The sequence below is a fragment of the Photobacterium minamisatsumaniensis genome (assembly GCF_050336695.1).
Taxonomy (GTDB): Bacteria; Pseudomonadota; Gammaproteobacteria; order Enterobacterales; family Vibrionaceae; genus Photobacterium; species Photobacterium minamisatsumaniensis.
This window is the reverse complement of sequence record NZ_JAKJSI010000032.1, coordinates 1-57,671: the sequence shown is the minus strand read 5'-3', so window position 1 is coordinate 57,671 and position 57,671 is coordinate 1. Positions and strand designations below refer to the sequence as shown.

At 45.9% G+C, this 57,671-nt stretch carries 55 protein-coding genes and 1 riboswitch (1 of these 56 running past the window's edge); of the genes, 35 read left to right on the top strand and 20 right to left on the bottom strand.

What is annotated here, in order from left to right; genetic code table 11:
* The 4 genes from ggt to rarD form a co-directional block, all read right to left on the bottom strand.
* On the bottom strand, window positions 1-786 hold the 5' end (the start) of the coding sequence (ggt, locus tag L4D78_RS17595; RefSeq protein WP_428468152.1) for a gamma-glutamyltransferase. Its footprint begins 1,002 nt before the window's first position; only the first 786 of its 1,788 coding nucleotides appear in the window; it begins with the start codon at window positions 784-786; its stop codon lies beyond the left edge, outside the window.
* Between the two features lie 127 nt (window positions 787-913).
* Window positions 914-1,582 carry a LysE family translocator gene (locus L4D78_RS17590; RefSeq protein WP_428468151.1) on the bottom strand — a complete coding sequence of 223 codons (669 nt, stop codon included), beginning with the start codon at window positions 1,580-1,582 and terminating at the stop codon, window positions 914-916.
* Between the two features lie 86 nt (window positions 1,583-1,668).
* Window positions 1,669-2,460, bottom strand: coding sequence for a helix-turn-helix domain-containing protein (locus L4D78_RS17585; RefSeq protein WP_428468150.1), 792 nt, complete (start codon window positions 2,458-2,460; stop codon window positions 1,669-1,671).
* 127 nt (window positions 2,461-2,587) lie between these two features.
* On the bottom strand, window positions 2,588-3,499 hold the full coding sequence (gene rarD / locus L4D78_RS17580; protein WP_428468149.1) for an EamA family transporter RarD: 912 nt from the start codon (window positions 3,497-3,499) through the stop codon (window positions 2,588-2,590).
* A gap of 263 nt (window positions 3,500-3,762) precedes the next feature.
* Here rarD and recQ point away from each other — a divergent pair, with 263 nt between their 5' ends.
* The 4 genes from recQ to L4D78_RS17560 all read left to right on the top strand — a co-directional run bounded on the left by recQ (window position 3,763) and on the right by L4D78_RS17560 (window position 7,594).
* Window positions 3,763-5,607 (top strand): ATP-dependent DNA helicase RecQ, encoded by a 1,845-nt coding sequence (recQ, locus tag L4D78_RS17575; protein ID WP_428468148.1) that lies wholly within the window; start codon window positions 3,763-3,765, stop codon window positions 5,605-5,607.
* Between the two features lie 304 nt (window positions 5,608-5,911).
* Window positions 5,912-6,229 (top strand): DUF3630 family protein, encoded by a 318-nt coding sequence (locus L4D78_RS17570; RefSeq protein WP_428468147.1) that lies wholly within the window; start codon window positions 5,912-5,914, stop codon window positions 6,227-6,229.
* A 109-nt stretch (window positions 6,230-6,338) separates the two neighbouring features.
* A complete protein-coding gene (locus L4D78_RS17565) occupies window positions 6,339-7,034 on the top strand; it encodes a 7-cyano-7-deazaguanine/7-aminomethyl-7-deazaguanine transporter (protein WP_428468146.1) in 696 nt (231 codons plus the stop codon).
* A gap of 107 nt (window positions 7,035-7,141) precedes the next feature.
* Window positions 7,142-7,594, top strand: coding sequence for a GNAT family N-acetyltransferase (locus L4D78_RS17560; protein ID WP_428468145.1), 453 nt, complete (start codon window positions 7,142-7,144; stop codon window positions 7,592-7,594).
* A 226-nt stretch (window positions 7,595-7,820) separates the two neighbouring features.
* Here the strand turns inward: L4D78_RS17560 and elbB are convergent, their stop codons facing one another.
* The gene (elbB, locus tag L4D78_RS17555; RefSeq protein ID WP_428468144.1) at window positions 7,821-8,471 is read right to left on the bottom strand and encodes an isoprenoid biosynthesis glyoxalase ElbB; all 651 of its coding nucleotides are present in this window, start codon (window positions 8,469-8,471) and stop codon (window positions 7,821-7,823) included.
* A gap of 324 nt (window positions 8,472-8,795) precedes the next feature.
* Here elbB and polA point away from each other — a divergent pair, with 324 nt between their 5' ends.
* Complete coding sequence (gene polA, locus L4D78_RS17550) at window positions 8,796-11,567, top strand: DNA polymerase I (RefSeq protein ID WP_428468143.1); 2,772 nt, start codon at window positions 8,796-8,798, stop codon at window positions 11,565-11,567.
* Window positions 11,568-11,744: 177 nt separating this feature from the next.
* On the top strand, window positions 11,745-11,792 hold the full coding sequence (gene spfP, locus L4D78_RS28345; RefSeq protein ID WP_438616993.1) for a small protein SpfP: 48 nt from the start codon (window positions 11,745-11,747) through the stop codon (window positions 11,790-11,792).
* Between the two features lie 718 nt (window positions 11,793-12,510).
* On the opposite strand, the gene yihA is transcribed toward spfP, so the two are convergent.
* Window positions 12,511-13,170: a ribosome biogenesis GTP-binding protein YihA/YsxC gene (gene yihA / locus L4D78_RS17545; RefSeq protein ID WP_428468142.1), complete on the bottom strand. Its 660-nt coding sequence runs from the start codon at window positions 13,168-13,170 to the stop codon at window positions 12,511-12,513.
* 157 nt (window positions 13,171-13,327) lie between these two features.
* On the opposite strand from yihA, the gene L4D78_RS17540 reads away from it, so the two are divergent.
* The 5 genes from L4D78_RS17540 to hemN all read left to right on the top strand — a co-directional run bounded on the left by L4D78_RS17540 (window position 13,328) and on the right by hemN (window position 18,100).
* Window positions 13,328-13,945 (top strand): c-type cytochrome, encoded by a 618-nt coding sequence (locus tag L4D78_RS17540; RefSeq protein ID WP_428468141.1) that lies wholly within the window; start codon window positions 13,328-13,330, stop codon window positions 13,943-13,945.
* Window positions 13,946-14,890: 945 nt separating this feature from the next.
* The gene (locus L4D78_RS17535; RefSeq protein WP_428468140.1) at window positions 14,891-15,532 is read left to right on the top strand and encodes a class I SAM-dependent methyltransferase; all 642 of its coding nucleotides are present in this window, start codon (window positions 14,891-14,893) and stop codon (window positions 15,530-15,532) included.
* Window positions 15,532-16,071: a Der GTPase-activating protein YihI gene (gene yihI / locus L4D78_RS17530; RefSeq protein WP_428468139.1), complete on the top strand. Its 540-nt coding sequence runs from the start codon at window positions 15,532-15,534 to the stop codon at window positions 16,069-16,071. Before L4D78_RS17535 ends, yihI begins: the two co-directional genes overlap by 1 nt.
* 3 nt (window positions 16,072-16,074) lie before the next feature.
* Window positions 16,075-16,566, top strand: coding sequence for a DUF2489 domain-containing protein (locus tag L4D78_RS17525; RefSeq protein ID WP_428457755.1), 492 nt, complete (start codon window positions 16,075-16,077; stop codon window positions 16,564-16,566).
* A 160-nt stretch (window positions 16,567-16,726) separates the two neighbouring features.
* Complete coding sequence (hemN, locus tag L4D78_RS17520; RefSeq protein WP_428468138.1) at window positions 16,727-18,100, top strand: oxygen-independent coproporphyrinogen III oxidase; 1,374 nt, start codon at window positions 16,727-16,729, stop codon at window positions 18,098-18,100.
* Window positions 18,101-18,198: 98 nt separating this feature from the next.
* On the opposite strand, the gene L4D78_RS17515 is transcribed toward hemN, so the two are convergent.
* From L4D78_RS17515 to glnA, 6 genes are all read right to left on the bottom strand, one after another.
* Window positions 18,199-18,327, bottom strand: a complete 129-nt coding sequence (locus L4D78_RS17515) for a hypothetical protein (protein WP_276203177.1) — start codon at window positions 18,325-18,327, stop codon at window positions 18,199-18,201.
* A gap of 193 nt (window positions 18,328-18,520) precedes the next feature.
* Window positions 18,521-19,522, bottom strand: a complete 1,002-nt coding sequence (gene add / locus L4D78_RS17510) for an adenosine deaminase (protein WP_428468137.1) — start codon at window positions 19,520-19,522, stop codon at window positions 18,521-18,523.
* Between the two features lie 147 nt (window positions 19,523-19,669).
* Entirely contained in the window at window positions 19,670-21,079 is a 1,410-nt protein-coding gene (glnG, locus tag L4D78_RS17505) for a nitrogen regulation protein NR(I) (RefSeq protein ID WP_428468136.1), read from the bottom strand.
* Window positions 21,080-21,128: 49 nt separating this feature from the next.
* On the bottom strand, window positions 21,129-22,178 hold the full coding sequence (gene glnL / locus L4D78_RS17500) for a nitrogen regulation protein NR(II) (RefSeq protein ID WP_428468135.1): 1,050 nt from the start codon (window positions 22,176-22,178) through the stop codon (window positions 21,129-21,131).
* A 121-nt stretch (window positions 22,179-22,299) separates the two neighbouring features.
* Window positions 22,300-22,857 (bottom strand): DUF4124 domain-containing protein, encoded by a 558-nt coding sequence (locus L4D78_RS17495; protein WP_428468134.1) that lies wholly within the window; start codon window positions 22,855-22,857, stop codon window positions 22,300-22,302.
* Between the two features lie 126 nt (window positions 22,858-22,983).
* A complete protein-coding gene (glnA, locus tag L4D78_RS17490; RefSeq protein ID WP_428468133.1) occupies window positions 22,984-24,393 on the bottom strand; it encodes a glutamate--ammonia ligase in 1,410 nt (469 codons plus the stop codon).
* A gap of 538 nt (window positions 24,394-24,931) precedes the next feature.
* Here glnA and typA point away from each other — a divergent pair.
* The gene (gene typA / locus L4D78_RS17485) at window positions 24,932-26,761 is read left to right on the top strand and encodes a translational GTPase TypA (RefSeq protein ID WP_428468132.1); all 1,830 of its coding nucleotides are present in this window, start codon (window positions 24,932-24,934) and stop codon (window positions 26,759-26,761) included.
* A gap of 98 nt (window positions 26,762-26,859) precedes the next feature.
* Window positions 26,860-27,396, top strand: coding sequence for an AAA family ATPase (locus L4D78_RS17480; RefSeq protein ID WP_428468131.1), 537 nt, complete (start codon window positions 26,860-26,862; stop codon window positions 27,394-27,396).
* Here the strand turns inward: L4D78_RS17480 and L4D78_RS17475 are convergent.
* Entirely contained in the window at window positions 27,393-28,034 is a 642-nt protein-coding gene (locus L4D78_RS17475; protein WP_428468130.1) for a DUF2959 domain-containing protein, read from the bottom strand. The genes L4D78_RS17480 and L4D78_RS17475 overlap by 4 nt on opposite strands.
* Window positions 28,035-28,137: 103 nt before the next feature.
* Here L4D78_RS17475 and L4D78_RS17470 point away from each other — a divergent pair, with 103 nt between their 5' ends.
* From L4D78_RS17470 to L4D78_RS17460, 3 genes are read left to right on the top strand one after another with little or no spacing between them, the layout of a single operon-like run.
* Window positions 28,138-29,028 (top strand): virulence factor BrkB family protein, encoded by an 891-nt coding sequence (locus tag L4D78_RS17470; protein ID WP_428468129.1) that lies wholly within the window; start codon window positions 28,138-28,140, stop codon window positions 29,026-29,028.
* Complete coding sequence (gene dtd / locus L4D78_RS17465; RefSeq protein ID WP_428468128.1) at window positions 29,025-29,462, top strand: D-aminoacyl-tRNA deacylase; 438 nt, start codon at window positions 29,025-29,027, stop codon at window positions 29,460-29,462. Before L4D78_RS17470 ends, dtd begins: the two co-directional genes overlap by 4 nt.
* A gap of 47 nt (window positions 29,463-29,509) precedes the next feature.
* Window positions 29,510-30,430 (top strand): bifunctional GNAT family N-acetyltransferase/hotdog fold thioesterase, encoded by a 921-nt coding sequence (locus L4D78_RS17460; RefSeq protein WP_428468127.1) that lies wholly within the window; start codon window positions 29,510-29,512, stop codon window positions 30,428-30,430.
* Here the strand turns inward: L4D78_RS17460 and L4D78_RS17455 are convergent.
* From L4D78_RS17455 to hslR, 4 genes are all read right to left on the bottom strand, one after another.
* Entirely contained in the window at window positions 30,385-32,379 is a 1,995-nt protein-coding gene (locus L4D78_RS17455) for an AsmA family protein (RefSeq protein ID WP_428468126.1), read from the bottom strand. The two genes, L4D78_RS17460 and L4D78_RS17455, sit on opposite strands and share 46 nt — an antisense overlap.
* 141 nt (window positions 32,380-32,520) lie before the next feature.
* The gene (pckA, locus tag L4D78_RS17450; protein WP_428468125.1) at window positions 32,521-34,152 is read right to left on the bottom strand and encodes a phosphoenolpyruvate carboxykinase (ATP); all 1,632 of its coding nucleotides are present in this window, start codon (window positions 34,150-34,152) and stop codon (window positions 32,521-32,523) included.
* Between the two features lie 318 nt (window positions 34,153-34,470).
* Window positions 34,471-35,349, bottom strand: a complete 879-nt coding sequence (gene hslO, locus L4D78_RS17445) for an Hsp33 family molecular chaperone HslO (RefSeq protein ID WP_428468124.1) — start codon at window positions 35,347-35,349, stop codon at window positions 34,471-34,473.
* A gap of 95 nt (window positions 35,350-35,444) precedes the next feature.
* Window positions 35,445-35,855, bottom strand: a complete 411-nt coding sequence (gene hslR, locus L4D78_RS17440; protein WP_428457738.1) for a ribosome-associated heat shock protein Hsp15 — start codon at window positions 35,853-35,855, stop codon at window positions 35,445-35,447.
* 292 nt (window positions 35,856-36,147) lie between these two features.
* Between hslR and gspC the strand changes: the two genes are divergently transcribed.
* The 14 genes from gspC to cysQ all read left to right on the top strand — a co-directional run bounded on the left by gspC (window position 36,148) and on the right by cysQ (window position 49,005).
* On the top strand, window positions 36,148-37,041 hold the full coding sequence (gene gspC / locus L4D78_RS17435; protein WP_428468123.1) for a type II secretion system protein GspC: 894 nt from the start codon (window positions 36,148-36,150) through the stop codon (window positions 37,039-37,041).
* Window positions 37,042-37,079: 38 nt separating this feature from the next.
* Window positions 37,080-39,098, top strand: coding sequence for a type II secretion system secretin GspD (gene gspD, locus L4D78_RS17430; protein ID WP_428468122.1), 2,019 nt, complete (start codon window positions 37,080-37,082; stop codon window positions 39,096-39,098).
* Window positions 39,098-40,600 (top strand): type II secretion system ATPase GspE, encoded by a 1,503-nt coding sequence (gene gspE, locus L4D78_RS17425; protein ID WP_428468121.1) that lies wholly within the window; start codon window positions 39,098-39,100, stop codon window positions 40,598-40,600. The genes gspD and gspE overlap by 1 nt, the downstream gene beginning before the upstream one ends.
* 2 nt (window positions 40,601-40,602) lie before the next feature.
* Complete coding sequence (gene gspF / locus L4D78_RS17420) at window positions 40,603-41,823, top strand: type II secretion system inner membrane protein GspF (RefSeq protein WP_428468120.1); 1,221 nt, start codon at window positions 40,603-40,605, stop codon at window positions 41,821-41,823.
* Between the two features lie 21 nt (window positions 41,824-41,844).
* Complete coding sequence (gene gspG / locus L4D78_RS17415; RefSeq protein WP_428457733.1) at window positions 41,845-42,279, top strand: type II secretion system major pseudopilin GspG; 435 nt, start codon at window positions 41,845-41,847, stop codon at window positions 42,277-42,279.
* 6 nt (window positions 42,280-42,285) lie between these two features.
* Window positions 42,286-42,882 (top strand): type II secretion system minor pseudopilin GspH, encoded by a 597-nt coding sequence (gene gspH, locus L4D78_RS17410; RefSeq protein WP_428468119.1) that lies wholly within the window; start codon window positions 42,286-42,288, stop codon window positions 42,880-42,882.
* A 2-nt stretch (window positions 42,883-42,884) separates the two neighbouring features.
* Window positions 42,885-43,283, top strand: coding sequence for a type II secretion system minor pseudopilin GspI (gspI, locus tag L4D78_RS17405; protein ID WP_428468184.1), 399 nt, complete (start codon window positions 42,885-42,887; stop codon window positions 43,281-43,283).
* Window positions 43,270-43,932: a type II secretion system minor pseudopilin GspJ gene (gene gspJ / locus L4D78_RS17400; protein WP_428468118.1), complete on the top strand. Its 663-nt coding sequence runs from the start codon at window positions 43,270-43,272 to the stop codon at window positions 43,930-43,932. Before gspI ends, gspJ begins: the two co-directional genes overlap by 14 nt.
* Window positions 43,925-44,950 (top strand): type II secretion system minor pseudopilin GspK, encoded by a 1,026-nt coding sequence (gspK, locus tag L4D78_RS17395; RefSeq protein WP_428468117.1) that lies wholly within the window; start codon window positions 43,925-43,927, stop codon window positions 44,948-44,950. Before gspJ ends, gspK begins: the two co-directional genes overlap by 8 nt.
* Entirely contained in the window at window positions 44,919-46,211 is a 1,293-nt protein-coding gene (gspL, locus tag L4D78_RS17390) for a type II secretion system protein GspL (protein WP_428468116.1), read from the top strand. Before gspK ends, gspL begins: the two co-directional genes overlap by 32 nt.
* Complete coding sequence (locus L4D78_RS17385; protein ID WP_428457728.1) at window positions 46,208-46,684, top strand: type II secretion system protein M; 477 nt, start codon at window positions 46,208-46,210, stop codon at window positions 46,682-46,684. The genes gspL and L4D78_RS17385 overlap by 4 nt, the downstream gene beginning before the upstream one ends.
* Before the next feature lie 2 nt (window positions 46,685-46,686).
* The gene (locus tag L4D78_RS17380; RefSeq protein ID WP_428468115.1) at window positions 46,687-47,445 is read left to right on the top strand and encodes a type II secretion system protein N; all 759 of its coding nucleotides are present in this window, start codon (window positions 46,687-46,689) and stop codon (window positions 47,443-47,445) included.
* A 166-nt stretch (window positions 47,446-47,611) separates the two neighbouring features.
* Window positions 47,612-48,163 (top strand): ADP compounds hydrolase NudE, encoded by a 552-nt coding sequence (nudE, locus tag L4D78_RS17375; RefSeq protein WP_428457726.1) that lies wholly within the window; start codon window positions 47,612-47,614, stop codon window positions 48,161-48,163.
* Between the two features lie 8 nt (window positions 48,164-48,171).
* Window positions 48,172-49,005 carry a 3'(2'),5'-bisphosphate nucleotidase CysQ gene (gene cysQ / locus L4D78_RS17370; RefSeq protein ID WP_428468114.1) on the top strand — a complete coding sequence of 278 codons (834 nt, stop codon included), beginning with the start codon at window positions 48,172-48,174 and terminating at the stop codon, window positions 49,003-49,005.
* A gap of 77 nt (window positions 49,006-49,082) precedes the next feature.
* Here the strand turns inward: cysQ and sthA are convergent, their stop codons facing one another.
* Entirely contained in the window at window positions 49,083-50,498 is a 1,416-nt protein-coding gene (gene sthA, locus L4D78_RS17365; protein WP_428468113.1) for a Si-specific NAD(P)(+) transhydrogenase, read from the bottom strand.
* Between the two features lie 305 nt (window positions 50,499-50,803).
* On the opposite strand from sthA, the gene fabR reads away from it, so the two are divergent.
* Together fabR and L4D78_RS17355 are read left to right on the top strand one after the other, a co-directional pair.
* On the top strand, window positions 50,804-51,436 hold the full coding sequence (gene fabR, locus L4D78_RS17360; RefSeq protein ID WP_428468112.1) for an HTH-type transcriptional repressor FabR: 633 nt from the start codon (window positions 50,804-50,806) through the stop codon (window positions 51,434-51,436).
* Window positions 51,437-51,460: 24 nt separating this feature from the next.
* The gene (locus tag L4D78_RS17355; protein ID WP_428468111.1) at window positions 51,461-51,826 is read left to right on the top strand and encodes a YijD family membrane protein; all 366 of its coding nucleotides are present in this window, start codon (window positions 51,461-51,463) and stop codon (window positions 51,824-51,826) included.
* A 64-nt stretch (window positions 51,827-51,890) separates the two neighbouring features.
* Here L4D78_RS17355 and trmA read toward each other — a convergent pair whose 3' ends face one another.
* On the bottom strand, window positions 51,891-52,997 hold the full coding sequence (gene trmA / locus L4D78_RS17350; protein ID WP_428468110.1) for a tRNA (uridine(54)-C5)-methyltransferase TrmA: 1,107 nt from the start codon (window positions 52,995-52,997) through the stop codon (window positions 51,891-51,893).
* 147 nt (window positions 52,998-53,144) lie between these two features.
* Window positions 53,145-53,371: riboswitch (cobalamin riboswitch) on the top strand.
* 41 nt (window positions 53,372-53,412) lie between these two features.
* Between trmA and L4D78_RS17345 the strand changes: the two genes are divergently transcribed.
* The 3 genes from L4D78_RS17345 to murI all read left to right on the top strand — a co-directional run bounded on the left by L4D78_RS17345 (window position 53,413) and on the right by murI (window position 56,842).
* The gene (locus L4D78_RS17345) at window positions 53,413-55,260 is read left to right on the top strand and encodes a TonB-dependent receptor domain-containing protein (protein WP_428468109.1); all 1,848 of its coding nucleotides are present in this window, start codon (window positions 53,413-53,415) and stop codon (window positions 55,258-55,260) included.
* Window positions 55,261-55,310: 50 nt separating this feature from the next.
* On the top strand, window positions 55,311-55,979 hold the full coding sequence (locus L4D78_RS17340; RefSeq protein ID WP_428468108.1) for a Dph6-related ATP pyrophosphatase: 669 nt from the start codon (window positions 55,311-55,313) through the stop codon (window positions 55,977-55,979).
* Window positions 55,980-56,053: 74 nt separating this feature from the next.
* Window positions 56,054-56,842 carry a glutamate racemase gene (gene murI / locus L4D78_RS17335; protein ID WP_428468107.1) on the top strand — a complete coding sequence of 263 codons (789 nt, stop codon included), beginning with the start codon at window positions 56,054-56,056 and terminating at the stop codon, window positions 56,840-56,842.
* Here the strand turns inward: murI and L4D78_RS17330 are convergent.
* Window positions 56,811-57,266, bottom strand: a complete 456-nt coding sequence (locus L4D78_RS17330) for an RNA recognition motif domain-containing protein (RefSeq protein ID WP_428468106.1) — start codon at window positions 57,264-57,266, stop codon at window positions 56,811-56,813. The genes murI and L4D78_RS17330 overlap by 32 nt on opposite strands.
* Between the last annotated feature and the right edge of the window lie 405 nt (window positions 57,267-57,671).

The following is a 57,671-nucleotide window of genomic DNA, read 5'->3' as shown; positions in this document are numbered from 1 at the left end:
TTTGGCTATGTCACCAGTATAAAACGCACTGGCACCTCGCTCGGCGATCCGGCTCAGTGTATCGGCATACTCAGGGTTTTTAAGCTGTTGGCCTGCTTGAATAGGAGCGCCATCAGCATTGAAGAAGTAGCTGCGCGTTGCGCTAAAACGCTGGAGGTGCTCTTGATCCTGCTTAACTAATTCTGCTAAGCGCGGACTCACGGTGAACCCCTCCTTGGCAAGCGCGATGGCGGGTTCGAATAACTTACGCCAAGCGAGTTTGCCGTGACGTTGATGGGTATGCCACATCAATCGAACCGTACCCGGAGTGCCAACCGATCGGCCGCCAACAACGGCATCAAAAAACTGTAGCGGTTCGCCTTTTTTGTCTTGAAACAGTAAGGGAGTGACAGCAAGCGGAGCCGTTTCTCGACCATCAAATGTCGTAAGCGCCTTCTTTTTATTGTCCCAGTAAACTAAAAATGCCCCACCGCCAATGCCTGATGATTGGGGTTCGGTTAACCCGAGGACAAGCTGTACTGCCACCATGGCATCAATGGCGTTACCACCTTGGCGGAGAATTTCTGCACCAGCTTCACTGGCATAGGGGTTGGCAGATGCCACCATCCACTCTTTACCTGTGACAAGTTCCTGCTGGTTGAGTCCAGTTGCGGCCTCTGGCGCGAGTTGATCTGCCGCTTGTTGTGATTCTGACTGTGAGTCTAGTTGTGAAAGTTCGGCAATGGCAGGAAAAGCAAATAGGGAGCAGGCCAGAACGGTGTTCCGGCCAATATGATTCCATTCCATGTGTTGTCCTTGGGATACCTAATGTTGGGTGATCACTAGCCTAAGAGTGGAATGAAATTGTGTCTAATTATTGGGTGTTTTTTGTGCTCTGAGTCAACTCTCGCTTTGATAATAGTGACTTTTAGCTTTAGCCATGCAGTACAAGGTTACCCAAAATTAGGCTACCAATGGTGGCGAAGAGCAGGCCGCAGGTTGCGTCTATCGCGGGTGTCCAACGTTGCAGTTTTTGTTGCAAGCGTTCACCGGTTAACAGCCAAGCCAGAATGGCAAACCACAAGAAAGATGATAGCCAAAGTAGCCCGATAGCCGAGGCTTTTCCGCTTATCGACATGCCTGCAGGCACAAGTGTTGAGAGCAAGCTAATGAAAAAGACAAAGGCCTTAGGATTCAAAATATTGGTGGTAAACCCTTTGAGCAATGCTTGCTTGCGGCTAGCGATTACGTGCTTGGCTGGTTCACTGTCAGCTACGTGAGGCTGTTGGGGATGGCAGCGTTGTTGCCAATGTTGCCATGTACCTTTTAGGGCACCAATACCGAGCCATAACAGGTAGCAGCCACCTGCGGCTTGCAAGATAGAAAACAGTACTGGCTGCTGTTGGATCAACAGACTGGCGCCGGTCAGGCTGAGAATCGAATGCAATAAGATCCCGAGCGATAAGCCAAGGGCAATCATCATTCCTGTCTTGCGTCCATAGCGACCGGCATTTTGTACCACGAGGGCAAAATCAGGCCCTGGACTCATTAGGGCAATGACATGGACGGTCAGTAATGTCAGAAGGGGAGTGATTTCGTTCATGGTTCTACTTTTTTTACTGGGGGAATAACGGGCTAGGATGCCTGAGTTGAGGTGGGGATGCTTGTAAAAAATTAATAGTCGGCGGGTTATTTTATTTCTGACGGCACCACGCCGAATGCTTGTTGAAATGCCCGAGTAAAATGTGCCTGATCGTAAAAGCCGACATGATAGGCAACATCGGTGCCAGTACACCCTGATTTTAACAAGGCCATAGCCTGCTCAAGTCGAAGCCTTGCCAGCCAAGCATAGGGGGTCATCCCTGTTGCCTTTTTAAACTGGCGTAACAGTTGAGATGGGCTGAGATCACATAGGGCAGCTAAGTGGTCGAGATTAATTTTTTGGTCGAGGTTTGCCATAAGATAGTCGCGAAGCTGGCCGAGATCTTTATTGCCAAGAGCAACAACTTGCTGCGGGCGGATCTGGCTGTAACGGCCGATGAGTTGAGAAAAGTACTCGATCGGCATGCAGTCTTTGGCAAGTTGGGGATAGAGAGGATCGCTCAGTAATGTATGTAACTGGCTGAGCTGAGTAAACAGCGGCTTGTCAGTCACATTATGCTGAGGGAAAAAGACTTGGCTGTTTAGTGAAAGCTCTTCGGCCTGATGGTCGAGCCAAGCTGGCGTTATGCTGAAGACTTTTACGGTATAGCCCTGCCGCTCGGGCTGACCATCGTGAATTTCACCGGGAGGCATGATCACAAGCTGGCCTGCGCCCGCATGGTGGCTTGCACCATTGAAATAATATTGTTGTTGCCCTGAGGTTATTAACCCCAGATGGTAATCGAGATGGTAGTGGCGTTTGAAGTTAAAGCTTTGGTAATGGGCGTCAATTAGGTTGATGTCATCGATGCCGGATTTACGATGGCTGATTGTATTCATCCTGATCCCCGGGATAGACAGGTGCCGATGGTGCTGAGCACGGGTAAATTGAAGCGAGATGATGAGTAGAACATAACGGATAAGGAGCGACTTGTAAAAAAATGACAGGCCGCTCCAATGTTCGGAGCTAGCTTACGCGAGCTTCACGCTTATTTTTACGGTGGCCTTTGAAGCCATCAAGACTAAACAGTACCAGTGCCGCCCAAATAAATGCAAAGGTATAGCCTTTATCAGAGGTAAAGCTTTCATCATAAATGGTAACCGCAAGCAAAAACATCAGGCTTGGGCCAATGTATTGGAAGAAACCAAGAGTGGATAACCGAAGCTTGGTCGCCGCACCTGTAAAGCAAAGTAGTGGTACAGTTGTGACGATCCCTGCCGCGATTAGCAAGAGGTTAGTCGACATTGGGTTTGTCGCCCAATTGGCGGTTGGACTGTCTGCGATAAACAACACATAAATAGCGGCCACTGGCAGCAAAATACAGGTTTCCATAAAGAGACCGGTGCCAGCATCCAGATTGATCTTCTTGCGGAGTAGGCCATAAAGACCAAAACTGGAGGCTAATGCGAGTGCGATAATGGGTAACGAACCAAACTGGATTAATTGCACCGCGACACCGCAACCAGCTAATGCGACCGCAACCCACTGCAATGGACGTAACCTTTCGCCGAGAAACAGCATCCCAAGGACAACATTAAATAAAGGGTTGATGTAATAGCCTAAACTGGCATCAAGCATATAGTTATTGTTGACTGCCCAAATAAAAATCAGCCAGTTAGTACCGACTAAAAGCGAAGTGACTGTTAGCATAAGCAGCAGTTTGGGTTTGTTTAGTATTGCCCTAACATTGCCCCATTTTTTACTGACCATAATCATGATAGTCAGGAAAAAGAATGACCATATCACGCGGTTACTCAAAATTTCAAAAGCACTAACATGTTGAAGTGATTTGAAATAAATAGGGGCAATACCCCACAAAGTATATGCAGCCAACGCGAGAATCACGCCGCGTTGGGTTTGTTTGCTTTGTTCGTCCATTGGTACCTAAGCTGTTATGCAAGATGGGGGAGAATGAAGTGAAGCCGTGAACCTGCTCACTATGCAGGGGCAGTATAAATCGTGTTCGATCCCAATACTATTGTCTTTTTACTCATCATTTAGAGCCTGCAACCGCTGGCCTTCGACGACCGCAGCGTTCCCATTGGTGATCTGATTGTTATAGAATAGCCAGCCTTATGGATTCCCATGCTTTCGTCCTTTGATTGCTTAGGGGGAAATACATCTAGCCAAAGAGTTGAATTATGCCAACCAGTGATGCATGCCAGTTAGAAAGCCCAATCGCCAGCGAACAGGTATTGCAGGATGTGTTTGGTTATCAGACCTTTAGACTCGGACAGCAGTCAGTTATCGACGCCGTAGCTGAAGGGCAAGACTGCTTGGTGATAATGCCGACAGGGGGAGGCAAGTCGCTGTGCTATCAGATCCCCGCTTTGCTACGTGATGGTTTAACCCTGGTGGTCTCGCCGCTGATTTCCCTCATGAAAGATCAGGTTGATCAATTATTGGCAAATGGCGTTGCTGCTGGCTGCATTAATTCGACCATGTCACGGGATGAAGTACTCGCCACGTTTCAGGCGATGGAGCAAGGGCAGATCAAGCTCGTCTATGTGTCGCCAGAGCGTGTCATGGGGCGTGATTTTATGGATCGCCTATTATCGATGCCACTGAGTTTGCTGGCCGTCGATGAAGCTCACTGTATTTCACAGTGGGGTCATGACTTTCGGCCTGAATATGCGGCTCTAGGTTCGCTTAAGCAGCATTTCCCTAATTTACCGGTGATGGCATTAACCGCAACGGCTGATGAAACCACTCGACACGATATTATCAGCCGGTTGGCGTTGGTTGATCATTACGAGCACCTAGGCAGCTTTGATCGGCCCAATATTCGCTATACCTTGCAAGAAAAGTATAAACCGATGGCGCAGCTAAACCGCTATTTGTCAGCGATGCATGGACAGTGCGGTATCGTGTATTGCAATAGCCGTAAGCGGGTTGAGCAAATAACGGAAAGCCTTTGTAAAAGCGGGATCCGCGCTGCGGCTTACCATGCAGGCCTTGAGCATGATGAAAGAGCGCGAGTGCAAGAAGGCTTTCAGCGCGATGATATTCATATCGTGGTGGCCACGGTCGCCTTTGGAATGGGGATCAACAAACCCAATGTGCGTTTTGTTGTGCACTATGACATTCCGCGCAACATTGAATCTTACTATCAGGAAACGGGGCGAGCCGGGCGTGATGGTTTACCCGCTGAAGCCGTGATGCTTTATGACCCATCAGATCTAGCATGGCTAAGGCGTTGCCTTGATGAAAAAGAAGAGGGTGCGCAGAAGCAGATAGAAAGCCATAAGCTGAATGCGATGGGGGCCTTTGCTGAAGCACAGACGTGTCGCCGTCAGGTACTCCTGAATTATTTTGGTGAGCACCGCGATGAGCCATGCGGTAACTGTGATATCTGCCTCGATCCACCGAAGCGTTTTGAGGCATTAGAAGTGTCGCAAAAAGCGTTATCGTGTGTTTATCGAGTGAACCAAAATTTTGGTATTAACCATGTGGTTGAAGTACTACGCGGGATGCAAAATCAGCGCGTGCGTGAATATGGGCATGATCAGTTGACGACATATGGCATTGGTCGCGAACACAGCCATGAGTTTTGGGTGAGTATTTTACGCCAGCTTATTCATCGCGGCTTTTTAACGCAAAGTATCGTGCGTAGCTCTACCTTGCAGCTGACGGAAAAAGCGAGAGCGATCTTACGCGGTGAGCAACGTTTAGAGCTCGCCGTTCCTCGGTTAGATATAACCGCTCGAAGTGCTAAAAACGATAAACTGGCAAACCGCCAGTATGATAAGAAGTTGTTTGCTAAATTACGTAAGCTACGTAAAGCCATTGCTGATGAAGAAGACTTGCCACCTTACGTCGTATTTAATGATGCGAGTTTAATGGAAATGGCGGAGTCACTACCAACTTCTGCGGGAGAAATGCTGGCTATAAACGGAGTGGGTCATCGTAAGCTAGAGAAGTTCGGTGATGTCTTTATGGGGGTGATACAAGATCATCTAACGGCTGGTGATGAAGCACTGTACTAGCTGAGTAAACACGCAGTCGAAAGCTGCGGGATAAAAAAAACCGGACTATCCGAGTCCGGTATTAAAAGCGGCTTAGAGACATACTGGTATGTTCTGCTCGCTAAAAAACAGCTTGCGTATTTGGTGAGAATGTTAAATTCACCTGTTGCCTGTCTTTGCAAGAGGCTACGCCCCTAACAGACAACAGGGTCATAAAACCACGAACTGGCAGCCATGACCATAGGCTCTTTATTGCTTGATACGCATAGCAACACTTGGTTACAGGAAAGTCGCCATCCTACTTATTTGAAAAAGGAATCCCTTCATGTCTAGCCCCAATTTATTCTTCTGCCGACAACTCGATTTAGAACACCGCCTGCTTGAAATCACTGGACCTACGTTTGATTTTGATAGTTTTTCCGATATTGCCGAGCAACTGCTAAAGCAACTTGATATCACGGTGCGGGAAAAAGAGTTAAATGCCGACCTCCATGTTTGGTTGGTTGACTTTGAAGGCTGTCGAATGATGTTAAAAGGCGAGCACTATTCTGGTCAGTTATGGCTTGAAGGCTTGGACAGTGAAGCTGGAGAGACGCTCAGTTATCTTGCACAGCTGTTAGGAAAGCCTGCAGTTATACGCTAGGAAAATAGGCTGGTTTCTGTATAATCCCGCCTTCGGTTGCTGCTGCTGGCGTGAGAGCGAGTAGCAGTGTTTTGGGTTCCCTCTCCCCCAATGACAAAAAGGTCAGACAATGACGACTTCTCAATTTACTTTAGCGCAGCAGCGCAAAGCCCTATCTTTTCTTGTGGTATTCCATTTGGTGATTATTGCTTCCAGTAATTACCTGGTGCAGTTGCCGTTTACTATCTTTGGTATGCATACAACGTGGGGGGCATTTACCTTCCCGTTTATCTTTTTGGCTACAGATCTTACTGTGCGTATCTTTGGTGCGGCCATGGCACGCAAGATCATTCTGCACGTGATGGCTCCATCGCTCGCGATATCTTACATACTATCGGTACTGTTCTTCCAAGGTGAATTTCAGGGTGTATCGCAGCTAGCTGAGTTTAATGTATTTGTTGCTAGGATTGCTGCTGCGAGCTTTATGGCTTATCTATTGGGCCAAATAATGGACGTGTCGGTGTTTAATCGGTTACGCCAAAACAAACGCTGGTGGGTTGCACCAAGTTGCTCCACTTTGTTTGGTAATGCTTTAGATACACTGGCATTTTTTGCGATTGCATTCTATAACAGCCCCGATCCGTTTATGGCTGAAAACTGGGTAGAAATTGCCTTGGTCGATTATGGATTTAAGTTGCTGATCAGCCTTGGCTTATTTGTGCCAATGTACGGTGTGTTGCTGAACCATTTAACCCGTAGACTGACAGATGTACGTGAGCCTTCTGTGGGTGGCATCAAAACTGAGAATGATGGCGTGAGAACCTAATGCCAGTTGTATAATAATGAATAAACAAAGGCCGGCGATAAGTCGGCTTTTTGTATTTAAACCCGTAGAGCTTTATTGATTTATGTCGAGATTAAGAGGAAGCAAACATGAAAGTGCGTGAGGCTTCAATCGAAGAGGCTGTTGAAGTGTTAGCTAAAATTCGTGAATTTGCCTACCCTGCAGATTATGCCGCTATCGTGGCTAGAACGGCGGGTAAGTCAGCCAGTATTTTGGTGGCTGAGCAAGATGGCGAGTGTCTTGGTGTCAAAATTGGTTATCGCTTGTCTAGCACTTGCTTCTACAGTTGGCTCGGTGGCGTGGCACCGGCTGGTCGTCGTCGCGGTGTTGCGCAGGTACTGCTTGAAGCTCAGGAACGCTGGGCTGTCACTCAGGGTTATCAAGAGCTAAGGGTAAAATCACGCAATCGCTTTTCAGCCATGCTTCGTCTGCTATTACGTAATGGCTATCAGATTGAGCATATGGAAAAGAAAGACGGTATCGATGACTACCGTTTGCATTTTGTGAAGCAGCTAACGACAAATGACAACTATTCGCAATAAAGAGCTTGCATCTCAAATGAGAATGGTTATTATTAACCTGCACTCAGCGAGAAAGAGAGCCAAAGCTTTTCTCGTTTGAAGGCACGACATTGCTCACATTGCTTCCAGTGTACTTCAGCTAGGGTTCCGCTTTCGGTGTAGGGCTGAAAAGTGTAACTACTTCTGCTGAGCGGCTGCTACTTCCCACTTTAATAAGGTAAGTAGCGCCGCTTTTTCTTTATCTGCACTAAGCGATTTTCACTAATTCTTTTACCAATTTATTTATCCCGCTTGCTGCCTCCGAAATACTGCCAGCCAACATATAGGCTGGTGTGGTCAATAGACGGCGTTTTTGGTCGAGTACGAAATCATTGACCGGGCACTCAATATGCTCTCCCCCCATGTCATTGAATGCTTTTGCGGTGTCTGGATCGTTTCCTATCGTGGCTTTTGCGCCAGAGCCATAGATCTGTGGGATCAGTGTTGGTGCTATGCATAGATAGGCAGCAGGCTTATCTTCATCAGCAAATTTTTGGCAAACCCGCTTAACCTCAGGGTGTACAGCACATTTGCTGCCGGTGAAGGCAAAATCCGATAAATTTTTGGCGGCCCCAAATCCACCAGGCAAAAGCAGTGCATCGTAGTCTGCTGTGTCGAGGTTCGCGACATCATCAATATTGCCACGAGCAATACGTGCAGCTTCGATCAACACGTTACGAGACTCGTCCATTGTTTCACCTGTAAGGTGGTTAATAACGTGGTGTTGATCAATGTTAGGCGCAAAACAATGCCAGCTAGCCCCTTCTTGTTCGATGGCATGAAGGGCAAGTACCGCTTCATGGATTTCTGAGCCGTCAAATACGCCTGACCCGCTTAAAATAACCGCAATTTTCTTCATAATGGCTTCCTTTATCGTCGAAATTGTCTATTTTTACTCTCAGTTAATCTTATTTCAGATCGGTCTGTTAACTTTTTCCACAATTAATGATCATTGTAGGATCGCGGGAAGTTATTGATCTTTGTTATTATCTATTTGTTTTTAATGTATTTATTTTGTTTTTTGGTGCAAATCTCAAAAATTGATCAATGCTTTCAATTTAAGTACTAACAAACTTATCCACAGGTAAAGGGGGGTGGCAGTAAAACAGCAGTTAACAGTTGATAGCAGTCATGGCATCCTAGTGGACTAACTCTTTCATCCCTCGGATATAAGAATATCTTTATGGCAACTATCCCTGAAAATCCACTCATCTTGATTGATGGATCATCTTATCTTTATCGCGCCTATCATGCAGCGCCTAACTTCACTAATTCTGATGGTGAGCCAACAGGTGCGGTGTATGGCGTTGTAAATATGCTTCGTAGCCTGTTACGTCAGTTTTCGACGGAACATATTGCGGTGATCTTTGATGCAAAAGGTAAAACATTCCGTGATGACATGTATCCGGAATACAAAGCCAACCGCCCGCCGATGCCTGATGATCTTCGAAGCCAAATTGAACCACTACACGCGGTGATCAAAGCGATGGGGCTGCCGTTGATCTCTATTTCTGGGGTGGAAGCGGATGATGTTATTGGTACGTTAGCAACCCAAGCATCGCAAGCCGATATGCCGGTATTGATCAGTACGGGTGATAAAGACATGGCCCAGCTGGTTGATCGTAATGTCACCTTGATCAACACCATGACTGATGTTGTGATGGATCCTGCTGGTGTTGTGGATAAGTTTGGTATTGGCCCTGAGCTGATCATCGACTACCTTGCCTTGATGGGCGATAAAGTGGATAACATTCCGGGCGTGCCTGGGGTCGGAGAGAAAACAGCCAAAGCGCTATTAACCGGGATTGGTGGACTGGATGCATTGTATGACAGCCTTGATAATATTCCAGCGCTTGGCTTCCGTGGCTCAAAAACGATGCCTAAGAAGTTGCTTGATAATAAAGAATCGGCTTATCTATCGTATGAACTTGCGACTATTAAGCTAGATGTTGAATTAGATGTCACTCCTGATCAGTTAGTGAAGCAAACTCCTGATACCGATGAGCTAACCAAGCTGTTCGGTAAGTTGCAATTCCGTCGCTGGTTATCTGAGATGCTGGACGGCAGTGATGGCAAAATCGTTGCAGATGAGACATCGGCATCCGCTTCACAAGCGCCGAAAGTGGTCGCGCCGGTTATTGACCGCAGTGGTTATGAAACAGTATTGACTGAAGAAGACTTTGAAGCATGGCTGGCGACATTGCATTCGGCAGACGTTGTTGCATTTGATACTGAAACCGACGGTTTGGACTATATGACTGCTAACTTAGTGGGTGTATCGTTTGCTGTTGAAGAAGGTAAAGCGGCATATGTACCCGTTGCGCATGATTACCTTGATGCGCCTGTGCAATTGGAGCGTGATTGGGTGTTAGCGAAGTTGAAACCGCTATTGGAAGATCCAGCTCAAGATAAAGTGGGCCAAAACCTGAAGTTTGATGCCAGTATCCTAGCGCGTTACGACATTGATATGAAAGGGATCCGTTTTGACACTATGCTTGAATCTTATGTATTTAATAGTGTGGTAGGTCGTCATGACATGGATAGCTTGTCATTACGTTACCTTGAACACAAAACAATTAGCTTTGAAGAGATCGCGGGTAAAGGTAAGAAGCAACTCACCTTTAATCAAATCGACTTAGAGCAAGCTGGCCCATACGCCGCTGAAGATGCTGATATTACTTTACGCTTGCATAATGTGCTGCTTGAAAAGGTGAAGGCAGATCCTAAATTAAAATCGGTATTTGAAGAGATTGAAATGCCATTGGTACCTGCTCTCTCTCGTATCGAACGCACCGGTGTGTTGATTGATAGCATGAAACTTAGCGCGCAATCGGCTGAAATCGCAGTACGTCTCGATGAACTAGAGCATCAAGCGTTTGATATTGCGGGTCAAGAGTTCAACTTAAGCTCACCTAAACAGCTACAGGCGATTTTATTTGAAAAAATGGGACTGCCAGTACTAAAGAAAACACCGTCGGGTGCCGCGTCAACCAATGAAGAAGTCTTGCAAGAGCTTGCGTTAGATTACCCATTACCGAAACTTATTTTGGAATACCGTAGTCTAGCAAAATTAAAATCGACCTATACCGATAAGCTACCCAAGATGGTAAATCCAGCATCGGGTCGGGTACATACTTCTTACCACCAAGCGGTAACGGCCACAGGACGTTTATCATCAAGCGATCCAAACCTGCAGAATATTCCTGTGCGTAATGAAGAAGGCCGACGTATTCGCCAAGCCTTTATTGCCCCTACCGGATATAAAATTTTAGCGGTCGATTACTCTCAGGTTGAATTACGGATCATGGCGCACTTGTCTGGTGATGAAACCTTACTGAGTGCCTTCCGTGATGGCAAGGATATCCATGCTGCGACTGCTGCTGAGATCTTGGGGCTTCCGCTTGAATCGGTATCAAGTGAGCAGCGTCGTCGTGCCAAAGCCATCAACTTTGGCCTCATCTATGGTATGAGTGCCTTTGGTTTGGCAAAGCAGTTGGACATGGGGCGCAATGAAGCACAAGACTATATGAATGTGTATTTTGAGCGCTACCCAGGGGTGCTTGAGTATATGGAAAGCACACGTAGCCAAGCGAGCGAGCAAGGTTATGTTGAGACATTATTTGGCCGTCGTTTGCATTTACCTGATATCAAGTCACGTAACGGTATGCGTCGTAAGGCAGCTGAACGAGCTGCGATTAATGCCCCGATGCAAGGTACGGCCGCTGATATTATCAAGCGTGCAATGATCCTTGTGGATGAATGGGTAGAGCAGCAGCCTGAAGGTCGCGTACGTTTATTAATGCAAGTACATGACGAACTTGTATTCGAAGTACAAGAATCTGAGGTTGAATTAGTTTCTGCCGAAGTTCGACAGCTAATGGAGTCTGCTGCAGAACTTGATGTACCTCTTATTGCTGATGCTGGCATGGGTGATAACTGGGATGAAGCTCACTAACCACGAGCATTAACATTAAATAGCCGGCCAATGCTGGCTATTTTTTTATGAAAATTAAATTATAAAAGAGTTACAGCTAATAGAACTTACTTACGTAATTGTGAAAAAAAACTACAAAAACACTTTTCAAATCTGAGCAATTGATATACAGTTATCTGCGTAGGGTACAGAGGTAAGATGTTCTATCTTTCAGACCTTTTGTTTCACGTTATTGGATTTGGCTGATTTAGCCGCCCTGGTCGTTTGGCCGGGGCGTTTTTTATTGTGGCAAGAAAAAAAATAATTTTTGCGAATACCCCCTCTATTTATTCATTAAACTTCTTATTTAATGGGCTTTTCGGTCTATTCTATTTACGCATTGTTAAATTCTTATACAGCATTCGTTAAAACTGTACAGATTGTCTGCCATTCAATTAAATCTAAAATTAGAGTAATTACTTTAATTTTGAGTTGTTGAACGGTATAATAGTGACTGCTTCTTGTTCATATTTGTTTTTGATAGTGGGTTTAAGACCGGCTAGTCAACACATCCATGAAATAGCCACCCTCATATTGGGGTGGCTTTTTTTTCGCCTAAGTGTTTTTAAAACTGTAATTTTATTCCAAAAAACAAAGACCATTATCATCATTTTACTTGTTAATTCACCGCTAAAAATAACTATCTATAAAATTTATATATGCGGTGTAATATCCTGAATTCATTCTTGTAAAGTTGTTGCGTTAGGGTTTTTAACTGGGGTGGGATGAGGCAAATCGAGTATAAAAAACTTGCTTTGATTATCGAAATCATTAATCATTTTTGAACAAAAATAAAAACCTCCTATTTCTCTCCCATTGCCCCATCTTGATGATGGGGAATTTTTACCATCGAATACTGTTATTAAATTGCACATATAAAAAAGGCCCCATAAAGGAGCCTATCATTATTGCTTTATAAAGAGGGCTATTCGCCTTCGTCGGCTTGCTCATCTTGTTCAAGCAGTGCCATCTGTCGCTCAAGTTCAGGTGCAAACCATTCATCGAGTTTGCGACGAACCTGATCAACACCAATACCTTTCAATGATGAAAAGGCTTCTACCTGCACATCACCACCAAAACCCTGTGACATTTCACGAATTTGAAGTAGTTGTTTTTTGCGTGCGCCACTCTTTAGCTTATCGGCTTTGGTGAGTAGCACTAGCACAGGTAGGCGGCTTTCTACTGCCCAGCTCACCATTTGCTGATCCAGATCTTTCATTGGGTGGCGAATATCCATCAGTACCACCAACCCCTGAAGGCATTCGCGTTTTTGCAAATACTCACCCAGTGATTTCTGCCACTTGATTTTCAGTTCCAAGGGTACTTGAGCAAAACCATAACCTGGTAAATCGATAAGGTTACAACCGTTGACGACTTCAAACATGTTAATAAGTTGAGTACGTCCAGGTGTTTTCGATGTACGAGCAAGGCCTTTCTGATCTGTGATGCGATTCAGCGCACTTGACTTACCTGCATTGGAGCGGCCAGCAAATGCGATCTCAACGCCGATGTCGTTTGGCAAGTGTCGGATATCGGGTGCACTTGTGATAAATCCTGTGTTTCTATAGTTGAGAGGTTGATTCACTGTTAACTCCGTCAAGTCTTGATGTAGTCGACTGATTACTTTTATGTGAAATTGTGTAAAATGTACGAAAACATGCTTAGTTAATGGTCGCATTGTATACCATGTTTCTGAGCATTACTTGTGGTACTGGAAGCTCTATAATTATAAACGGAATGTCATGAAGAAATTAGCACTGATTTTGACTCTTCTGGCCAGTTGCTCAGCCTGGGCTCAGGGAGATGCAGAAGCCGGAAAGATGAAAGCCGCAACATGTGCCGCCTGCCATGGTGCAGATGGTAATAGCATAATGGCGCAATACCCTAAAATTGCTGGTCAGCACCCAGGGTATCTTGAGAAACAGCTTAAAGACTTTAAGCTCGCCATGAGTACTGGTGGCGCTCAAGGACGTAATGATCCAGTCATGGGCGGTATGTCGATGCCATTAACCGAGCAAGATATGGCAGACTTAGCTGCTTACTATGCGTCATTGCCGGTATCAGAAAACACCACAGCAGAATCCTCAATCGAGGTTGCCCAAACATTATACCGCTTTGGTGATGCCGAGCGTGGTGTAACTGCGTGTACAGCATGTCACGGCCCGCGCGGTAACGGTACAAGCTTGTCTGGTTTCCCGAAGATTTCTGGGCAGAATGCTGAATATATTCAATTGCAACTTGAAAAATTCCGCGACGGCCAACGTACCAACGATATGAATTCAATGATGCGTGCGGTTGCCGCAAAATTGTCTGATGATGAAATTAACGCACTGTCTCAGTATGTAGGCGGTTTGCACTGATCTTACAGTCTGACTTCCAGTCATTAGTGACAGAAAGGTAGCTTCGGCTGCCTTTTTTATTGTTGAGCATAAGGCCTCAACGATTCTATCGCCTTATCTGCGATTTTCCCTCCTTATAGCAATGTGTTCTCGCTAACCTGAAAGTAAATGACAGTTTCTACTATTGTATTCGTCAATCACTAAAGGGGCTGTGCGAGATCAGCTATAGATAATGGTCGTTGATGATGAAAGGTATTAGGGGATAGTTTTTTACTTGTTGTTAGAACAGTTACTTACCCGCAGTGAAAGGAACTTTCACTTATTTATCTGTTTTCACCTAATTGTATCAACCTAATAACCGCGTAAAGTATGCGTTGTCGACACGGAGTGCGGCACAGGAATGGATAGCGCTAGGATGGCTAAGCAGGACGTTTAAAGGATCACAGGATGTCTGACAGGGTGTCAGGATGCTCGCAAGGTGCGTAAGGATTGCCAGGGCGGCACTTACGGAAAAGATGGAATTGCAGACTAAGGATAGTGTGCTCACATGGATGGTGAACTCGTTACTGGTTAGTAACATGCGAATGGATTGCCGGCATGGGATTGTCGAGTTAACAAGGACACGTTCACGGACGGAAATAATTCATCAGGACGATGAAGAACAACAAGTTGGCACGGAAAGCAAAAATAACAAAAGGATATTGTCAGCCCAGGACGTTACAACTGGTTAAGGACAGACTAGACAGGTTTATGCCAGCAATGGCAACCCATAGAGCGACAAGTTTTTACTTGTCGCTTTTTTCTTATATCCAGCATCTAAATTCCCATAATCTTTATATTGAACGCGGCACTTTCCTTTTACAGCGACTGCTGCGAAAGTGCACACTTCTCCAGCAAATCTGCTATTATACCCGGCTTCATTAAGGCCGAGTCTGCTATTTGGCTTGATTCAGGGGTCGAAATACTATGTATCATTGTCCACTATGTCATTGTGAAGTGGCGGAAATCTTTCATCAAGATAAACGAAGAGAATATTTCCGTTGTGGGGAATGCGCATTAATTTTTGCTGATCCCAACGCACTATTGATGCCAATAGAAGAAAAAACGGTCTATGAACAGCATCAGAATAATCCAGCCGATGAAGGCTACCGCCGTTTTTTAAATCGCGTTGCGGCGCCATTAATGGCACATTTCGGCTCAACGCCGTTGCAAGGGCTGGATTTTGGTTGTGGCCCAGGCCCAACCTTATCGGTAATGTTCGAAGAGGCAGGTCACCAGATGGCCGTATATGATCCATACTTTGCTAATAACCCTGAGGTATTGGCAAGGCAGTATGACTTTGTCACTTGTACAGAAGCCATTGAACACTTTTATACGCCTGCAAAGGAGTGGGGGCTGCTACTGAGTATAATCAAACCTGGCGGCTGGCTAGGTGTGATGACGAAGCTAGCGACGAACGCCGATGCCTTTGGGCAGTGGTACTATAAAAACGATCCAACCCATGTAAGCTTTTTTAGCCGCGAGACGTTCCAATATTTGGCTCGTAGAGATAGCCTGGACGTCGAGTTTGTTGGGAATGATGTAATTTTGCTGAGGAAGACCCAGTAATGACCCGTAAGAAAAGAAGCCGTACTCCTGGATCTATCGGTCCAGAAGCCGTAGTAAACAAGAGCACATCACAACTTGATCTTGATGCTCAAAAACGTAAGAAAGATAAAAAGCGTAAAGGCTTGAAATCAGGCAGCCGTCACTCTGAAGTAAAATTGGAAGACGCTCGTTCTGCTGCTAAGCGTAAAGATCCACGCCATGGTAGCAAAAAGCCTGTGCCTTTGATTATTGAGCCTAAGAAGCCAATGACCAAGAAAGAGCGTCGCTTAACTGCAGAGCAAGAGCTAGCAATGCTAGAGAATGATGGTCAGTTAATGATCTTGCTCGACCGTATTGAAGCGGGTGAGAAGCTAGGTTCTGGTCTGCAGAAGCAAGTTGATACGAAACTCGATCGCATTGAACAGCTTATGAGCCAGCTCGGCCTGCTTGAAGAAGATGAGCCAGAGATCGAAGCGAAAGAACGCTCGAAGCCAGCATCTGATGACGATCTACTCGACAAGTTTGAAAACATGGGCTTTGACGATTTCGACAAGGAGTAACCCTTGCAGAATATGACGCTTTGGCTAGGGTTGGCCGGTAGCATTATTGCTGTCTTGGCGACCTATGCTGGTTACCTACTGTTTAAACTGCACCGCCAAAACCAGCGCCATAAGGCGTTTTTAGCGCGAGCAGAAAAGCAGCAGGCCGAGGGGATCAGGCAGCGTAATGCGAATATCATGGAAAGCGTGATGATCATTGCCGAGGCAGGCAAGCAAGATCAGTGTGACATGTCTGAACTTTCCATTCGTTTATATAAATTGATGGAAGTACTTCAGGGCGATAAGCACATTGACTTTGCCCTGCAATATCCGGCCATGCATGAACTTTACCAAGTGGTAAAAGAGATGCCACGTGGTGATGCACGTAAAACGCTGGAAAAGAAAGAGCGCATGAAGCTTGACCTTATTCGCATGAAAGCAGAAGCACGTCTGCAGGATACGATTAAAGCGGAATTAGAAGTTATCCTGGCTCAAAAAAATGCCATGGCTTCTTAATTAATATGCTAATCCCTTGCCTATACTGATGTTAGGCAAGGGAATTTCTGATCAGGTTAGCAGTTCGGCCATTCCTAATACGTAATTTATCTACATCTTTATCGAGTTATGGCAAACTCGGTGGTTCGCAATTCCCCCATATGAAAAGTGGAAATAAGTCATGTCAAATGAGCAGATTATTTGGGATCAGGCACTAATAGAAAAGTATAACTATTCTGGCCCTCGCTATACCTCATACCCAACCGCCCTTGAGTTTCACGAAGCCTTTACCTCGGCGGAATTTGATATGGCTTGTGCTCAATACCCTGAGCGTAAACTTTCTCTCTATGTCCATATCCCGTTTTGTCACAAGCTTTGTTATTACTGTGGGTGTAATAAAATCATTACTCGCCATCAGCATAAAGCCGATCAGTACTTGGATGCGCTAGAACAAGAGATCCGCCAGCGTGCCACCTTATTAGGTGATCGCGAGGTGAGTCAATTGCATTGGGGAGGCGGTACACCGACCTTTTTAACCAAACCACAAGTTAGTCGCTTGATGGACTTGCTACGAAGCCAGTTTAACTTTGCTGCTGACGCAGAGATCAGTATTGAAGTGGATCCGCGTGAAATTGAGCTGGATATGCTCGATCACCTACGTAGCGAAGGCTTTAACCGCCTGAGTATCGGTGTTCAAGATTTCAATAAAGAAGTACAAAAGCTGGTTAATCGCGAGCAAGATGAAGAATTCATTTTTGCGATGGCTAAGCGTGCCAATGAGTTGGGCTTCCGCTCGACCAATCTGGATTTAATTTATGGTCTGCCAAAACAGACTCAAGCGTTGTTTGCTGACACGCTAGACCAAGTGTTGGCTATGCGTCCAGGCCGTTTGTCGATTTTTAATTATGCGCACATGCCGAAGCTATTTGCTGCCCAGCGTAAAATCAATGAAGCCGATTTACCGCAAGCAAACGAAAAACTGGCTATTTTGCAAGATACCATTGCGACCTTGACGGGAGCGGGCTATCAGTTCATTGGTATGGATCACTTTGCACTGCCCGACGATGAATTGGCGGTTGCACAACGAAGTGGCGTATTGCACCGTAATTTCCAAGGCTATACCACGCAGGGTGATTGCGATTTATTAGGCCTAGGTGTGTCAGCTATTTCAATGATTGGCGATTGTTACGCGCAGAACCAAAAAGAGCTGAAACACTATTATGCCAATGTTGATGAAAAGCGTGAAGCATTGTGGCGTGGCGTCTCACTTGATAGCGATGACTTACTTCGCCGTGAAGTGATTAAGGCTTTAATTTGTAATTTCCAACTCGATAAAAAAGACATTGAACAGCGGTTTGATATCGATTTCGATAGCTATTTTGCAGAAGACATTGAGCTGCTACAGACCTTCATTAACGATGAGCTAGTGACGGTTGAGGAAAACAGCATTTATGTTGAGCTAAAAGGGCGTTTGTTGATCCGTAACATTTGCATGTGCTTTGATAAATACTTGCGTGACCGTGCCCGTCAGCAGCAGTTCTCTCGTGTGATTTAATGCCGTTATCTCTTTAGATAATTACGAATTGATTGATTTCAATAAAAAGCCCCCGCGACCTGAGTCGCGGGGGCTTTTTTATTCAATGGTCGATATTATCAACCGTTGAACATATTCACCGCGGCAATTAGCGCCAGAATACCTGCGGCAAAATGGCCTGGGCCATTGGCTGCAAGTTCACTGACGGCAGGCATTGCCACGCTGAATGAAAAGAGACTTTCCAGCATGGTGGGTTTCCGACTTGTTCTTGGTGTTTTGCGGTATGTCGCGTGTGCTTCGATAACCAAAGCCTATCGACGGGTTACGAATTTTTTCAGGTTAGACCTGATGTTGGCGGCATTTTACGCAAAAAAGGCCGAAATGGAATGTTTTTAGAGTAAAAAATATCCAGTCGGCCTTGTGGGCTTGGTAAGTGATTGATTATCGATTAGCGACTTTGGCTTTTAGTGCTAGCTTGTCACTGTCAGACAAGAATGCTAATTCAAGGCCATTGATTTGCGCTTGACGAATTTGCGCTTGGCTCAGGCCTGCTTTCGGTGCTGCTACCTCATACTCGTGGGGTAGTTCAATCCCTTCCACTGCCGGATCATCGGTGTTTAGGCAAGCAAGAATGCCATGGTCAAGGAATTGCTTAACCGGATGGGTGTCGAATGAGGCCACTGTACTGGTTTGGATATTAGATGTCAGGCATGACTCAATACCAATTTTATGCGCCGCTAGGTAGTCCATCAGCTTAGGATCATGGATTGCTTTAACACCGTGGCCGATACGTACTGCGCCTAAGTCACGGATAGCCTGCCACATACTTTCAGGGCCAGCAGCTTCACCGGCGTGGACTGTTACTTGTAATCCGGCATCGCGTACTTGCTTGAAGTGAGAGACAAACTGTTCGCCGGGCTGGCCGAGCTCATCACCCGCCAAATCCATCGCGACGAGATGATCTCTTTGACTAAGCAGCCCATCCAATTCTTGCTGGCAAGCATCGATACCGAAGGTGCGGCTTAAAATACCGATAAGGTTTGCCTGTACCCCAAAATCACGGCAACCAGCCTGTACCCCATCGACAACAGCCTCAACCACACCAGCAACTGGTAAGTTGTGTTTCATCGCCATGTAATAAGGTGAAAAGCGTAGCTCGGCGTAGTCGATTTGTGCGTTAAGCGCATCTTCGACGTTTTCATAAGCAACGCGGCGACAAGCATCGAGATCACCCAGTACGGCGACGCCCCAATCAAGCTTTGATAGAAAAGCGACAAGGCTCGGCTCGGCTTCAACAATCTGGACATGAGGACGCAGTGATTCAATGTCAGTGGCAGGCAGGGCCATGCCAAACTGCTGACCAAGCTCAAGAATGGTCTGAATGCGAATGTTACCGTCAAGGTGGCGGTGAAGATCGGTTAAGGGAAGTTGCTTAGTAATCATCGTTATCGGTATCCCATAAAAAACTGGTACGCCAGTATACGCAAGTAAAGATTTACAATCATTATAGATAGTTTGCGATATTGTCGATGGAGGAAGAAACTCTGTTTATGCTAACGGATCCTGTTGAGTTCTTCCTCCTACTGGGAATTACGCGATATTCAGTTCTTTGAGCTTACGGGTGAGGGTATTTCGTCCCCAGCCTAATAGCCTCGCGGCTTCTTGCTTATGGCCATGGGTATGCTCAAGCGCGGCTTCCAGCAAGATTTTTTCAAATTCCGGTAACGCTTCACCTAATAAATTTTGATGGCCTTGTTGCAAGTTTTCTTTCGCCCAACGCGATAACGTGTGATGCCAATGTTGAGCATCATCGCTCTCGCCCTGCGGCGATGGGGGAGCCATCAGCTCCGGAGGGAGATCGGCGGGGAGTACTTCATTACCACTCGCCATTACGGTTAGCCAGCGGCAAGTATTTTCAAGTTGGCGAACATTCCCCGGCCAGTCCAATGTACTGAGCACCGCTTCCGTCTCTGGGTGAAGCGTTTTTACTTCTACTGCCAGTTCGTCTGAAGCGCACTGTAAAAAGTGGCGAGTTAGTTGTGGGATGTCTTGGCGACGATCTTTGAGTGCGGGTAAATGCACGCGAATGACATTGAGGCGATGAAACAAGTCCTCCCTGAAATCCCCTTTACTGACCAAGCGTTCAAGATCTTGGTGGGTCGCTGCGATGATACGGACATCGACATTCACGGGGGAATGCCCACCTACTCGGTAGAATTGGCCATCCGCAAGTACCCTTAATAGCCGAGTCTGGATATCTAATGGCATATCACCGATTTCATCAAGAAACAGTGTGCCACCGTTTGCTTGTTCGAAGCGGCCTTGACGCACATTATTGGCACCAGTGAATGCCCCTTTCTCATGGCCAAAAAGTTCGGATTCAATCAAGTCTTTGGGGATCGCAGCCATATTCAGGGCGATAAACTCTTTGCTGCTGCGTGGGCTGTGGCGGTGAAGCGCATGGGCAACCAATTCTTTACCTGTGCCTGATTCACCATTGATGAGCACAGAGATAGATGAGCGTGACAGACGGCCAATTGCGCGGAATACTTCCTGCATTGCTGGCGCCTCACCAATGATTTCGGGCGCATTGGTTTCGGTTATCTCGGGCTGTTGCTGACGCTTTTGTTCTTGGCTATGGGTAACTGCACGTTCGACAAGATTGACTGCTTCGTCAATATCGAACGGTTTAGGCAGGTACTCAAAGGCACCTTCTTGATAGGCATTGACTGCCGCATCGAGATCAGAATGGGCCGTCATGATGATCACTGGGAGGGTCGGATAATCACTTTGTAGTGTTTTGAGCAGTGTCAGGCCATCCATGCCTGGCATACGAATGTCTGAAACCAGTACATCAGGTACGCTGCGTTCTAATGCCTCGATAACACTATCAGCATTGGCAAAGGTTTCACATTTTAGTCCGGCGGCATTAAGGGTACGCTCCAGTACCCAGCGAATTGAGCTGTCGTCATCGACGACCCAGATTAGTCCTTTGCTCATAGTGATTCCTCTTTATTTAGCCAGTGCCTATAGCAATGGATATTTTTCGTTATTTTATTGGTAGATATAAGCTGAACTTGGTATGTCCAGGCCAACTGACGACTTCTATTTTTCCGCGATGTTGGTCTACAAGGTTTTGGGCGATGGATAACCCTAGCCCCGTGCCGCCCTCTCGTCCGGTAACCATGGGGTAAAACAAGGTGTCTTGAATATCACGGGGGATCCCTGGGCCATCGTCAATGATGTCGATTTTTGCGATAACCCGATAACGCTTACCATGGATCAGTGTTTGATGCGCGGTACGGGTACGCAATGTGATGTTACCGCCCTGGTGCTGTTGAAGTGCCAACGAAGCATTACTCACAATATTCAGAATGGCTTGCTCAAGTTGGTCTGGGTCCATCAAGAAATCAGGTAGGCTAGGGTCATAATCGCGATGTAGCGTAATGTTGTCGCCACAATCAATGCTAACCAGTTGGCGCACCTTTTCTAATACGATGTGAATATTATCTTCTTGGCGAGCACCTGGGCGTTGTGGGCCGAGTAAGCGATCGACTAAGTTACGTAAACGATCGGCTTGCTCGATGATCATTTGAGTGTATTCGGTATAGCTTGGGTCGGGCAGTGTTTTTTCCAGCAGTTGCGCCGCACCTCTTAAGCCTCCCAAGGGGTTTTTAATCTCATGGGCTAAGCCTCGAACGAGTTCTTTAGCGGCTTGCTGTTGGGCGTGCTGGCTAAGCTCTTGGCTGATCCGCCGTTGTTGGTCGATAGGTTTGAGCTCAAGTAAAATCAATAATTCTTTCTGCCATGATACTGGGCTAGCGTTGAGCTCCAGCGTATGGTGGCGGCCATCAATAACAAAGGTAACATCACTATCAGCTAGGCCCTGACCACTGTGTAAGGTTGCTTGAACCAAGCCTAAATCGAGTGACGAGTGCTGAAGAAGTTCAGGAAAGTGGGTGTTGTTGAGCCGCCGCTTACTAAAAGACAGTAACTGCTCAGCCGCAGGATTGACGTAACGGATCGACAGCTCTTCATCGAGCAGCACAATCGCGGTTACTAGGTTATCCAAAATAAGTGGAGAAAATTCAGCCGTCACAATAACTATCCTTGTCAGTTCAATTCATTTTGGTGCATTGAACAGGGTGTGCACCATATTGGTGCAATCAAGTGTAGCCTGTCTACTGTGTGCCGTGAAAGGAAATCTTTTGCTATGCCAGTTATTTGGGCATTGGCGCAGGTGCTTTCTGATGCTTAACCGTTGCACGGTGTAGGAAGACAGTTACTGTTTCTGATGATGCAATAACCTTGCCGTATTTTAGCAATTGGCTTTGTAGGGTGTGACTGCCCCTATCGAGATTAGAGAGTTGCCACTGCTGTTGAGTTTGAGGTTTGCCATAGGGTTTGCCGTCGAGCAGAAGTTGTATGGTATGGCCTTGATTTAATTTACGGCTGGCATGGGCACGAACACTGATCTTTCCTTCATTGTTTCGCAGGGTTTGCTGGTGGGTTGGGGTGAGCAGTTTTATGGTGGCTGCAGGTAACGCGGGTTCGGGGCTATCCGTTGTGGTTTCTTGATCGAGTGTGGGCAGGGGCATTTGGGGGGGCGGTGTTTGGACTTTGGGGACTTTCAGGATGAGCTCTGTTGCACCCGTTTGGGGTTGGTCGCTGAAATGGATTTTACCGTCTTCATCTTCCCATGTGTAAATCGGTTCAGCCTGGACGGTGAAAGAGGCTGTCCAAACAGTGACGAGAGAGAGTAAATAAAGGCATTTCATAAGTTCGGTTCTGAATGAGGGGAAGACAGAACACCATTGTTTGCTGCCTGTAAATAAGCCGCAATATGAAAAAGGCCAGCTTGTGAAGCTGGCCTAAGTATGTAATGTCGATTACTTATCAGTTACTTAAACTGAGTAGTACAGTTCGAACTCTAGTGGGTGCGTCGTCATGTTTACTTTCGCAACATCCTGAGATTTCAGGTCGATATAAGAATCGATGAAGTCATCAGAGAATACACCGCCAGATGTTAGGAACTCACGATCTTCGTCAAGAGACTGTAGTGCGCCCTGTAGTGATTCAGCAACAGTTGGGATTTCTGCCGCCTCTTCCGCTGGAAGGTCGTACAAGTCTTTATCCATTGCTTCACCTGGGTGAATCTTGTTCTGGATACCGTCAAGGCCAGCCATTAGCATTGCTGCGAATGCTAGGTATGGGTTAGCCGCTGGATCACCGAAGCGTACTTCGATACGACGTGCTTTCGGGCTTGGTACTACAGGAATACGGATAGACGCTGAACGGTTACGTGCAGAGTAAGCCAGCATTACTGGTGCTTCGAAACCAGGGACTAGACGCTTGTAAGAGTTTGTCGCTGGGTTAGCAAAGGCGTTGATTGCACGTGCGTGCTTGATGATACCGCCGATGTAGTAAAGCGCCATTTCAGATAGGCCGCCGTACTTGTCGCCTGCAAAGAGGTTTTGACCGTCTTTTGCTAGAGACATGTGAACGTGCATACCTGAGCCATTGTCACCGACAAGCGGTTTAGGCATAAAGGTTGCTGTTTTACCAAATGCATGCGCAACGTTGTGAACAACGTACTTATAGATTTGGATTTCATCTGCTTTGGTGGTTAGCGTGTTGAAGCGGGTCGCGATTTCATTCTGACCAGCTGTTGCAACTTCGTGGTGGTGTGCTTCAACCACTAGGCCCATTTCTTCCATGATTAGACACATAGCAGAACGGATGTCTTGTGATGAATCAACAGGAGCGACTGGGAAGTAACCACCCTTCACTCCAGGACGGTGACCTTTGTTACCGCCTTCAAAATCAGAACCAGTGTTCCAAGCCGCTTCTACGTCATCAATCTTGAAGAAAGAACCTGACATATCCGTGTTGAATTTTACATCATCAAACAGGAAGAACTCTGGCTCAGGACCGACTAGTACTGAATCAGCAAGGCCTGTTGCACGCATGAAATCTTCAGCACGCTTAGCAATTGAACGAGGGTCGCGATCGTAGCCTTGCATAGTTGCAGGCTCTAAAATGTCACAACGAATGTTTAAGGTTGAATCTTCAGTAAACGGGTCAAGTACCGCGCTTGCTGCATCAGGCATCATTACCATGTCAGATTCGTTGATACCTTTCCAGCCAGCAACCGAAGAGCCATCGAACATTTTGCCTTCTTCAAAGAAGTCTGCATCGATTTGATGGGATGGGATAGAAATGTGCTGCTCTTTACCTTTTGTGTCGGTAAAGCGTAGGTCAACAAACTTAACTTCATTTTCCTGGATCAGCGCTAGTACGTTATCTACTGACATCTTGAGTAACCTCCGGTGTTATTTTGGGCAACTGGCCGCAAAAAAGTGATTGGCGAGCAGGCGTAATGCTCTATAACAAACTACTTTGCTAAAACCGTGCCAACTTTTTAAAGCCCCAAAATCGCGCATTGGTAGCGATTTAAGCGCCGTGAATTCCATTTTTTGCACCATCTTGGTGACTCTTTGCACTATTTTAGTGCGGTGGGTGTGTTTTCACCCTTGTGGTGCATGCCCTACTATTAGCTGATGTCGTCTTATTGTCAATCTGGTGTCGAGATTATTCATTTACTATTAAATCAGTTGTTTTCACTGAATTTGCTAAATGTAGTGTAAAATAGGGCTCAAGGCGCATAAAAACAGGCCCTCGAAGAGTGAATTTACCCAGTTATATAGGGCTTTACAGGCTTAATAAAAAAAGCTGGTGATATAAATCACATATTTCGTGGGTTTTAGAGTAAAATCTGTTAGATTATGAGCCGTTTTTTTAACCAAGTAGCTACCCGATGGTCGCTGCATGTTCTGAGTGAATGTGAAATCCATGTCTAATCAACAGATCGATAAATTAAGAAATATCGCAATTATTGCTCACGTTGACCACGGTAAAACTACCCTGGTTGACAAACTGCTTCAGCAGTCTGGCACGCTAGAATCTCGCGGTGAAAGCGAAGAGCGTGTAATGGACTCGAACGATATCGAGAAAGAGCGTGGCATTACCATTCTTGCTAAGAACACAGCGATTAACTGGAATGATTACCGCATCAACATCGTAGATACCCCAGGACACGCCGATTTCGGTGGTGAAGTTGAGCGTATCATGTCAATGGTTGACTCTGTTCTTCTTATCGTTGATGCCGTTGATGGTCCTATGCCACAAACGCGTTTCGTAACGCAGAAAGCATTCGCATACGGTCTTAAGCCAATCGTAGTAATCAACAAAATCGACCGTCCAGGTGCACGTCCTGAGTGGGTTATGGATCAAGTATTCGACCTATTTGACAACCTTGGCGCGACTGACGAACAACTAGACTTCACTACTGTTTATGCTTCAGCACTTAACGGCTGGGCAACAATGGAAGAAGACTCAGTTGGCGAAGATATGGAACCATTGTTCCAAGCTGTTGTTGACACTGTAGACGCACCAAACGTTGACGTTGATGGTTCACTGCAGATGCAAGTTTCTCAGCTAGACTACAGTTCTTACGTTGGTGTTATCGGTGTTGCTCGTATCACTCGTGGTACCGTTAAACCTAACCAGCAAGTAACTATCGTTAATGCTGCAGGTGAGAAGCGTAATGGCAAAGTAGGTACCGTTCTAGGTTACCTTGGCCTTGAGCGTCACGAAGTAGAAGAAGCGAAAGCGGGCGATATCATCGCTATCACTGGTCTTGGTGAGCTAAAAATCTCTGATACTATCTGTGATGTTAACGCTGTAGAGGCGCTTCCTGCTCTATCTGTTGATGAACCAACAGTAACCATGACTTTCCAAGTAAACACTTCTCCGTTCGCGGGTAAAGAAGGTAAGTTCGTTACTTCACGTAATATCCTTGAGCGTCTGCAAAAAGAGTTAGTTCATAACGTTGCATTACGTGTTGAAGAAACTGAAAGCCCAGATCGTTTCCGTGTTTCTGGTCGTGGTGAACTTCACCTATCTATCCTGATCGAAAACATGCGTCGTGAAGGTTTCGAGCTAGCAGTATCACGTCCAGAAGTTATCATCAGAGAAGAAGATGGTCAGCTAATGGAACCGTTTGAATTGGTAACTATCGATGTGCTTGAAGAGCACCAAGGTAGCATCATGGAAAACATTGGTATCCGTAAAGGTGAGCTGAAAGATATGGCACCAGATGGTAAAGGCCGTGTTCGCATGGACTTTATTATGCCTTCTCGTGGTCTTATCGGTTTCCAAACTGAATTCCTTACAATGACGTCTGGTTCTGGTCTTATTTACCACTCATACGATCACTACGGCCCACACAAAGGCGGTGTAATTGGTCAGCGTAACAATGGTGTTTTAATTTCGAACGCGACTGGTAAAGCACTGACTTACGCATTGTTCTTCCTTCAAGCTCGTGGTCGTCTATTCGCTGAGCACGCGGATGAAGTGTATGAAGGCCAAATCATCGGTATTCATAACCGTGCTAACGATCTAACTGTAAACTGTCTGAAAGGTAAGCAACTAACTAACGTTCGTGCTTCTGGTACAGATGAAGCACAAGTTCTTTCGCCACCAATCAAGCACACGCTTGAGCAAGCGTTAGAATTCATCGATGAAGATGAGCTAGTTGAAGTTACACCAGTAAGTGTTCGTATCCGTAAGAAACTTCTTACAGAAAACGACCGTAAGCGTGCAAGCCGTACAGCAAAATAATTGCTAGCTGATTGCCGTTAACCAATCCCCCCATCGGTGCTACCATGGGGGGATTGTTGTATCTGAACCCTACAAAAAACATTATAAGAAATAAAATTATGCAACCGATAATCATTACGGGTGGGCCGGGGGCGGGGAAAACCTCGCTACTGAATATGCTGACCCAACGTGGGTATATGGCGTTCCCAGAAGTGTCACGGACCTTAATTCGCCAGCAAGCGGCAATTGACGGCGTATTACCGTGGACAGACTTACCGCGCTTTGCGGCTATGTGTTTAGATATGATGGCTGAACAACGTGAACAAGCTTTACGGGGTACGATGCCTGCTTTTGTTGATCGTGCCATTGGTGATATTTGTGCCTATCTGACACTGGGTGGTGAAGACGTAGATCCACTGTATGTAGAGGCCGCTCAAGGTTATTACCCATTGGTGTTTTTCTGTGAGCCGCATGAAGATATTTATGTGCAAGATGACGAACGGCCACATACATTCAAAGAAGCACAAGCTATCCATCAACAGTTAAAGCACACGTATATTGAGTTAGGGTACGAAGTGGTTGAAGTGCCATGGGGTGAGATAGATGTACGGGCCAGCTGGGTGCTGACCCGATTGAAACAGGGTGGGGCAGTCTAAGCTTTTTTCAGCTGTGCGATAAAACGCTCAGATTCCGTAATGGCTGCTTGCATATCGTTAATCGCTCGCTGAATATCTTGTTGCAGCGAGTTAAATTCACCTTGTAACGAGCCAATAGCCGCCGCATTAAGGTTATGCTTTAGGTATAAAGTATTGTCACGTAATGTATCGAGTACGGGTGTCATCTTTTGCTCGGCGCGATGCATTGCATCAAGCATGCGCTGGTAGGAAGCCTGAGTGCTTTTGAGTTTCTTTTCACTATCGCGGCGCAGGGTTGCGCTGCTGTACAGTGAGAGTTCATCTTGCCACTCTTTGAATAAAGCGTCGGCAACATCTTCAATGGCACCAATGCGTTCGGTGACTTTTTCTGCAGCGTCGTTGCTGGCTTCATATTGGTCATTGATGTCGTTGTAAACGGTCTCAAGTTCACCACCATCAAATTGATTCAGAGCCTTGAGTGCATCCAGTGCGCTGGTGAATTGCTGCTGAGCATCTTGTTGTGCCTCGTTAGCGTCTTCAACCCGATCGACCATGATGTCACGTTTATGCACGCCTACTTGCTCCATCGCTGAATAATAGGCGCTCTGACAGCCTGTAAGGGTGGTGAGGCTAAGTAAAATGGCAAACAAGTAGGGCATAATATTCTCCAAATCTGTCCTAAAATTATGATATAGAAAAGCAAATTATTACATGACTATGGATGACAAAAAGACAGCTGGCAAGCCTCAATGGTGGCAGGGAATGAAAACCGTAATAGCCTATATCTGTTACCTCCAACAGAGGGCGAATCATGATCGCTTGACGGTAACTGCGGGGTCGATGGCCTATGTGACGCTGTTGTCGTTGGTACCGTTGATCACTGTTGTGCTATCAGCCCTGTCAGCTTTTCCTGTTTTTGCTGGGCTTGGCGAGTTATTGCAAAACTTTGTGATTGAAAATTTTGTGCCAGCCGCGGGTGAAATTGTTAAGCAGTACTTGAATGAGTTTGTAGCGAATGCTGGTAAAATGACCGCCGTCGGCATTGGGGCGTTGTTTGTTGTCGCGATGATGCTGATTTCATCAATAGATAAATCATTGAACTATATTTGGCGAGTACATGAAAAACGCCGCCCCGTTATTTCTTTTTCGATCTACTGGATGGTATTGACACTCGGCCCTATTTTGGTTGGCTCGAGCATTGCTGTTAGCTCCTATTTGGGATCACTTAATTTGCTCAATAGCGAAGCGGTTAACGGTGTGTTTCAGCAGATGCTACGTGGTTTGCCCGTGATTATGTCGAGCTGTGCTTTTTTAGGCCTGTATTTACTTGTACCGAATACCAAAGTGCGCTTTCAACACGCACTGGTTGGCGCTTTGGTTGCCAGCCTACTGTTTGAGCTGAGTAAAAAAGGCTTTGCGCTATACATAACAAACTTTCCGTCTTATCAAGTCATTTACGGTGCTTTGGCTGTGATCCCGATTATTTTTGTTTGGGTATACCTATGCTGGTGTATTGTATTGATCGGGGCTGAAATTACCGCCAGTCTGGGGGAACGAGATCATTGGCACCCTGATCGCAAGCCGTATCAAGCGAATGTTTTGACAGAAAATGAAATTGAAGAACAACAAATTAAAGGTAATAAGAAAGAATGATTGCGCTTATTCAACGGGTCAGTGAAGCCAGTGTTACGGTTGACGGCCAAGTAACGGGAACGATAGGAAAAGGCTTATTGGTACTGCTTGGTGTCGAAAAAGGCGATGATGAAGCCAAAGCGCAACGTCTACGTGATAAGGTGCTTGGCTATCGAGTGTTTGAAGACAATGACGGTAAGATGAACCTGAATGTTCAGCAAGCTGGTGGCAGTGTGTTAGTTGTATCCCAGTTCACGTTAGCGGCTGATACTAAAAAGGGGATGCGGCCTGGTTTTTCATCAGGAGCCACTCCCGATGATGCAGAGCGCTTATATGAGTATTTTGTGTCTTGTTGCAAAGAGAAAGACATTCAAACCGAAACCGGTATTTTTGCCGCCGATATGAAAGTCGCATTATTGAATGATGGCCCAGTGACTTTTTGGTTGCAGGTATAATTAATTTCTTCGGGCAAATAGCTCAAAGATAGTTGGAGAAGGATTTCATGTTTCGACTGATCACCCCGCAAACGGAAGATGAGCTAGGCCGTTATTATGATTTTCGTTGGCGGATGCTACGTGAGCCTTGGCATATGCCTGCCGGTTCTGAGCGTGATGCTTATGATGATATGAGTAGCCACCGGATGATCATTAATGATAATGGTGAGACGATTGCCATTGGGCGGCTGTATATGACGCCCGATAATGACGGGCAAATTCGCTATATGGCGGTGCATCCGAATCACCGTCATCAAGGTATGGGAGCGTTAGTGTTAATGGCACTGGAGTCATTAGCACGGCAAGATGGTGCAAAGCGGTTAGTGTGTAATGCCCGTGAAGACGCCATTCCTTTTTATTTACGTAGCGGCTTTGCTAGCCAAGGTGAGCTGAGTGAAGAAAAAGGCCCAGTTCGCCATCAGCAGATGCTCAAACATTTAGATCCTCTCCATGAAGTGGTACGCCATCCTGATTGGTGTCAGGAGCTACAGGATTTATGGCAGTCACAAATCCCTATTAGTGACAAAATGGGCGTTAAAATCAGCCAGTACACGGGTTATCGCTTTGAAGTCAGTGCCTTGATCAATGCCAACCTTAACCCGAATGAAAGCATGTTTGCTGGTAGTATTTTTACCATGGCAACACTGGCGGGGTGGGGGTTTGTCTGGATTTTGCTAAAAGAGCGTAAGTTGCCAGCTGATATTATGCTCGTCGACAGCCATATCCGATACCTTTCTCCAGTGAAAGAGCGGCCACGTGCCGTTGTTACGGTCGAAAATCTTCGGGGTGATATTGCTCGTTTAGCCAGTGGCCGAAAAGGGCGAGTTGAAGTTGAAGTCAATGTGTATAGCGGTGAGCAACTCGCTTCCCGCTTTACGGGAACCTATATGCTGTTTCCGTCACAAGATGAATGTGACACGGTTTGTTGATTATTGCCCTGCCATACTTTTGATAGCGCTTGGCACCCTAGCCAAGCCTTTAATTTTAGCTGCTGATCTTCGGAGGTAGCTAAATCCCATTTACCGTCCAATTGTGCCGAGATTTCTGCTCCCTTCATTTTGGTGGGAGAAAGCTGAATACGTCCGCGATCAATATTTAAGGCTAACGGTGTGATAGTCAGTGGGGCGTCTTTTGCGGCCTGTGTACTGTTGGTTTCTAGGGTGTCGAGAAGTGGTTGGTGAGTTCCTACCCAGAATTGCCACAGTGCTGAAGCTGGGGTCGTTAATTCAATATCCCTAAAGCTGCCGTCGAGCCTACCATCAAGGCTATAGGCAAGCGCTGTCGTAGACTGACCCAGCCCATTAAAATTTGCGGTAATATCTAATTTTCCTTTGAGGGGAAAAGCGATACCGAACCATTGGCTAATAATCTCTGCGGGTAGGCTATCGCCATCAATATCAAGAGACCATGGCTGCCCACCTGTATTTCTTTCCCAGCGCCCAGAGGCTTCCATAATTCCGTCTTGAAATGGAATTATGGCTCGAGTCATTTGCCATTGCCCTTGAGCTGCACTCATTTCAACGAGGGGTTCAACCATACTAACGGTATTGAGGCTGGCAACGCTGGCACTTGTTGTGAGCTCTCCTTGCCATAACCCCCACTGACTCTCACGCATTAGGATTAAATCATGGCCTTTGAGGTTGAGTCCTGACACTTGCCATGGCGTGTTATCGTCGACAGCTATGAGCTGGAGGTAGCCGATATCAAGGTTACTGAGGCTGAGTGTTTTTACGGGGTTGAATAGAACGGCAAGTGATTGTTGCCAATTTTCAGGCAATAGCCATTTGATGCCATTGGCGGTGAGGCTATCTAACAGGATTGCTTCTGGGGTGACAGTACCCGATGTTCGCAGATAGCCTTCCAATAACGCGAGCGATGCGCCCTGTACCGTGATTTGCTGTGGTTCAAAGTACAACTCCGCCAGAGGTTCAATAAAGGCGGTTTCATGCCAATTACCGTCTGTGGCATTGAATGATAAATGCGCCTTTTGTTGTTGCCAGAATGTTAGAGGCCAGTGCCAGTTTTGCAGCGATAGGTTGGCATGGTTGAGTGTGAATGCTGGTAGCTCAACACTGCTATCGAGCACATCAAGTCTCGCGATAGTGATCTGGATACCGGATTGTATCAGGCTCTCCAATGCAGCTTGAAGTGAGTCTGGTATAGCTGAATTCTGCAACTGTAGATCGGAGAGGGTTAATTGCTGAAGGAGCAGTTGTTGTGTTTCAGTGTGGTACTCCAGTTGGCCGCTGAGATCGGCCTGTTGCCATGTCATCGAAAAGCCGTTCAACATCCATAGCTGATTTTGTTGATGACCATCTAGCAATACATTGTCGACGTTAAAAGAGCGCCATTGTGCAGTATTGGCTGAAAGTTGAAAATCGCCGCTAAATTGTTGCCAGAAGGGCTGGTGTGATAAGGGATCGTAGTGCCAGTTATCGATTTGTAGCTCACCATCGGTCACGCGCAGTTCATCCTGCTGTAAGTCTATTCCTGTTAATGCGAGTCGGTGGACTTTGATTGCTGGTAAGCGGGTTAGTTGCTGGTTGAGTTTTATTGGGCCAGGACTTTCTATAAGTAGTGAATCAAAAACCCAGCCATTGCCGAGTAATGAGTCAGGGCTAAGCCAGAGAGACAGCTGTTTCGCTTGCAGAGGAGGCAGCCCTTTGCGTTGCAGGCTCGGCTGTTGCAGGTGAAGTTGCCAAGGGGTAGATAGGTGGTAATCAATGGCGGTGGCGCTCACTTGGCTCTGCGAGAAGAGGTTGAGCGCTGCTAGGCCCACGGTCGTCGCATAGCGGGTGTGCAGGAGTGTGGCGAAAATTGTCACGCCTAGAAATAACAAAACCATCAGCGTTGCGATCATTTTCCCGAGTAGGCGCATACATTCTCCCTGAATTGACCATGGCTAGATTGCTATTAGGGCGGAAAAAAACATTGGCTGCAAGCACTGATGTCGGTTTTTAAGCCAACAATGAAAAAGCCCCTCAAAGAGGGGCTTGAAAAGTACTCGGTGGGTAATTGATTAGTCTAGCTGTGGGCCTGCTGCAACAAGTCCAGCACCTTCGGTGGTGTCGGTGTACTTGTCGAAGTTATTGATGAAGCGCTCTGCCAGATCTATTGCCTTGCTTTCCCACTGTAGTGGATCAGTATACGTATCACGAGGGTCAAGAATTTCTGGGTCAACACCTGGTAGTGACGTTGGTACTTCAAGGTTAAAGATTGGGATATCTTTGGTTTCAGCCTTATCAATAGAACCATCTAATATAGCATCGATAATGCCACGGGTATCTTGAATTGAGATACGCTTACCTGAACCGTTCCAACCTGTATTTACCAAGTAAGCTTCTGCACCAGCAGCTTCCATACGCTTAACCAATACTTCAGCATATTTAGTTGGGTGTAGCGTTAGGAACGCATTACCGAAACATGCAGAGAATGTTGGTGTTGGTTCGGTTATACCACGCTCAGTGCCAGCTAGCTTCGCCGTGAAACCCGATAGGAAGTGATATTTGGTTTGCTCTGGTGTTAGCTTAGAAACCGGAGGAAGTACGCCGAAAGCATCGGCAGAAAGGAAGATCACCTTGTTCGCGTGACCGCCTTTTGATACTGGCTTAACAATGTTTTCGATATGGTAAATCGGGTAAGAAACACGGGTGTTTTCTGTTTTCGAGTTATCATCGAAATCAATTGCGCCATCCGAGCGAACCGTTACGTTTTCTAGTAGCGCATCACGGCGGATTGCGTTATAGATATCTGGCTCAGCTTCTTTCGAAAGGTTGATGGTTTTTGCGTAGCAACCACCTTCGAAGTTGAACACACCGTTGTCATCCCAACCGTGCTCATCATCACCAATCAGTGCGCGTTTTGGATCCGTCGAGAGGGTTGTTTTACCTGTGCCTGATAGGCCGAAGAACACAGCAACATCACCATCTTCACCCATATTGGCAGAGCAGTGCATTGAAGCTATGTCTTTAAGAGGCAAGAAGTAGTTCATCATTGCGAACATACCTTTCTTCATCTCGCCGCCATACCACGTACCGCCAATGAGTTGCATCTTCTCGGTAAGGTTGAATACCGTGAAGTTCTCAGAGTTCATGTCGTGCTCTTCCCATTTCTGGTTGGTGCACTTAGCGCCATTCATCACTACGAAGTCTGCTTCAAATGTTTCTAGCTCGTCTTCGGTTGGGCGAATGAACATGTTTTTCACAAAGTGTGCTTGCCATGCCACCTCAGTGATCACACGAATACAGAGTCGAGTATCTGGGTTGGCACCACAATAGCCATCAATCACAAACAGACGTTTGCCCGATAACTGGTTTGTTACAAGTCCTTTCAGATCGTTCCACGCTTCAATACCAATGCTCTTATTATCGTTTTTGCCTTGGTCTGCCCACCATAGGGTATCTTTGGTGGTGTCATCTTTAACGATGAACTTATCTTTTGGCGATCGACCCGTAAAGATACCAGTATCAACGGCAACAGAACCTAGCTCTGTTACGATACCACGCTCATATCCTTCTAGGCTTGGCTTGGTCTCTTCTTCGAACAGAACTTCGTAGCTAGGGTTGCGAACGACCTCTGTAACATTGTTGATACCGTATTGAGATAAATCTAAATCTTTTGCAACCTTTTTCTCGACGTTCATGACAGTCATAGGTGCTCCTTGGGTAAGATGTTGTTTAACTGTTGACCATGCTAGCAACCCTAAAGGGGTAATTCAGGGAGGTTTATCATAATTTAACCACTTAAACGTTAAGGTTTGGTAAAAGTTATAAATGGTTTGTGGGTTATGAGTTTATCGCGATGTAAACCACTTGCGCTAGGTCTCGAAATTAATATTTTTGCTGAAAAAAGCGATACTTAGCATGTTATTTGCTTACAGAAGGAGGGGCTTTTCCGTGCTTGAGGACAAAAAAAGCCGGACAATGTCCGGCTTCTGTAACTAACTTACGGGCTTAATAATAGCCAATAATTAATGCACTTGGTTGCTCGTGTCGTTCGCTGCATTTTCGAACAGAGCAGCAACATCAACGTTATCAAAGTCATAGTTTGTGCCGCAGTAGTCACAATGAAGAGAAACTTTGCCTTCCTCTGCAACAATACGCTCGACTTCACTGCGTTCGATTGAGCAAATGGCAGAAGCACTGCGCTCACGCGAACAACCACAGTGGAACTCTACTGCTTGTGGGTCAAACAGTTGCACGGTTTCTTGGTGGTAAAGGCGGTAAAGCACATCTTGTGCTTCTAAGCTAAATAACTCGTCATCTTTTACGGTTTCAGTCAGTTGCTCAAGGTGAGCGAAGTCATCTGCTGAGCCTTTGCCGTCAGGCAGTACCTGCAGTAGCATACCTGCAGCCTTGGCATTACCATCGAACTCGCCAGTACGTAACCAAATGCGGGTTTTTAGCTGCTCGGAGTTTTCGAAGTAACCCTCAAGGCAGCTTGCAAGGCTATCACCTTCTAGGCCAACAACGCCTTGGTAGCGTTCACCTTTATTTGGTGTGATGGTGATAACCATGTGGCCTTTACCCATAAGGTCATGGATTGAACCCGATGTCGGTACGTCACCATCCCAGCGTGCGACGCCGCGAAGTTTTTGATCGTGGTCACCGTTGATCACTGCAAGCTTTACTGGACCATCACCTTGTAGCTGAACCGTGATCGAACCTTCGAATTTCAATGTGGCAGTCAGCAGGCTAGTGGCTACCAGTAGCTCACCGAGTAGAGTTTGAACTGGTGCTGGGTATTCTTTGCTGGAAATGATCTGTTGGTAGGTTTCACCCAACTGAACTAATTCACCACGTACTGATACACCGTCGAACAGATAGCGGTATAAATTGTCTTTTGTCATTAGATTGTATTCTCCAGCAGGTATTTTAATTGCCAATTTCTGTCAATGTTCGCCATGCAGATGAAACTTAATGGCATGAGCGTGAACTAATACAGTTAATTGGAATTGCTTTTAAACTTAATTATATCGCGTCGTTGTTTTTTATCAGGACGCTTATCAGGACTTGGGTTGCCCAAAGCATGGAGCTTGCGCAGTTTTGCATGCTCTTCTCGTAGTTTAACACTGTCAGCGGTTTCGCTATAAAGCGTTTGCGCTTCTGGTGCGCCGCGACGAGTACCAGACAGTTGCTCGATCACCACGGTTTTTTCTTCATTACCTTGGCGAAGTCGAATTTCGGCACCGAGTTCGACTAATTTACTTGGTTTGGAGCGCTGGCCGTTATATTGCACTTTGCCCCCATCAACCATGTTGCGGGCAATTGAACGAGTTTTGTAAAAGCGTGCTGCCCATAACCATTTATCGAGACGGACCTGAAGGGTGTCAGAATCTGAAGCTTTCTGTCCCACGATCGGTTCCTTACCCCAAAAGGGCGCTAAAAATACCATATTGCTGACACCACGTCAGCAGGCGGTTGAGTGTAATAAATGGTGATATAGACTCGAGATTTCAACATCAAATCAGGAATAATTCGAACAAAATGTCTAGTCTATTGATAGTAGAAAAAAAATTTCCGTGATCTATCTGGGCATTATGTAATCATTTGTTTGATTATCAGTGATGATTCTACAATTGAACGGTATCCTGTACCGATCTGCCATTATGGCTTTAGTATTTACTTTTTAAGACAATGGATTTCTCATGGTTGCAGCAAATTGGTTAGGCACATTACAGTCGAAACAGTGGCTTTCCGTTGCTTCGTTAACCCGTACGCTGACGTGGTTACTGGTTGTCTTACTGGCATGGATAGCTGGGCGCTTAATCTGGGGGGTTATGCAGCCTGTCGTTGCCCCTGCAGAATGGCAAGCATCAGGCGTCACGGTTTCGGCGACAACATCGCAAAAAAGTGATGTGTCAGATGTATTAGCAATGAATTTATTTGGTCGCTACCAAGCGAATGCGCCGAAACAAGTCGAAATTAAGCAACCCGTACAGCAAGATGCGCCTCAAACTCGCTTAAGCTTAACCCTAGCCGGGGTGGTTGCCAGTTCTAACCCTGAGACGGCGTTAGCGGTAATAACTAACCGTGGTAAGCAAAATACCTATGGCTTAAATGAAGCGATTGATGGTACGCGTGCAACACTTCAGGCGGTATATCCTGACCGAGTGATTATTCGTAACAGTGGCCGTGACGAGACATTAATGCTTGATGGTCTTGATTTCAACAAGGCATCATCGCAGCCAGCTCGCCAGCCAGCCCCTCAAGCCCCAGCAGCTGAACCGTCCTCAGAACTTGGCCGGATTAAGCAAGAGATCTTAGACAAACCCCAAACCCTGTTTAGTTATATTCGTTTGTCACAAGTTAAACGCGACGGTGAATTAGTGGGTTATCGTGTTAACCCTGGCAAAGAACGGGCTTTATTTGATGCGGTAGGCTTACAGGCGAATGATTTGGCAGTGAGCTTAAATGGCAATGATCTTACCGACGCTACCGTCATGGCCAAACTATGGACAGAATTATCACAGGCTACCGATTTTACATTGACCGTTGAGCGAGACGATCAATTACATGATATTTATATTGAGCTGCAATAGTAGTTTGAAGTGAACATGCGATAACGCAGGAGTTTTTTGTGAAAAAGTGGATGGGTAAAAGTGCCCTCTGGTTACTCGGCAGCTTGATGTGCAGTTCTGCATTTGCAAGCGAGTTTAGTGCCAGTTTCAAAGGAACCGATATTCAAGAGTTTATCAATATTGTTGGACGTAATTTACAGAAAACAATCATTGTAGACCCTGCGGTACGCGGACAGGTAAATGTTCGCAGTTACGATCTTTTAAATGATGAGCAGTACTATCAGTTCTTCCTCAATGTACTCGAAGTTTATGGCTTCGCTGTGGTTGAAATGGAGAACGGCGTATTAAAAGTTGTTCGAGATAAAGATGCGAAAATTTCAGCCATCCCAGTGGTTGGCGATGAAGAAAGGGTAACGGGCGACCAAGTTGTGACCCGTGTTATTACCGTACGTAACGTTTCTGTCCGTGAACTGTCACCACTTCTACGCCAATTAAATGATAATGCGGGAGCGGGTAATGTTGTGCATTACGACCCTGCCAATATCATCATGATCACAGGCCGTGCCGCTACCGTAAATCGCCTCGCTGAAATCATTGAACGTGTCGACCGCGCCGGGGATAAAGAAATTGATGTGGTTGAATTGCAAAATGCCTCAGCCGCAGAAATGGTACGTATTGTTGATGCGTTGAATAAAACGGCTGATGCCAAATCAACCCCAAGTTTCCTGCAACCTAAATTAGTCGCTGATGATCGTACCAATGCTGTATTACTCTCGGGTGATCCGCAGGTGCGTAATCGCTTGAAGCGTTTGATCCGCCAGCTTGATAGGGAAATGGCGTCATCAGGTAATAACCGAGTGGTTTACCTAAAATATGCCAACGCCGAAGAAATGGTCGATGTACTAACCGGTGTATCAGACAATCTACAAGCGGAAAAGCAGGGTGGGGCAAAAGCAACAGCCAGCAGCAGTAATTCGACAGTGATGATTTCGGCTCACACCGATACCAATTCACTGATCCTGACTGCGCCGCCAGATATCATGCGGGCACTGGAAAACATCATTGCTCAGCTTGATATCCGTCGTGCTCAGGTCTTGATTGAAGCGATGATCGTTGAGTTAGCAGAAGGCGATGGGGTGAACTTCGGTGTCCAGTGGGGAACCACTGACGGTGGGGTGATCCAGTTTGGTAACTCTGGTGTACCTATTTCCCAATATGCGATTGGTTTGGAAGAATCTCAGTCAACGACACGAACAGAGAATTACGTTGATGCGAATGGTCAAGATCAGGTAAGAACGATTACCGAAGATGGTGATTTTAGTACGCTTGCTAGTGTATTAGGTGGTGTAAACGGTGCGGCGTTAGGCATAGTGATGGGTGACTGGACAATGCTGGTTAATGCCGTGGCATCGGACCGAAACTCGAATATCCTGTCATCACCAAGTATTACTGTCATGGATAACGGCGAAGCCTCGTTCATTGTTGGTGAAGAAGTACCAGTAGTCACCGGTTCGACATCGAGCTCAAGTAACGATAATCCATTCCAGACTGTTGAACGTAAGGAAGTGGGGATCAAGCTAAACGTGACACCGCAAATTAACGAAGGTGATTCTGTTCAGCTGAAAATCGAACAAGAAGTCTCGAACGTTCTTGGTGCCGATGGTGCTGTTGATGTGCGTTTCTCTAAACGTCAGCTAACCACATCGGTATTGGTACAAGATGGCCAGATGTTAGCGTTGGGCGGCTTGATCCAAGAGCAAACTAACGAGAGCGAACAGAAAATTCCAATTTTGGGTGATATTCCGGTGTTGGGGCATTTGTTTAAGTCGACCAATACGACGACAGCGAAAACCAACCTAATGGTATTCATTAAGCCGACTATCATTCGCGATGGTGTGACGGCTGATGGTATTACTCAACGTAAATATAATTACATTCGTGCCGAGCAGCTTTATAAAGCCGATCAAGGCCTTCGTTTGATGCCTGATGCAGAGTTGCCAGTGCTACCAAAATTTGGTGAAGATATTTCACTGCCACCGGAAGTACGTGCCTTTGTTGCTCAGTTGGAGAATCAGTAATGGATGCCGGTAACCTGCAAACGGTATGGCAGCCGCTGTACCGCTTGCCATTTTCATTTGCTAAACGTCACCGTGTGGTATTGGAAGCGGTAGAGCAGGAAACCACCCTGTTTTACAGTGGCACGTTATCGGCAGTGGTTTTGGCTGAAATTCGTCGGGTTGTTGGCCATGGTTTTGCCCCGTGCGAATTGGATGAAAAGGCCTTCGAGCTAAAGTTGACGGAAGCATATCAGCGAGACTCATCTGAGGCTCGCCAGCTGATGGAAGACTTAGGCTCTGATAGCGATGATTTCTTTTCATTAGCAGAAGAGCTACCGGAAACGGAAGACTTGCTGGAATCTGAAGATGATGCGCCAATCATTAAATTGATCAACGCCATGCTGGCAGAAGCGATCAAAGAAGCGGCATCAGATATCCATATCGAAACCTTTGAGAAAGTACTGTCAATCCGCTTTAGGGTGGATGGTGTGCTCCGTGAAGTATTGCAACCAAGCCGTAAGCTTGCTCCGTTGCTTGTTTCGCGTATTAAGGTCATGGCGCGACTTGATATTGCTGAAAAACGCGTACCACAAGATGGTCGTATTTCATTACGGATTGGTGGTCGTGCTGTCGATGTGCGGGTATCAACCATGCCATCATCACACGGTGAGCGAGTCGTACTGCGTTTGCTAGATAAAAATGCAACGCGGCTTGATCTGCACAGTCTTGGCATGACGGCAGAGAACCACCAGAGTTTCCGCCATATTATCGATCGTCCTCATGGGATCATCCTTGTTACCGGGCCAACCGGTTCGGGTAAGTCAACCACCCTATATGCAGGCTTACAAGAGCTTAATGGTAAAGAACGAAACATCTTAACCGTTGAAGATCCTATTGAGTTTGATATTGATGGTATTGGCCAAACACAAGTGAACAGTAAAGTCGATATGACGTTTGCTCGTGGCTTGCGTGCCATCCTCCGTCAGGATCCCGATGTGGTAATGGTTGGTGAGATCCGTGATTTAGAAACGGCCTCTATTGCCGTTCAGGCATCATTGACGGGTCACATGGTGATGTCGACATTGCACACCAATACGGCGGTGGGTGCGATCACTCGATTGCGTGATATGGGGATTGAACCATTCTTGGTTTCGTCTTCTTTGCTGGGGGTATTGGCCCAACGCTTGGTTCGTACGCTTTGTAAAAGTTGTCGTCAGCCTTATGAGGCTGATACAGAACAGAAAAAGCTATTTGATTTAACCGCTGATGATTCACTGACACTTTATCATGCTCATGGCTGTGAAAAGTGTAATAACAAAGGCTATCGTGGGCGGACTGGTATTCATGAATTGTTGCTGGTGGACGAGAACGTTCAAGAGCTGATCCACGGTGAGGCGGGTGAAATGGCCATTGAAAAAGCCATTAGATCGTATACGCCAAGCATTCGAGATGATGGTCTGGCCAAGGTCAAAGCGGGGATCACAACCCTTGAGGAAGTCATGCGAGTGACCAAAGAGGGATAAAAATGGCGGCATTTGAATACAAGGCTCTGGATGCCAAAGGGCGACAGAAAAAAGGTGTACAAGAAGGCGATACCGCGAGACAAGTACGCCAGCAACTTCGTGAGAAAGGCTTAATCCCTGTTGAAGTTGTTCAAACCCATGAGCGTGAAAAGAAAAAAGCCAGTGGCGGTTTTCATTTTCGCCGTGGGATCAGTACTAACGAGCTGTCATTGATCACCCGTCAATTGGCAACCTTAGTACAAGCGTCGATGCCGTTGGAAGAGTGTTTGAAAGCGGTGGCAGAGCAGAGTGAAAAACCGCGTTTGAAGAATATGTTATTGGCTGTTCGCTCACGCGTGGTTGAAGGATATACCCTGTCAGATAGTATGGCGGAGTATCCCCATATTTTTGATCAACTGTTCCGTGCTATGGTCGCTGCAGGCGAAAAGTCTGGGCACCTTGATACGGTATTGAATCGACTGGCCGATTACACTGAAAACCGCCAGAAGATGCGCAGTAAACTACAGCAAGCGATGATCTACCCAACCATGCTGACACTGATTGCGATTGCCGTCGTGGCATTCCTGCTCGCGACAGTGGTTCCTAAAATTGTCGATCAGTTTGTGCAAATGGGGCAGAAACTGCCGACCATTACCGAAATATTGCTTGCTGCCAGTAACTTTGTGCAGGACTGGGGGTTAGTGGTACTGATTGTCATTGCCGTGATTACCATTGGGTTAAAAACAGCATTGAAGCGGCCTGACTTCCGGTTTAAGTGGGATCGCTGGGTCATGAAATTACCGGTGATCGGTAAGGTTGCTCGTGGCCTGAATACTTCACGCTTTGCCCGTACGTTGTCAATCTGTACATCAAGTGCCATCCCGTTACTTGAAGGGATGAAAGTCGCCTCTGATGTAATGACCAATACTTGGGTTAATAAGCAAATCCGAGACGCGGCTGACAAAGTCAGGGAAGGTTCAAGCTTGCGGATTTCATTAGAGCAAACGAAACTGTTTCCCCCAATGATGCTGCATATGATCGCCAGTGGTGAGCGCAGTGGTGAGCTGGAGCAAATGCTAACCCGCGCGGCAGATAATCAAGACCGTGACTTTGAGTCACTGGTGAATATGGCTTTGGGGATTTTTGAACCCCTTTTGATCGTTGCGATGGCTGGCATCGTGATGTTCATTGTTATTGCTACTCTTATGCCGATCATTGCCCTGAATAACATGGTCGGTATGTAATTTTCCTTTGGAGGTTTTTTAATGCAACGCAAACAACGCGGCTTTACGCTACTAGAAGTTATGGTCGTGATCGTGATCCTTGGGGTACTGGCAAGCTTGGTTGTACCAAACTTGCTTGGTAACAAAGAGAAAGCTGATCAGCAAAAAGTGGTCACTGACATCAGTGCTCTTGAGCAGGCACTGGATATGTACAAACTGGATAACAGTGTTTATCCAAGCACCGATCAAGGCCTAGAAGCATTGGTGTCAAAGCCAACCTCTAGCCCTGAGCCTCGTAACTACCGTGATAATGGTTATATCCGTCGTTTGCCACAAGACCCTTGGGGCTACGATTACCAATATGTGATGCCTGGTGAACACGGCCCTGTTGATATCTTCAGCTTGGGTGCGGATGGCCAAGAAGGCGGTGAAGGTGTGAATACCGACATTGGTAACTGGAACATGCTGGATTTCTAAGCTCAGATGATACGTTGTAAACGCGCTGCAGGTTTTACCCTGATTGAAATACTTCTTGTACTGGTGCTACTTGCGACCAGTGCTGTTGCTGTTTTGGTTTCCTTACCTGAGGGTCAGGACAATAAAGTCAAAGAGCAAGCAGCGCGTTTTCATTACCTTGTCCAGTTATTGGGGGAGGATGCCTTATTAAATGGTATTGACTACGGCATTCGGGTTGAACGTAATCGCTATCAGTTTCTTCAGCTAACCAGTCAAGATTGGCAGCCCATGACGGAGTCTCGTTTTTTTACCGAAGTTGAAATGGATGAAGGCATTCGTTTGACCGTAGAAATCGGTGGCTATTCATGGGAAGACAAAGATCGCCTTTTTAATCCAGGCTCTTTGTTCAACGAAGACTTGTTTGCTGAGCAAACTGACAAAAATAAAATCAAACCACCACAAGTGGTGGTGATGGCAAGCGGTGAGTATACCCCGTTTTCTCTGGAGTTTGAGGTTGATGGTGAAAACCAGTTTTGGCGCGTGCAGGCTGATGAACTTGGCCAAGTGTTCCTGTTGCCTCCTGGAGAAACGATTAAAACGCTAGCCGAGAAGGCTCCATTTTGAGCATGATGTGGCGTCGTTACCGACGAACTAAGCAGGCTAAACCATCATATCAGCGTGGTATGACGTTGTTGGAAGTACTCGTCGCATTAGCGGTATTTGCAACTGCAGCGTTAGGGGTAATGAGGGCGGTTAGCCAGCATTTGAATACGCTGGGTTACCTAGAAGAAAAAACGTTTGCCGCGATGGTCGCAGATAATGAATTGGCCAAGGTACGCTTATCTGGCGAAATTCCCACCTCGGCTCGACGCGGTAAGTCAGAGCTGGCTGGACGTGAATGGTATTGGTCGATAAAAAGTACCAAAACGGCTGATGGGTATTTGCGTGCATTGGATGTCACCGTCGCAACAGATGAAGCCCGCAAGCAATCGGTAATAGTGTTAAGAACGTATGTTGAAAACTAATTCAAGCATCCCAGATCGATCTGTTGATTGCAGGCAGCAAGGCTTTACTCTACTTGAAGTATTGGTTGCGATTGCCGTGTTTGCGATGCTGAGCCTTTCTGCCTATCAAGTTTTGAATGGTGTCCAGCGCAGTGACAGCCAATCAAGAGAGCACAGTGAGCGCCTCAAAGAGATACAGCGTGCGATGGTCATGCTGGATAACGACTTTCGCCAGATCGTCGCCCGTAAAGTGCGTAATCAAGGAGAGGCGACCAGCGATAGGTTATTGCAAGCTGGCGAGTACTTTCTCGATTCATCCAGTAACGGTATTATTTTTACCCGTGCAGGATGGCAGAATCCGCAACAGATGTTTCCACGCAGTGAAAATGTCAGAGTTGGCTACCGTATCATTGAAGATACGCTAGAGCGTGTGTGGTTTCGTTACCCTGATACCGTTGTTGGCAGCGAACCGCTTATTCGTCAGGTTTTGTCGCAGGTGAGCGATTTATCATTTCAGTTTTACCACCAGAAAAAGTGGCAAGATCAATGGGATCAAAATGCAGCTTTACCAGAAGGGGTTAAGGTAACAATGACCCTCGAAGATTTTGGTGAAATTGAACGGGTATATATTTTACCGGCATCTGTCTTGACGGTGGTTGACGATGAATAGACCAAGCGGAATGAATCAGCAACGCGGGGTTGCTTTAATTGTCGTACTGCTTTTACTGTCGTTGATGACCTTACTTGCTGTTCAGATGAGTGAACGCTTACACCTTAATTTCTACCGTGTAGAAAATCAGCTCCAAAATCAGCAAGCTTTCTGGTTTGCACAGGGGATGGAAGAGTTAGGTAAAGTGGCTATTAAGCAAGGTATCGATGACAGTGACACGGTCAACCTCAGTCAAGCATGGGCCACGCAGGGTCAGCGTTACCCACTAGACGGTGGTGAAGCAATTGGTGGTATGGTCGATCGACAGGCCTGTTTTAACCTTAATGCGCTATCTGGTGTTAAGCCGTTAACCGATAGAACCAATAAACCCTATTTGATCAAAGTACTACAAGCCGTGATGGAAGAAGTGGGTGTTGAGAGCTATGCCGCTGAAGTAGTTGCTGACTCGAGTTGGGAATATGTTGATAGTGACGAAGCGGTAAATTCTTCGTTTGGGGCTGGTGATAGTACTTATGAAGGTTTTCGCCCTCCCTATTTGCCGCCGAACGACTGGATGGCTGATGTGAGTGAGCTAAGGGCTGTAAATGGTGTTTCAGCCGATATTTATAATCGCGTGAAGTTTTTAGTCTGCGCGATCCCGACCGATACGTTAGCCGTTAACGTCAATACACTTTACGATTATCAGGCGCCACTTTTGGTTGGGTTATTTACCCCTAGGCTCTCACTGTCAGATGCTCAACGTATTATTGCTGACCGGCCTTATGATGGTTGGGACAGCGTAGATGATTTTCTTGCGGAATCTGCTTTAGGCAGTGTTGATGCAGATATTAAAAAGCAAGCCAAGGAGTACTTGGCTGTAAGCAGTGATTATTTCCAATTAGATACTGAAATATTGGTGGACCGGTCAAGAATTCGGTTGGTCGCACTGCTTAAACGAGATGGTGAAAACAAGGTGACGGTTGTACGTCGCCGTTATGGAGGGATCAGTGAGCGAATTTCTGACAATAAGGCTCAGTAGCCGTGCCGAACAGCCGGTTCAATGGTTAGTCTGGTCACCACAGCAGCAAGAGGTGATTGCGTCAGGCCAGTTGGCATCGATTGCTCATCTTGACGATATTGCTGACTACGCCACTCAACGTGCTGTTTATGTTTTGGTTCCAACCTGTGATGTATTACTGACGGAGGTCGCGATTCCTGCTGGCAGCAGTCGCCAGCTTGCAACAGTATTGCCGTTCTTATTAGAAGAAGAGCTGGCACAGGATGTTGATGGTTTGCATGTGCACCTTTTACAAAAAGGTGATGACATGGCTCAAGTGGCTGTTGTCGAACATCGAAAGGTTGAGTTCTGGTTGTCCGCATTGGCTGATAGCGGCATTGAGGCTAAAAAGCTGTTACCAGACAGTTTGTGTTTGCCGTTATTTGATCATGGGTACACTGCCGCCGAGTTAGAGGGCCAATGGCTAGTCCGCCAAGCTGAGGCTCAGGGCGTATGTGCAGAACCTGAATGGTTGGAAACTTGGTTGTTAGCTCAGAAGGCACCGTTGCGTTTTAGTGCTGAAGAGAATGGTGATGAAGATAGCAATGATAGTGATGAAGACAGTATCGACGATGCGGTAACAGAGCAAGATACTGAGCAAAAAATTGTTATCCACCACTATACACCAGCGCCAGCCGGCGTCTCTGGCGTATGGCTGGCTGAAACACCAGAATTGGTCATGCAACTATTGGCTCAGGGTGCAGAAACGAGCAAAGCGAACCTATTATCCGGTGTATATAAACAGCAGCCAGCTTGGCGTAAATATCTTAAACCATGGCGTAAGGTCGCGATTGCTGCTGGATTGGTATTAACTGTGCTGATCACACAGCATGTTGTCTCAATACAGTCGATGGAAAAGCAGGCGCTAGCTTATAAGGCGGAAAGCGAGCGTATCTTTAGGCAAGTACTGCCACAGTTTCAGCGTATCCCTTCTCAGAGCTATTTGAAGCGTCAAGTAGAGAGTGAAATATCTCGTCTTGGCGGAACGAGCTCAAACGACAGTGTTTTACCGTGGTTGGCAGAGTTGCAACCATCCTTGGCCAAAGTATCGCAATTATCGGTTCAAAACCTCAGGTATGATCAAAATCGAGGTGAGATTCGCTTTCAGGCTGTAGCAGCAGATTTTCAGAATTTTGAACAGTTACGTACCTTGTTAGCCGAGCAGTTTGAAATAGATATGGGACAGCTAAACCGTGAAGGTAATCAAGTTACAGGTGCTGTTGTGCTAAGGAGAAAATCATGAAGGCTTGGTGGAAAGGCTTAAGCCAGCGTGAACAACGCCTTGTCTTAGGTGGCGGTATCGCGATGCTAATGGCGGTTTTATATTGGGGTATTTGGCAGCCTCTTGCCACTTCAGCTGAAAATGCCGAACGCCGCCTTCATAATGAACGGCAGCTACTAACGTGGGTTGGTGGAAAAGCCGATGAAATAGTGGCCTTACGTGGTGCTACGGGTTCAACAGGCTCTGTCAGTGATAAAGGTCTCAATCAAGTGGTTAATGAAACCACTCGTCAATTTCGCATTGAGCTGATCCGTATTCAACCTCGAGATGAAATGCTACAGGTTTGGGTTAAACCATTGCCGTTTACGACATTGGTAAATTGGCTGGCTTTCTTACGTGACGAGCATGGTATTGATGCTCAATTTTTAGATGTATCAAAAACCGATCGTGCTGGTGTTGTTGAAGTAAACCGCTTGCAGTTAGGGCGAGGGTAAACGTGAAATATAAGATATTGCTAGGCACATCTTTTTGTGCGGTTTTAGTGGCCAGTTTGGTGGCGCATATACCTGCGAGTTGGCTATGGCAGCAAGCCCCAAAGGTACAGGGGCTTGACGTCTCAGGGGTGTCAGGAACACCGTGGCAAGGGACAGCAAGCCAAGTGCGTTGGCAAGGTATGAACTTAGGTCGCCTACAGTGGGATATGAGAGTATTTTCATTGTTAACCGGGAAAGTAAAGCTGGATGTTCGCTTTGGCCAAGGAAGCGAAATGAACTTGGCGGGCCGAGGTATGGTTGGGTATGACTCATCGGGACCGGTCGCTGAAAATTTATTAGTCTCACTGCCGGCTCGGCAGGTAATGAATTATGTGCCGATGACCGTACCTGTAGCCATTACAGGTAACCTAGAGCTTACACTGCGTAACTATCAGTTTGCCGCGCCTTACTGTTCTGAACTTGATGGCGCATTAGCGTGGACATCTGGCGAAGTCTCATCACCGCTTGGTGCCATAAACCCAGGCCCAGTCATTGCCGATTTGAGCTGTGAGCAAGGTAGTGTTGTCGCTCAGCTTGAGCAAGCCTCTGCTGACGTGTCAAGTGAGTGGACCGCAACGCTGTCCCAAGGGAATGCCTATGCCTTAACGGGTTGGTTTAAACCGGGCGCTGAATTTCCACCGCAACTTGCAGCACAGCTTAAATGGCTAGGCAACCCTGATCCGAAAGGGCAGTACAAAATTAATAACAGCGGCAGCCTTTAGTTCGATATCGTTCTCGTCGCTTTACTACGTGAAGGCCAGACTTATTTTGTCGGGCTAACGTTTTATAGAAAAAAGGCTTTATTTCGATTACTCATTGCCATTTAATAGTCATAGTTGTTCCAATCGCTAGTCCTCATGGCAATTGGTAGTAAATACAGGAATTAGCATGGCTGCGAATCATAAAAAACCTGAAATTCTGGCAACGCATGTTGTTGCTCAGTCTCAGTTATTCCAAATTGAATCTCTAGAGCTTCGTTTCTCCAATGGGGTCGAACGAACCTATGAGCGAATGAAACCATCAGGTCGACATGCTGTGCTGGTTGTGCCCGTTACACAAGAGGGGGATTTACTCCTGATCCGTGAATATTCTGCCGGTACCGACCGTTACGAACTTGGATTCCCCAAAGGGCTTATTGATTTAGGTGAGTCGGCAGCAGAGGCTGCGAACCGTGAATTGAAAGAAGAAATTGGTTTTGGTGCTAACCAGTTGCAACCACTGAAAGAGGTGGTGCTTGCCCCGTCGTATTTCTCCAGCCGTATGACGCTGTTTTTGGCTCAAGACTTATACCCAGAATCTCTCGACGGTGATGAACCTGAGCCATTGGAAATTGTGCGCTGGCCATTGAATCAAGCTGAAGAATTACTTAATCATTTAGATTTTGCCGAGGCGAGGAGCATCACTGCCCTTTTCCTTGCCCTTAAACAGTTAGCTAAATAGGAGCGGAAATGGATTTATCGAACCTATTACCCCAAGTTATCGATATTGCCAGAGCATCAGGTCAGGTTATTTTAGATATTTATCAGCGTGGCCAATTTGAAAAGCAGCTGAAAAGTGACAATACCCCTGTTACGAGTGCAGACTTGGCCGCCCATAAGTTAGTGGTCGCAAAACTATCAGAGTTAACCCCAGACATCCCAGTGTTATCTGAAGAAGATGCTGTGGTGCCATTATCAGAGCGTGCTCAGTGGCAACGTTACTGGTTGGTTGACCCCTTGGATGGTACGCAGGAGTTCATTGCTGGGAGTGGTGATTTTGCGACAATTATTGCCTTAGTCGAGAATAACATGCCGGTCATGGGTGTTGTTTATGCGCCTGTTTCTGGTGTTGTTTATTATGCTTATAACGGAAAAGGGGCATGGAAAACGACACCTGAAGGTGAAACGGTGCGTATTTCTACCCATAAGTATGAATTGCCGACCCAGTCATTGGCTGTTGCGATAAGTCGTCGTCAAGACATTAGTATGATAACGAACCGACTAGATCCTGCATTGAATTATGATTTAGTCCCTCTGGGTTCGGCTGCATTGAAGTCATGCCTTGTCGCTGAGGGAGCTGTTGATTGCTATCTACGCCTCGGGCCAACTGGAGAGTGGGATACGGCCGCGACACAATGCATAGTTGAAGAAGCTGGTGGGCGGATTTTAAATACCCACCTAGCACCATTATCTTACAATGAGCGTGATACGTTGGAAAACCCGAACTTCATTACGTTAGGTGATGCAAACTTGCCTTGGGCATCTATTTTGACACCGGATAATCGATTACTCGAAACCGAGTGAGCGAGATCTGTACGATAAAAAACGGAGCTTATGCTCCGTTTTTTGTTTTATTGCTTTCTTAGGCGGTAGGGCGAAATCTAAAAGAGGCGGTTGAGCCCATTCAATGCAGCGACTCGGAATGCTTCCGCCATCGTTGGGTAGTTGAAGGTGGTATTAACGAAGTAATCGATATTATTCCCTTCACCTTTCTGTTCCATGATGGCTTGTCCAATATGAATAATCTCAGCTGCTCGCTCACCAAAACAGTGAATGCCTAAAATCTCTTTTGTTTCTCGGTGGAATAGCAGTTTTAAACTGCCTACTTCCGTGCCTGCGATCTGGGCTCGGGCAAGGTGCTTGAATTGTGAACGACCAACTTCATAGGGTACTCGTTCGGCGGTTAGCTCTTGCTCCGTTTTACCGACAGAGCTGATTTCTGGAATGGTATAGATCCCAGTAGGAATATTCTCAATAAGGCGGCCCAATGCTTCACCGTTGGCAATGGCTTGGGCGACAAAGCGGCCTTGATCGTAAGCTGCACTGGCAAGGCTAGGGTAGCCAATGACATCACCGACGGCATAAACATGTTCAACAGCTGTTCGGTAATTTTCATTTACCTGAAGTTGACCCCTCGAGTCAGGTTCAAGCCCCACTTTACTTAGGTTGAGTCGGTCGGTATTACCGGTTCTGCCGTTGGCATATAGCAGGCAATCGGCACGCATCTTTTTGCCGGACTGGAGGTGTAGGATCACCCCATCTTCAGTGCCTTCAATTTTGTCATAGGTCTCGCCATTGCGGATCATGACACCACTGTTCCAGAAGTGATAAGACAGCGAGTCTGAAATTTCATTATCGAGAAATTCGAGTAATCGATCACGGGTATTAATTAAGTCGACCTTGACCCCTAGCCCTCTAAAGATTGAGGCGTACTCACTGCCAATAACCCCTGCGCCATAAATAATGATGTGGCGAGGGTCATGCTTTAGTTGAAGTATTGAGTCACTGTCATAAACCCTGTCGTGGGTAAAGTCGACATTATTGGGTTGATAAGGGCGAGAGCCTGTCGCAATCACAAATTTATCTGCCGTGTAATGTTCACGGCTACCATCTGGTTTCTTTACACTGACGGTGTGTGAGCCGGTAAAGCTGGCCTCGCCAAAGATAATCGAACACTGGTTACGGTCATAAAACCCTTGGCGCATTCGAGTTTGTTTATTCACGACATCTTGCGCATGCCCCAGAATTTGACTGAAAGTACTATGGAGGCTGGAGTTATTTTTACAGTAAAGTGGGTTCTGGTTGTATTCGATGATCCGACTAACAGCATGACGTAAGGCTTTGGATGGAATGGTTCCCCAGTGTGTACATCCTCCCCCCACACTGTCTTCTCGTTCAATAATTGCCACATTGAAACCAGCTTTTGTTAGCCCCATGGCCGTCCCTTCACCGCCAGGTCCACTGCCGATAATAATCGCGTCGAAATGTTGATTGGCGGAATTTTTGCTTTTTGTCATGCTTGGCCTTTATTATCATTTTGGCAACATTGCGGTCTCGCCATTTTAACTTTTTCTAAAAGCAGGTAGAATCAATCTTCTATGATAGATAGGCAATGATCACGTTGTTCAGGTAATGATGTGTGAAAAATCGGATGTATGTAGTGATTTTTCCCTTATGCGTGAGTTTGTGAGCTAGCAGTAAATCTGGCCATTCGGTTTTGATTAAGTGTATGTCAGGAATTACTATGTTTTGATGACTATCAAAAAGCGCGTATAGTGGCAGTAACTTGGCGCAAGATAACTCAAAGAGAAGCAAGAAATTCATGGGTATTAGGGCTCAGCAGAAAGAGAAAACCCGCCGTTCATTGATTGATGCAGCATTTAATCAGCTGAGTGCAGAACGCAGCTTCTCGAATCTCAGTTTACGTGAAGTGGCGAGAGAAGCGGGTATTGCTCCAACGTCTTTTTATCGTCACTTTAAAGATATGGATGAGCTTGGGCTAACCATGGTTGATGAGGGGGGATTGATCCTTCGTCAATTGATGCGTCAGGCTCGTCAACGTATTGCTAAAGAAGGCAGCGTTATTCGCACATCGGTAGAAACCTTCATGGAGTTTATCGAAAGTAGCCCGAATGTTTTTCGCCTATTGTTGCGCGAGCGTTCAGGAACGTCTCCAGCTTTTAGGGCTGCAGTAGCTCGAGAGATCCAGCACTTTGTGGCGGAGCTTACCGAATATTTAGAAGCCAAGACTGGCGTAACACATGACGAAGCTTATACCCAAGCTGAAGCATCTGTCACCTTGGTGTTTAGTTCTGGCGCTGAAGCGCTGGATCTTGATAACCATGCTCGAGCAGAGCATGCGGAAAGATTGATTATGCAATTGAGAACGATTGCAAAAGGTGCCTACTGGTACCGCAAAGAGCGTGAGCGTCGTGAGCTCAGGCAAAAACTCTAACTTCATTTTTGTTGGTGAAAGGATATGAACAAAGATCAAATTAAAGCTGAACGCAAAACGTTAGTGATGTCACTACTTGCAGGTCTATGTGGTAATGCCACGTTGTCTGTACTGACCTCTGGTGCCGTATCATTTTCTATTTTTCCTGTAATTGCGTTTGCATTGGCAGTGTACTGCCTATACCAAGAATACCTAAATAAGCCAATGTCTGAAGGTACTCCGGCGATTGCCTTTGCCTGCTTCTTGGTTGGTGCGTTTGGTTATTCCGCTTTCTTACGTGCAATGGCACCTGAAATGGGTTCAAACTTTTTACCGTTAATGATCACCCTAGGTCTATTGTTCTGGGTGACATATAAAATGGGCTTTATGTCGACAAAGACAGAAGCATAAGTAATTTAGCTTAATATTAAAAAAGGCGCCTTCAGGCGCCTTTTTATTTTCTCAGTTAGTGAGCTTATTTGCGCTCTAGTAGTACACCTGCTTCCATATGATGGGTATATGGGAATTGGTCAAACAGTGCAAAGCGAGTAATACGGTGTGTTTCACACAGTATATTTAGGTTTTCTTGCAAAGTGTCTGGGTTGCAAGAAATATACATAATACGCTCATAGCCTTGTACCATACGGCAAGTGCCTTCATCCATCCCCGATCGAGGTGGATCAACAAAAATGGTGTTACAGTTGTAGCTCTTTAGATCGATGTTTTGGCTTTTCAATCGACGGAACTCACGTTTTCCTTCCATCGCATCCGTAAAATCTTCAGCCGACATACGGATGATCTGAACATTGTCGATGTTGTTGACTGCAATGTTGTATTGCGCGGAATCAACCGATGGTTTAGCCAGTTCCGTTGCTAGCACTTGCTCAAAGTTTTGTGCTAAAGCCAATGAAAAATTACCATTCCCACAATACAGTTCCAGCAGATCACCTTCACTTTCTTGGGTACAATCAACGGCCCATTCAAGCATTTTTTGCGCGACTTCACCGTTTGGTTGGGTAAAGCTATTTTCAACTTGCTTATACGTCAACGTTCGGTCGTTAACCTTTAGTTTTTCAATGACAAACTCTTGATCAAGTACAACTTTCTGCTTACGAGCTCGACCAATTAAATTAAGGTTGAAACCTTCATCATTTAGACGCTGTTTCAATGCTTTGGCTTCAACTTCCCACTCTTCATCAAGTTGGCGGTGATAAAGCATTGATACAAGAATTTCACCGCTTAAAGTCGATAAAAAATCAACTTGAAACAGTTTGTGGCGTAGCGCTTGTATAGGCTTAAGTGCATCAACCAGTAGTGGCATTAAATCATTAATTAGGCGACTGGCGGCAGGAAATTGATCGACACGGTATTTTTCACGCGTTTCTTGGTTGAACATGACGTAAAACAGATCTTCGCCTTCGTGCCACATGCGAAATTCTGCGCGCATACGGTAGTGTTCGGCTGGCGAGGAGAACACCTCAAGCTCTGGGGTTTCAAAATCTGCAAAGATATTTTGAATACGCGCTGCTTTTTCATCTAGCTGGTTTTGGTATTCAGCTGGATTAATCGCGGTGGATGCCATGTCGTTGCCTCAAACTGCTCAAAATAAGAGCGGAGATTTTATTGCATTGTTGACCGATGTCCAGTGCTAGCTCAGATAAAAATGGTGTTATTGGCTATATTTCACTATCAACCGTAAACGGAGGTAGACATTTGCTGTAATGATTATTAGCATCCTGAGTGCGCTGGTTAGCCTGATAGCAGGCAAAGGGAATACGGTGAAAGTCCGTAACTGACGCGCAGCGGTGATAGAGAACGAAAGCACATGGACGTAAGTTCCGAACACTGCTTCTACCTAATTGCGCAATGCAGTTGCTTGAAGTGGGAAGTTGTTGCCTAGGTGGTTACTCAACCTTGCTCTTAAGTCCGAAGACCGACCAGTGTACTGAGTAGGAAAAGCCTGCTTAGTAATAACGCGACTTAAGGTAATCCACATAATGAAAAAAACGCTTTTAGCAGTGGCGTTGGCGCAAGTGTGCCTGCCATCTATGGTCTCTGCAGAACAAACCTCGACAGACGAAGTCATGGTTGTAACCGCAAACCGTTTCGAACAGCCCATCAAAAATGTCATCGCTCCCGTATCGGTAGTAACAAAAGACGAAATTGATGCTATCCAAGCAAAATCCCTTGCTGAAGTATTACGCCGTTTACCAGGGGTGCAAGTTGTCTCTGCGGGTTATGGACAATCAACGGAAGTTTATGTACGCGGAACAACATCACGTCATTTACTGGTCATGATTAATGGCGTTCGTATTGGTAGCGCTACGTTAGGCAGTGCTGACTTTAGTCAAATTCCACTCACAGGCATTGAGAGAATTGAATTTATTCGTGGTTCTCGCGCTGCGCTCTATGGCTCTGATGCTGTTGGTGGTGTGCTGAATATCATTACTGAATACCAACCGGGTGAAAGTATCGCTGAAGTGTCGGCTGGTATCGGTAGTGATGGCTATTATCAATTGGGTGGCTCTCTCGCTGGTTCTATAGGCCAAAGCAGTTGGGGCAAATTGGCAATAAAGGGCGAAGAAGCTGATGGTTTTTCTGCTCGCAAAGAACCTTACGAACAAGATGACGATGGTTTTAAAAGTCGAAATGTTATTGCAGAGCTTGGTACCCAGATTAATGAAAACTGGAAGCTAAGTCTTCAAGGTTATTACCACGATGGTGAGACTGAATATGACGATGGTTACTTTGATTTTGTAACGGGTGATTTTATATCAACGCCAAATGCACAAAGTGAAAGTTCTCTTTACAATGTAGCAGCGAAAGCGAGTTATCTATCATCTGATTTTATAAGTGAATTCACTGTTGCTCAAAATCAAGATGAAGCACGTAACTTTAGTGATATAAGCCGCGGTAGTACCATCAAAACCAAGCGTGATGTAGTGAATTGGCAAAATCATTACCAGCTAAATAGCCAATTGGAATTTGGTGGTGGTTTGGAATGGAATCGAGATTCTGTTTCTAACACTGGTACAGCTTATGACAAAGATCAGCGTGATAATACAGCGGTATACCTAACGTCGATTTATCGAAATCAAGGATGGCAGCTCGAAGGTAGCGTACGTAGTGATGATAATGATAGCTATGGACGCAATAATACTTGGCAGGCAGCTGCAGCTTATACGTTTACATCTGATATTCAGCTGTCCGCTAATGTAGGAACGGCCTTCAAGGCCCCAACATTTAATGATTTATATTGGCCAAATGATGGTAACCCGGACTTAAAGCCTGAAGAATCGACAAATTATGAGGTTTCACTTTCTGGTGCACACCAACTTTTAGATTGGCGTATTACGGCTTATCAATCTGATATAGAACAGTTGATAGCGTGGGCTCCAGTCGATCCAAGCGATCCGTTTAGTCCTTGGAAACCGATGAATGTTAACGAAGCTGAAATTAAAGGTATTGAGTTAACCGCTGGGTTTAATACAGGTTCGCTTTACCACGACCTTAGCTATGATTATTTAGACGCTCAAGATACCGATCTTGATAAAGAATTGATCCGCCGTTCAAAGCACAGTGCTAAATGGAATATTTCGTACCTGCTCGATCAATGGCAATTTGATGTCAGTGCACTGTATCGCGGTAAGAGCTACGACGATGCAATGAATACTAAAGAACTTGATGCGTATACACTGGTTGATGTTGCCGCAAGTTACTACATGACAGATAGTCTGATATTACGGGGGCGTGTCGCTAACTTGTTCGATGAAGACTATGTAGCGAAAGAGACATATAACGTCCAAGAACGCAGTTACTACGCGACAGTAACCTATCAATTCTAAGAATGTTCAAAGCCACCTGCTGGTGGCTTTTTTCATGGAAGTATCTAATTATGAAGCCAATCAAAACCATTGTAAGCTGGTCATCAGGTAAAGATTCCACATTGACTTTAATTCGTCTGCTTAATGACCCAAGTTATGACGTTGTTGGTTTATATACAACTTACCTTGATGATGAAGTACCGTTCCAAGCAACACCGATGAGTATAGTGAGGGAGCAAGCCCGTTTGGCTGCTTTACCATTAATTGAAATCCCATTACCTGAGGTTTTTCCTGCTAATGACATATATCAGTCGTTAGTCATTGATGGGATCAGAGGAAGTGGGCTCGAAGTTGAAGCTGTCGCTTTCGGTGACATGTTTTGTAATGGTATAGCAGAGTATCGTCGTAGCTATATAGAGCCTGCGGGTTGGCAATGCGTTTTCCCATTAATGGGTCAAGAAAGCCACTTGCTAGCACAAGAGATCCTCGATTGTGGGATTAAAACGATGGTTGTCACTGTAGACACTAACCAACTAGATGGTAAGTATTGTGGGATGTGGTACAGCGGCGAATTTATTGAAAGTCTACCTGAGAGTGTTGATCCATGCGGCGAAGAGGGTGAGTTTCATACGTTAGTCGTTAAAGCGCCTTGTTTCAACGATGAACTTGTCATTGAACCTCTCACTATTGAACGAAAAAGCCGGTTTCATCATCAGCGTTATCAATTAGCAGAGAAATAACGACGAGATACTTTTCGATTTCCCTATATTCGCAGTATTATGAGCTCTATCTTGCAATGAAGGTGTAATAGACAGTGAAGCGGGTACTTATCTTTGACTCTGGTGTTGGTGGGTTATCAATCTATCAAGAAATTTATAGTCAGTTACCGCAAGTCCAATATGTCTACGCATTTGATGACGCGGCTTTTCCTTATGGTGAATTATCAGAGCAGGAGCTTATTAGTCGCACGGTACATATCGTTACGCTTTTAACCGAGCGTCATCAAATAGACCTTGTCGTTATTGCTTGTAATACGGCAAGTACCATTGTGTTACCTACCTTGAGACACTCACTTTCAATCCCGGTTGTGGGTGTCGTACCTGCGATTAAGCCTGCGGCGCTGAATAGCCAACGAAAAGTGATTGGCTTATTAGCGACACCAGCAACTGTTAAACGGCAGTATATAGATACTTTAATTAGTCAGTTCGCGAGCGACTGTGAAGTACTACGTATTGGCTCTACGCGTCTAGTGGAAATTGCAGAAGAAAAGCTTCGAGGGCTACCAGTTTCTACTTTAGAGCTTAAGGACATTTTGTCACCCTGGAAAGACCAAGTTGATAACATCATTTTAGGCTGCACCCACTTTCCGTTAATTAAAAAAGAAATATTGGTGGCGTTAGGGGGAGGGGTCGATGTCGTTGATTCAGGTAAAGCAGTAGCTAATCGAGTGAAAGCGCTGCTAGGTAATATTGAAGATTGCCATGTTCCAATTGTAAACCTTACATACAACAGTGCCGCAGTTGAGTGTTCTGCGGCACTGAATGTAAGCTTTGCAAAATTAAAGCTGAATACTATTCAGTCTCTTCATTTTCCCCGTTCTTAGGTTCATTTGCTTCACGGACTTTAAGTGTTCGTTGGCCATATTCTTTATTGTTTAACTGATCAATCGCATGCTCCGCATCTTTACTATTGATCACAACAAAACCAAAGCCTCGTCTTTTCCCAGTACGTTTATCTTTCATTAAGCGCACTGCGAACACTTCACCGTATTCTGCGAATAACGTTTTTACTTCACTTTCATTAGCACGGTAGGGCAAGTTACCAACATACAGGGTTTTACTGCTTTGAGAGTTATCTGCTTGTGTGTCTTTAGGCTGAGAAGAAAGGAATAGTGGAAGTGCGATACCTGCACAGACGGCACCAAGGGCAAAAGCAATGCCAGATAGAAGAGAGAAGAAGCTAAAAAGGATGCCTCCAACTACGGCAACAGCGAGAATCGGTATTAAGTTTTGATTGGATAATTTCATATAAAGGCTACATCGTCATAAAAAGTAAAAAAGAAGGCGTTATAGGTTATTTTAACAACAAAGTCACATTGATATTACTTTCATTGACTTGGAATTACTAGTAAGTGAATGTGACGATCCTCTAATGTTTAATTTAGAGGCGTTAATCTCACATTAGTTGAAATAATCATCAGGTGATAATTTTTTCTAAAAAAAGGCTTGTCAGGCGGGCTGAACTCTCTATAATGCCGCCTCACTGACACGGAGAACGGCAACTTAAGCCGCTAACCAATCAGTTTGTTCTTTAACAATTTGACCATGCAATCTGTGTGGGCACTCGTGAAAAAGTTAAGTCAAAAGATTTATCAATGAACTGAGTGACCAATACAAGGTAACGCTATCTCTTGTAGATAACGAAGCTTTGGC

Bases quoted from the DNA above. Each gene is read 5' to 3' on its own strand.
- L4D78_RS17590 (WP_428468151.1), bottom strand. From the start codon at position 1,582: ATGAACGAAATCACTCCCCTTCTGACATTACTGACCGTCCATGTCATT.
- L4D78_RS17585 (WP_428468150.1), bottom strand. From the start codon at position 2,460: ATGAATACAATCAGCCATCGTAAATCCGGCATCGATGACATCAACCTA.
- rarD (WP_428468149.1), bottom strand. From the start codon at position 3,499: ATGGACGAACAAAGCAAACAAACCCAACGCGGCGTGATTCTCGCGTTG.
- recQ (WP_428468148.1), top strand. From the start codon at position 3,763: ATGCCAACCAGTGATGCATGCCAGTTAGAAAGCCCAATCGCCAGCGAA.
- L4D78_RS17570 (WP_428468147.1), top strand. From the start codon at position 5,912: ATGTCTAGCCCCAATTTATTCTTCTGCCGACAACTCGATTTAGAACAC.
- L4D78_RS17565 (WP_428468146.1), top strand. From the start codon at position 6,339: ATGACGACTTCTCAATTTACTTTAGCGCAGCAGCGCAAAGCCCTATCT.
- L4D78_RS17560 (WP_428468145.1), top strand. From the start codon at position 7,142: ATGAAAGTGCGTGAGGCTTCAATCGAAGAGGCTGTTGAAGTGTTAGCT.
- elbB (WP_428468144.1), bottom strand. From the start codon at position 8,471: ATGAAGAAAATTGCGGTTATTTTAAGCGGGTCAGGCGTATTTGACGGC.
- polA (WP_428468143.1), top strand. From the start codon at position 8,796: ATGGCAACTATCCCTGAAAATCCACTCATCTTGATTGATGGATCATCT.
- L4D78_RS17540 (WP_428468141.1), top strand. From the start codon at position 13,328: ATGAAGAAATTAGCACTGATTTTGACTCTTCTGGCCAGTTGCTCAGCC.
- L4D78_RS17535 (WP_428468140.1), top strand. From the start codon at position 14,891: ATGTATCATTGTCCACTATGTCATTGTGAAGTGGCGGAAATCTTTCAT.
- yihI (WP_428468139.1), top strand. From the start codon at position 15,532: ATGACCCGTAAGAAAAGAAGCCGTACTCCTGGATCTATCGGTCCAGAA.
- hemN (WP_428468138.1), top strand. From the start codon at position 16,727: ATGTCAAATGAGCAGATTATTTGGGATCAGGCACTAATAGAAAAGTAT.
- L4D78_RS17515 (WP_276203177.1), bottom strand. From the start codon at position 18,327: ATGCTGGAAAGTCTCTTTTCATTCAGCGTGGCAATGCCTGCCGTCAGT.
- add (WP_428468137.1), bottom strand. From the start codon at position 19,522: ATGATTACTAAGCAACTTCCCTTAACCGATCTTCACCGCCACCTTGAC.
- glnG (WP_428468136.1), bottom strand. From the start codon at position 21,079: ATGAGCAAAGGACTAATCTGGGTCGTCGATGACGACAGCTCAATTCGC.
- L4D78_RS17495 (WP_428468134.1), bottom strand. From the start codon at position 22,857: ATGAAATGCCTTTATTTACTCTCTCTCGTCACTGTTTGGACAGCCTCT.
- glnA (WP_428468133.1), bottom strand. From the start codon at position 24,393: ATGTCAGTAGATAACGTACTAGCGCTGATCCAGGAAAATGAAGTTAAG.
- typA (WP_428468132.1), top strand. From the start codon at position 24,932: ATGTCTAATCAACAGATCGATAAATTAAGAAATATCGCAATTATTGCT.
- L4D78_RS17480 (WP_428468131.1), top strand. From the start codon at position 26,860: ATGCAACCGATAATCATTACGGGTGGGCCGGGGGCGGGGAAAACCTCG.
- L4D78_RS17475 (WP_428468130.1), bottom strand. From the start codon at position 28,034: ATGCCCTACTTGTTTGCCATTTTACTTAGCCTCACCACCCTTACAGGC.
- L4D78_RS17470 (WP_428468129.1), top strand. From the start codon at position 28,138: ATGAAAACCGTAATAGCCTATATCTGTTACCTCCAACAGAGGGCGAAT.
- dtd (WP_428468128.1), top strand. From the start codon at position 29,025: ATGATTGCGCTTATTCAACGGGTCAGTGAAGCCAGTGTTACGGTTGAC.
- L4D78_RS17460 (WP_428468127.1), top strand. From the start codon at position 29,510: ATGTTTCGACTGATCACCCCGCAAACGGAAGATGAGCTAGGCCGTTAT.
- L4D78_RS17455 (WP_428468126.1), bottom strand. From the start codon at position 32,379: ATGCGCCTACTCGGGAAAATGATCGCAACGCTGATGGTTTTGTTATTT.
- pckA (WP_428468125.1), bottom strand. From the start codon at position 34,152: ATGACTGTCATGAACGTCGAGAAAAAGGTTGCAAAAGATTTAGATTTA.
- hslO (WP_428468124.1), bottom strand. From the start codon at position 35,349: ATGACAAAAGACAATTTATACCGCTATCTGTTCGACGGTGTATCAGTA.
- gspC (WP_428468123.1), top strand. From the start codon at position 36,148: ATGGTTGCAGCAAATTGGTTAGGCACATTACAGTCGAAACAGTGGCTT.
- gspE (WP_428468121.1), top strand. From the start codon at position 39,098: ATGGATGCCGGTAACCTGCAAACGGTATGGCAGCCGCTGTACCGCTTG.
- gspF (WP_428468120.1), top strand. From the start codon at position 40,603: ATGGCGGCATTTGAATACAAGGCTCTGGATGCCAAAGGGCGACAGAAA.
- gspG (WP_428457733.1), top strand. From the start codon at position 41,845: ATGCAACGCAAACAACGCGGCTTTACGCTACTAGAAGTTATGGTCGTG.
- gspH (WP_428468119.1), top strand. From the start codon at position 42,286: ATGATACGTTGTAAACGCGCTGCAGGTTTTACCCTGATTGAAATACTT.
- gspI (WP_428468184.1), top strand. From the start codon at position 42,885: ATGATGTGGCGTCGTTACCGACGAACTAAGCAGGCTAAACCATCATAT.
- gspJ (WP_428468118.1), top strand. From the start codon at position 43,270: ATGTTGAAAACTAATTCAAGCATCCCAGATCGATCTGTTGATTGCAGG.
- gspK (WP_428468117.1), top strand. From the start codon at position 43,925: ATGAATAGACCAAGCGGAATGAATCAGCAACGCGGGGTTGCTTTAATT.
- L4D78_RS17385 (WP_428457728.1), top strand. From the start codon at position 46,208: ATGAAGGCTTGGTGGAAAGGCTTAAGCCAGCGTGAACAACGCCTTGTC.
- nudE (WP_428457726.1), top strand. From the start codon at position 47,612: ATGGCTGCGAATCATAAAAAACCTGAAATTCTGGCAACGCATGTTGTT.
- cysQ (WP_428468114.1), top strand. From the start codon at position 48,172: ATGGATTTATCGAACCTATTACCCCAAGTTATCGATATTGCCAGAGCA.
- sthA (WP_428468113.1), bottom strand. From the start codon at position 50,498: ATGACAAAAAGCAAAAATTCCGCCAATCAACATTTCGACGCGATTATT.
- fabR (WP_428468112.1), top strand. From the start codon at position 50,804: ATGGGTATTAGGGCTCAGCAGAAAGAGAAAACCCGCCGTTCATTGATT.
- L4D78_RS17355 (WP_428468111.1), top strand. From the start codon at position 51,461: ATGAACAAAGATCAAATTAAAGCTGAACGCAAAACGTTAGTGATGTCA.
- trmA (WP_428468110.1), bottom strand. From the start codon at position 52,997: ATGGCATCCACCGCGATTAATCCAGCTGAATACCAAAACCAGCTAGAT.
- L4D78_RS17345 (WP_428468109.1), top strand. From the start codon at position 53,413: ATGAAAAAAACGCTTTTAGCAGTGGCGTTGGCGCAAGTGTGCCTGCCA.
- L4D78_RS17340 (WP_428468108.1), top strand. From the start codon at position 55,311: ATGAAGCCAATCAAAACCATTGTAAGCTGGTCATCAGGTAAAGATTCC.
- L4D78_RS17330 (WP_428468106.1), bottom strand. From the start codon at position 57,266: ATGAAATTATCCAATCAAAACTTAATACCGATTCTCGCTGTTGCCGTA.